Raw genomic sequence first — 47,110 nt, forward strand, 5'->3', positions numbered from 1 at the left:
TTTGCAGAAGATTTTTTATCTGCCGTCAGCGCCCTTTCCTGCCCAGACACCAACCACTGCCGCCCCGCAAACCCTTGCCAACACTGCCTTGGCAGCGCGCTTCGTGTTGCGAGGGGGCGAATATTAGTGGACTACCGCCGTCTGCGCAAGCGCTTTCTTTAAAAAGATCGTTATTGCTTTCCAATGCGCTCGAGTACCAACCGTGGCAACTGTCGCGGTGGGGACAACTTTGCGCAGGGAACTGTCCTAAGCTGCCAACCGGAGGGCGGCAAGAAGTCGACTCCTACTATGAAAAGACGCAGTTGAAGGAGACACCATGAATCAGTCCGTGGCCGCCGATCGCTCGCTAGTGACCGGTGCGACCGATATTCCGCTATCCGACGACACCATTCCCGCGTTATTGGCTCGCGCTGTCGAGGCAAATCCCGAAGGTGACGCTGTAGCCTTCCGCGAACAGGGAATTCGTTGGACATGGCGCCAGTTTGCCGATCAGGTCGACAGACTCGCCACCGGCTTGCTTGCGCACGGGATTGCCCGAGGCGACCGAGTGGGCATCTGGTCGCCAAACCGCGCCGAATGGCTGGTTACACAGTTTGCTACCGCCCGTATCGGCGCCATCCTCGTGAATATCAACCCGGCCTATCGGCAGGCCGAGCTCGAGTATGCGCTGAACAAGGCGTGCGTGAAGATGCTCATCACCGCCGCCAACTTCAAATCGAGTGACTATTTGCGGATGCTTCTTGCATTGGCGCCGGAACTCGCGCAGTGCGCACCTGGCCAGCTCCGCGCAGCGAGGCTGCAGCACCTTCGGTTCGTGGTGCGAATGGGAACTGAGCGCACCGACGGGATGCTCAGCTACAACGATCTCCTGAAAATCGCATCGCCAGCCGACCTCGACGCCATTTCGCGGCAATTGGATGCCCATGACCCGATCAACATTCAGTTCACGAGCGGAACGACGGGAAATCCCAAAGGCGCCACGCTTACGCACCACAACGTTGTCAACAACGGGCGCTTCGTTGCAATGGCAATGAAACTGGGCGCGTCCGACCGACTATGTATTCCCGTTCCGCTTTATCACTGTTTCGGCATGGTGCTTTCCGTACTGGCCTGCGTTTCGGTCGGGGCCTGCATGATTTTCCCGGGCGAAGCATTTGACCCACTGGCCACCATGCGCGCCGTGTCCGAAGAGCGTTGCACGGCGCTTCACGGGGTGCCGACGATGTTTATTGCCCAACTCGACCATCCCGATTTTGGGAAGTTCGACTTTTCCACATTACGCACCGGAATCATGGCCGGCGCACCATGCCCCATCGAGGTCATGAAGCGAGTGGTCACCGATATGCATATGGCGGAAGTGACGATTGCCTACGGCATGACCGAAACTAGCCCGGTTTCATTTCAAAGCGCCACGGACGATCCACTCGACAAGCGGGTTGCCACCGTGGGACGTGTGCAGCCGCATCTGGAATGCAAGATCGTCGACGCCACAGGTGAGATCGTGACACGCGGGGAAACCGGTGAGCTTTGTACGCGCGGCTATTCGGTGATGCTCGGATATTGGGACGACGACGCCCGCACGCGCGAAGCGATTCGTGACGGATGGATGCATACCGGCGATCTGGCCACCCTCGACAACGAGGGTTATTGCAACATCGTGGGTCGCGTGAAAGACATGCTGATTCGAGGTGGGGAGAACATCTACCCGCGTGAAATCGAGGAATTTCTGTTTCGCCACCCCAAAGTGCAGGCGGTACAGGTGTTTGGCGTGCCCGATGCCAAATACGGCGAAGAGGTGTGCGCGTGGATCGTCCTCAAACCCGGCCAGCATGCTACGGAGGGCGAGATCCGTGATTTCTGCCGCGACCAGATTGCCCATTACAAGGTCCCGCGCTATATACGATTCGTGGAGGAGATGCCGATGACGGTAACCGGCAAGGTCCAAAAGTTTGTGATGCGCGACACCATGATTCACGATCTGGGCTTATCGCCCGCTGAAACGGCCTGACCCGGGGCGGCAAAAAATGACCATTCGAATCGTCAGGCTCGGGGGACCACGCGAAAAAGACGAAGGGTTGCGCCTCGGTACGGTGCGCCGTCCGCCGCGCGGAGTGCCGAAGGCAGAGTTTGCAAGCCGAGATTTTTATGACGTCTGGTATCCGGTCCTGTCCCCTTCGGCCGAGCTGGTCGCCCAAGCGCAGTCCGCGAAAGACGAAAAGGCCTGGCGCGCATTCGAAAAGCATTTTCGCGCCGAGATGGCGCAGCCAGACGCAAGCCGAACGCTTGACCTGCTCGCTGCGTTTTCGCACCAGACAAACTTTTCGCTCGGTTGTTATTGCGAGGACGAAGCCCGCTGCCATCGCTTAATCCTGCGAGCACTACTGGCGGAACGCGGCGCCGATATCGCCTGAGACATGCAGGCTATGATGCGAAGCTTCGCCGCGGACGTTGCGGCGAAGCCTCCTAACAGCCTCTCCTACGTCGATGGCATTGAACTTCGTCTGGCTCGGATTCTTCCTGGTTTCCTTTGTAGCCGCCTGCGTGCGTCTTATTGGCGGCGATACCACGGTATTTCCCGCCATGCTGACGTCTCTTTTCGACAGTTCGCGCACTGCGTTCGAGATCTCGCTTGGACTCGTCGGCGTAATGAGCCTATGGATCGGCATTATGCGCATTGGCGAACGCGCAGGTGTCATCGACCTGTTTGCACGCTGCGTCAATCCACTATTGCGCCACTTCTTCCCCGGGGTACCAGCTGGCCACCCGGCCCAGGGCGCGATGATGATGAACGTTTCCGCCAATATGCTGGGGCTCGATAACGCGGCTACCCCACTCGGTCTGACAGCCATGCGCGAGCTCCAGACACTGAACCGTCAACCCGCTACGGCCACGAATGCGCAGATTATGTTCATCGTGCTGAATACCGCCGGCTTGACGTTGATTCCGACCTCGGTAATTGCCATCCGCCAGGCGATGGCAGTCAAGCAGGGGTTGGTGAATTTCAATGCGGCGGATATTTTCCTGCCAACCTTGCTGGCAACCGGTGCATCGTGCCTGGCCGGCCTGCTCGCGGTAGCGTGGGTGCAGCGGCTCAATCTCTTCAAACTTCCCGTGCTTGCGGCTTTTTCCGTGATGTGTGCGGCGGTGGGCGGCCTGTTTGTCTGGCTGCGGCACGCGCCGCCCGATCAGGTCAGCCAATTGGCCGCCCTGGCAGGAAGCGGATTCATTCTCTCGTTGATTATTTTGTTTCTGGTCTGCGGCGCCATCCGCGGGGTGAATGTTTACGACGCCTTCATAGACGGTGCAAAGGAAGGCTTCGGCGTTGCCGTACAGATCATTCCGTATCTAGTCGCAATTCTCGTGGCCATCGGACTGTTTCGCGCCAGCGGTTGCATGGATGTGGTCCTGCGCGGCCTGACGTCCGCCTTTACCTGGCTGGGTGTGGACACCGCATTCGTTCCAGCCCTGCCGGTGGGGTTGATGAAGATCCTCTCAGGCGCGGGCGCGCGCGGATTAATGGTGGACATCATGGCGACCTATGGCGTCGATTCCTTTCAGGCCCGGCTGGCCGCGATCATCCAGGGATCCACGGAAACCACGTTCTATGTGCTCGCCGTCTATTTCGGCAGCGTTAATGTGCGCAATACACGCCATGCGCTCGCGTGTGCGCTATTCGCGGATGGTGTCGGATTGGTATCGGCGGTGTGGATTGGATACCTGTTCCGGTGACTTGTTGTACGACGACAACATCAATGCGCGCTTTCCAATACATTTATATGCGCGGCACTTGGTGCGTCGCAGCAAGTCGTGTATATTGAAGTCTGTCTCCTCCACCACCTCGGTGGATTCCAACCCGCGCACAACCTGCGCGGGTTTTTTTTACCCAAAATTTGCGGAATCGTCGCAGAGAGCGGCGGTTTTGGTTTCAAACACCTCACGAATAGGGCACCTGCCCCGTTCCGCACCCGGATTCTCCCTTCTGGTGCAACGGGGCACCGGTGAGGCGCAAAACAACGGTTTCGGTCGCCATTGTTGCAATGCAGCAATGGTCAATCTAGAGTGCTATCGGTACTCACCCTGAGACCTCAGGTCTCGCACTCTTCACCATGCGCCGCGCCCCGCGCTCCCTTCGTTATTGCCCCGACTCTGCAGCAACCCGCCGGGGCATCGTCTACGCGCTCTCCTTCTTCGCGCTGGCCGGCACCGCCTGGCTGACCTCCGACGCCGGCTACCTGTGGTCCGCCACGGCATCGATTTGGACATGCCTGGCCGACCGACAAGGCACGGCCGCTTCGCGCATTCGCGCGCTCGGTACGGTGGGTGTCGGCGGTGCGCTTGCCAGCATGCTTGGGGCGAGCCTGTCGGCGTCGCCGCTGACCGCGCTGGCCGTCGTAATCGCCGCGGGACTGGTTGCAGGATTGGCCGAGATCCGGGGACCGGCGGCTGCGCTGTGCGCCAAGCTGCTTTACGTGGTGCTTATCGCGGCATGCCTGCAGCCGACGCTCGGTGCATCGACGCCGGCTCATGTATGGATGGCCGGCGTTGACTTCCTGCGCGGCGGACTGTTTGCGTGTCTGGTGAGTCTTGTGCTGATTCCCTCGCAGCGCGATACGCGGCCGCGTATGGAAATCATCGCCGTCTACAGCGTGCTCCTGCGGTTTGCGCAATGTCTCGCCACGTCGCCCACGCAGGACACCGCGGCCTACAAGCAGGAAATCCGGCTACGCATCGAAACCGCGCGTGCGGCCGTCATCGCCCGCCGCGGCATGTTCGATCCCATCGGCCTGCTCCACTACGCCTATGCGGTGCACGTTGCGGACGCAATCTTTGGCCTGCTGATCGTCGCAGGCGAACTGCGCGACCGTGCCGGCTGCAGCACCGGACACCGCTTGCCGCTGGCCTATACCGCGCGGTGCCTGGCCGACACGCTAGAGCAAGTTCAACAGGCGCTTGCCCCGCATGCGCCGGATTTACCGGCGCTCAGCGCGATGCTGGGCGCGGATCTGCGGCGCCTCGTCGCCCAGCGCGCCAACGCGAGCGCGCCGCCCACCTATCAGTCCGCGCTGGCGGCGCTGGCGAAGCAGCCATCCTTCGATCGCTGGCGCGACACCTTTGTCTGGCCAAGTAGCGGCCTTGCGCGCATGGTGGACCGGCTTGGTCACGCATTGGCCGATGTGGCGGCGCGCGACGCACGGGTGTCGCGCCACGCCATACGCCTGGCGTTGGCTGGCGCGCTCAGCCTCCTGCCGTCGCAACTGCTCCAGGCTGATCATGGCTACTGGGTCGCAGTCACCGTGATCATGGTGCTCAGTCCACGCTTGCAAACCACGCGACAAATCTCGTTCCACCGGTTTGCAGGCTCCCTCGCCGGTGCGCTGCTGGCGTGCGTCATCGGCCTTGCCCACCTCACGCCCACGCTTGCGCTTGGCATCAGCACCTTGTTCCTCGCCGGGGCCTATGCACTGCGGTTGGCAGGCAATGCGGGCGGCTTTGCGTTTTGTTTGACGCCGGCTGTCATCCTGTTCTCGTGGCTGGGGGAGCCCGCGTCCAGCAGCAGCCATGTCGCAGCCTTGCGCGGGCTCGATACGGCAATCGGCTGCCTGATCGCGCTGGCTAGCTACTATGTGCTGGCGCCGCGCGCCGAATTGTCCCGCGCCTTCCGTCATAGTCTCGATGCCCTGGCCGTCAACGCGGTGTATCTGCGCGCCTCGTTCAGTGCGGCACGGGCAATTTCCCCGTCACATGCGCGACTTGAGGCGTTACGCATTTCTGCCGGTCGTGCTTCCACGCAAGCCGAGATGACATTGGCACAATGTGCGGAAGAGCTCGATCCCGGCCTTGCCAGCAGCCACAACGCCTTGCTCATCCTGACCCGGAAGATGGCGTCACTGGCCGGCCTGGTGCGGGCAGCGGTCGAATCGGGCGAACACCCTTCAAGCCCCGGAGCGGCGATCCAGGCGTTGCTCGTCGACCTTGAGGCGCGGCTGGCCGAAGTCGCCGTGCGGCCGGGCAGTACCGGCGTTACCACCGTAGTCGCACCCCTTCGCCTCACGCCGCTCACACCGGACAACGCTCCGCTCGAGCACTTTCTGGCGGAACAAGCCGTCTACGCCGATTCCCATATCGATACGGCGCACCGGACGGTCGCTGCGTTACGCACCCTCGCGGCAAGGCAGGCAGCGGCCAACCGCGGGCGTCTTACCGGCTTGCGCGCCGGCTAGACTCAGGGCAAGCGGCCAGGAGGTCTTGTCGACATACAGCTGCTGCGCCTTGCCGGATGGCGGCGATTGCCTATATTGAAGGGATATTCGCCGTTTCCCCGTTCCGGCAAGACGAGGTGCGCCATGGTCGATATCACCTTTCCCAACAGCAATCCCACCTACTGTGGCGCCAGCCTGACACTGTCGTGTCCGGCCACCGTCAACGGCAATCGGTCCCAGTATTCAGTCACCGCGGAAGCTCTGGAGGCGTATTGCGGGGCACGTTCCGCGCGTGAGGAGGATCTGGTCCACGCGTTCACGAACAATCGCACGCGCATCGAACAGCTCGCTGAAACCATGTTCGAGCTGACCGAAGCGCGCGAGATCGTCCTGCGCGGCGGTCATTTCCGCTTTGCAGGCTGACATCGGCAAGCGAGTCCCGGACAGCCCGAGACCGATCGGCCGGCGCCTGCTTCAGGCGTCGGTTTCCCGGCCGCGCACCAGCAACACCGGCATCGTGGACTGACGAATCACCGCTTCCGCGACGCTGCCCAGCACCAGCCGCCGCACGCCGCGGCGGCCATGCGTGCCGATCACCAGCAGATCGCCGCCCCATTCCTTCGCCGCGGCGTTGATCGAACCGGCGATATCGCCAATCACCGCCGGCTCCGTCACCAGTCTGGTTTCGAACTTCACGTTTGCTGCGCCGAGCACTTGCCCTGCCGCTTCGAGCGATTTCTTGCCACTGTCCACATAGGCGCGCTCGATCTGCGATGGATCATAGAAGCCGGCGTCGAACAGCATCACGCCGTTATCGACCACATAGAGAGCCAGGACGGTGGCGCCGCTGCCGCTGGCCACGCGGATCGCTTCCTGCAGGGCGAGATCCGAAGTGCTGCTGCCATCCACTGCCACCACAATCTTGCTGTAAGTGTTGCTCGCCATTTCCAATGCCCTCCGGTAGAAGATTGAAGCTCGATACTACACATGACGCCGGCCTCACGTCGTGAGCCGATTCTCAAAAATCCTCCGGAGCAGAGCACCATTAAATTGACCGACCGGTCGGTTTATATATATAGTATCCGCACCGCTCCACCCCCAAATGCCATACAGCCTCGACAGGCCGCCCCGTCCAGACAGACGAAAAGCCAAGGAGACGTGATGTACACACAGAGCCTAGACCTGCCAGGCCAGACCCCTGCCGCGTTGGCGTCGGTCGATACCCCGGACAAACGTCAGGCGGCCTTCGATGCGCGCATGGCCGAAGACGCCAAGATCGAGCCGATGGATTGGATGCCTGACGCTTATCGCAAGACGCTGGTCCGCCAGATCTCGCAACACGCCCACTCGGAAATCATTGGCATGCAGCCCGAGGGCAACTGGATCAGCCGTGCCCCTTCGCTCAAGCGCAAGGCGATCCTGCTGGCCAAGGTGCAGGACGAAGGCGGCCATGGTCTGTACCTGTACAGCGCGGCCGAAACGCTCAATGCGTCGCGCGATGACCTCGTCGATGCGCTGCACGCCGGCCGCGCCAAGTATTCGTCGATCTTCAATTATCCGACCCTGACATGGGCCGACGTGGGCGTCATCGGCTGGCTTGTCGACGGCGCGGCGATCATGAACCAGATCCCGCTGTGCCGGTGTTCGTATGGGCCCTATGCGCGCGCGATGATCCGCATCTGCAAGGAAGAGTCGTTTCATCAGCGCCAGGGCTTCGACGCGTTGCTGGCGATGATGCGCGGCACGCAGGCCCAGCGCGACATGGTGCAGGACGCCGTGAATCGCTGGTGGTTTCCGGTGCTGATGATGTTCGGTCCGCCCGATGCGGCGTCGACCAACAGCGCGCAGACCATGGCCTGGGGAATCAAGCGCATTTCGAACGACGACCTGCGTCAAAAATTCGTCGACGCCACGGTGGAACAGGCTAAGGTGCTGGGCGTGACGCTGCCCGATCCAGGCCTGGTCTGGAATGCCGAGCGCGGGCACTACGACTACAGCCCGCTCGACTGGGACGAGTTCTGGCGCGTGATCAATGGCGACGGTCCGTGCAATCGGGAACGCCTGGCCACGCGCGTAAAGGCGCACGAGGACGGCGCCTGGGTGCGCGACGCCGCGCTGGCGCACGCCCGCAAGCGCGCGCGGCGCGACGCATCGGCCAAGGCCGCATAAGCCGCAGGAGAACCACCATGACACAACAAAAGGAATGGCCGCTGTGGGAAGTCTTTGTCCGCAGCAAGCAGGGCCTGGAACACAAGCACTGCGGCAGCCTGCATGCGGCGGACGCGCAGCAGGCGCTCCATATGGCGCGCGACGTGTACACGCGCCGGCAGGAAGGCGTGTCGATCTGGGTGGTGCCGTCGTCGGCCATTACCGCCAGCGCGCCGGCCGAGAAGTCCGAGCTGTTCGATCCCGCAGCCGACAAGATCTACCGGCATCCCACGTTCTACCAGCTTCCAGACGAAGTCAATCACATGTAAGGCCGCGCACCATGACGCAACCGATCGATGCCCGCGACGACGCACTTCACGACGCGATCGCCAGCCTGCCGCTGGCCCGCACCGCGCCGCTGCAATACGTGCTGCGGCTGGCGGACAACGCGCTGGTCCTCGGACAACGCAATGCCGAATGGTGCGGACACGGCCCGGCGCTCGAGGAAGATATCGCCATGGCCAATATCAGCCTCGACCTGATCGGCCAGGCGCGCCTGCTCTACGGCCACGCGGGCGTGCTCGAAGGCCGCCTGACGGGCCGCGAGCGTCACGAAGACGACTACGCGTACTTTCGCAACGAGCGCGATTTCCGTAACTGGACGCTGCAGGAACTGCCGCATCACGGCGCCCTGGCCGGCACCGCACGGGCGGACCGTGACTATGCGGTGACGATCATGCGCAATTTCCTGTACAGCGCGTTGATGGCCGAGTTGTGGCCCGCGCTCGAACACAGCAGCGATCCGCAACTGGCGGCCATCGCGGCCAAGTCGGCAAAGGAAATGCGCTACCACCTTCGCCATGCGGCCGACTGGGCGGTGCGCCTGGGCGACGGCACCGACGAATCGCACGACCGCATGCAACGCGCGCTCGATCATCTGCTTCCCTACATGAACGAATGCTTCGCCGCCGACGACGTGGAACTCGAGGCCGCCGCGCAGGGCGTTTGCGTGCCGACGGCCGATCTGCGCGACGCCTGGGAAGCAACGCTCGACGCCACGCTCGAAGACGCCACGCTGCAGCGGCCGGCGCCAAGCGCCTTTGTCTCGACGGGCAAGCACGGATTGCATTCCGAGCACATGAGCTATCTGCTGGCCGAAATGCAAAGCCTCGCGCGGGCTCATCCTGGCGCCCAATGGTGACCGCCATGAATCGCGCACCGGCCTGCACCCCGGCATCGGCTGTGGGAGCGTCGCCAGCTTCGCCGTTTGCGCCGACCTTTGCGCCCACTGCGCCCACTGCCGCACCTACTTCTGCGCAGACTGGCCCACGATCGCATCCGGCCGCCACGGCGACGCCGCAGGACCGGATTGCGCGCGCTTGGCAGGTACTGGAGGCCGTGCCGGATCCCGAAATCCCCGTCGTGTCGATCCGCGATCTTGGCATCTTGCGCGACCTGTCGATTGCCGCCGATGGCGTCACCATCGAAGCCATCATCACCCCGACCTATTCCGGATGTCCCGCGATGTCGCAGATCGAGGAAGACGTTGGCGCGGCGCTCGCCGCGGCGGCGCTTGCGCCATATCGCGTGCGCACCGTGCTGGCGCCCGCCTGGACCACCGACTGGATTACCGAAGCCGGCCGCGCCCGGCTGCGCGCCTACGGCATCGCACCGCCACAGCAGTGCGCCGCCCCCAACGCCCATGCCGATCGCGGGCGTCCGCTGCGCTTTGTGCCGCGCGCGGCCGTCGCAGCCGAATCGGTCGCATGCCCGCGTTGCGGCAGCGTTCACACCCAGGAGCTGTCGCGTTTTGCGTCCACCGCTTGCAAGGCGCTCTATCGCTGCCTCGACTGCCGCGAGCCGTTTGATTACTTCAAACCCTATTGAGCCTGACGGACCATGACCCCACAGTTCCATCCGCTGCGCGTGGCGCACATTCGTCCGGAAACTTCCGATACGGTATCGATCGCGTTCGACGTGCCGGACGACCTGCGCGACGCCTACCGTTTCACGCAGGGCCAGTTCCTCACGTTGAAGGCCCCGGTCGACGGCAAGGACGTCCGCCGGTCCTATTCAATCTGCTGCGGCGTGCAGGACTACGACCAGCGCGGCGAGCTGCGCGTGGCGGTCAAGCTGGTCGACGACGGCGTGTTCTCGACGTGGATCCACGACCATGTGTCGGTGGGCCAGACGCTCGATGTGATGACGCCGGACGGCCGCTTCCATGTGCCGCTGGACCCGGACGCGGCGCGCCAATACGTGGCGTTTGCCGCCGGCAGCGGCATCACGCCGGTGCTGTCGCTGATCCGCACCACGCTGGCCGTCGAGCCGAACAGCCGTTTCACGCTGGTCTACGGTAACCGCAGCGTCGACACCATCATCTTTTCCGAAGCGCTGGAAGATCTGAAGAACCAGTATCTGTCGCGCTTCACGCTTTATCACGTGCTGTCGCGGCAGCCGCAGGAAGTGGATCTGCTGCACGGCCGGCTGGACCGGGAGCGCGTCGCCGCCTTCCTGCAAACCCTGCTGCCGGTGGACGATATCGACGCCGCGTTCGTCTGCGGCCCGGCTTCGATGATCGATGAGGTGGAAGGCGCGCTGAAAGACGCCGGCGTCGACCCGCACAAGATTCACGCCGAGCGCTTCGGCGTGCCGACCGGCCAGCCGCGGCCCGCCGCGCCCGTGCACACGGACCTGGCCGGCACCGCGGAACTGGTGGTGGTGCTGGACGGCAAGCAGCACAAGATGCGCCTGCCGCTGGCCGACGCCAACGTGCTGGACACCGCGCTGGCCGCGGGGCTCGACCTGCCTTACGCCTGCAAGGGCGGGGTCTGCTGCACCTGCCGCGCCAAGGTCCTGGAAGGCAAGGTCGAAATGGAGAAGAACTACACGCTGGAGCCGTGGGAAATGGAGAAGGGCTTCGTGCTGACCTGTCAGGCGCGCGCGTTGACGCCGCGCGTGGTGGTCAGCTACGACGAACGATAGTCCGTGGGGCACGGCCTTGCGGCAGTCCGGCAAGGGTGTCAAGCCGCATCGCACCGCTATGGCGGGAACCCCACATGTCGGACAGGCGCCGATGTCCGATGAACCGCATGCCGTGATTACAATGGCGGAACACGCTTCATGCGTCGCATCGCCCTGCCAAGCGACCGCCTGCCGGCGGTGCTGGCGGCCGCGACCGACGGTCCGGGACCCGTCGCACCCTATACAATCACGGTCATGCAATATATCCATGTCGTCAACGGCGATGTCGCGGGCAACACGCTGCGCCAGGCGCTGGCCCAAGCGGCCCGGCCCGATCCGGTGGTGGTCCTGCGCGACGACCTTGCCGTCGGTCCGATCGCCGATATCGACAGCACCGGCCTGATTCGCTCCGGATTCTGGCAGCGGGTGGCGCCGCATTCGGACATCGACTTCGCGGCCGAAATGCGCCAGGCGCTGGACCAGTTCCAGCAACTGCGCCGCGACGATATGGAAGTGGCGATCTGGCACGGTCAGAGTGCGTCGGATCAACTGATGCTGCGTCGTGTCGTGTTCCATCTCTACCAGACGCCCCAACGCATCAACGAAGTGGCGATGGACCTGCGCGAGCTGGAAACGCCGGCGCATGGCAGCCTCACCGCCATCGGCATGTATCCGGCCTCCCGCCTGGCGCGACGCTTTTCGACGATCGCGCCGGTGTCGGTGCTGCGGCTGGGCAGGCTCGGGTACGAGTGGCAACAGAACGTGAAGGAAAATGCCGACGTGCGCCTGTGGAAGGGCAACACGCTGGTGCCGGCCGCCTACCACAACGTGGACGATGTCATCCTCGAACGTGCGCCCGCGGACTGGACGCCGGCGGCGCAAGTGGTGGGCAGCGTGATGGGGGCCGTGGAAGGCCTTCTGACCAGCGACTGGTTCGTTTTCTGGCGCTGCCGCGAGTTGGTCAGCACTGGCCAGTTGGTGCTGCGCGGCAATCCGGAGAGCCTCGAATCCTGCGAAATCCGTCGCAATCATCTCTCCGCCAGCGCGGGGTGATACCCCAGCAGTTTCAACAGGCGGACCGATCCGACCCTTATGGCCAGAACCAAAGCGCCCGACTTCGAGGCGCAACGCGAACAGATCCTTGACCTGGCGGCCGCTGCATTCGCCGCCACGAGCTATCCGAGCACCTCGATGTCCGACCTCGCCGCAGCTTGCGGCACGTCGAAGGCGCGGCTCTATCACTACTACGAAAGCAAGGAAGCGATTCTCTTCGATCTGCTGGACCGCTATACGCGGCAGCTGATGCAGATCGTCCTCGACGTGGAGTCGGCGGGCGAGCGGCAGGGCCGCAGCCATCGCGATACCTTCGGGCACCTGCTTCGCGCTTTTCTGGCCGAATACGAAACCTCGCAGACGCGCCATATCGCGCTGATCAACGACGTGAAGTTCCTGGCCGACGAGCAGCGCGATCAGATTCTGATGCGCGAGCGCGATGTGGTGGCCGCGTTCTCGCGCCTGCTGCGCCTGGCATACCCGGATCGCGTCACACACGACAATCAGACCGCGTTGACCATGACCGTCTTCGGCATGATCAACTGGACGTTCACCTGGCTAAAGCCGGGCGGCAAGCTGTCCTACGCGCAGTTTGCCGACATGGTGGTCGATCTCCTCGAACATGGCCTGGCGCCCGGCAAGCCCGGCGCCGCACGCTAGGACCACTCCGCCTCTTCGCGCTTCTGGCGCTGTTCCCGGTCCTGCCGGAACATCTCCTCGAGCTCGTCGCGCGCCTGCTTGGCCAGCGAGACCAACTTCTTCTGGTCCTTGTAGAACGGGTAGAAGCGGTCGATCCCCTGGATGTTGTGGCGGCGAAAGCGCAGCGCCACGCTGCGCGCCTCGACACGGTCGAAGCCGAGCCCTTCCAGCACGCGGCGGCCCAGCATCAGCGAGCCTTCGAACATCTCGCGTTCGTAGTTCTCGATACCCCGGTCCTTGAGCTGGTAGACATGGGACACATGCCGCGCGCGCGTGTAGATCTTCAGGTCCGGCCAGCGGTGGCGCACCTTGTCGATCAGCGCGAGGTTGTCGTCCATGTCCTCGATCGACACGATCAGAATCTTCGCCTCGCCAGCGCCCGCGGCTTCGAGCAGGTCGATGCGCGTGGCGTCGCCATAGAAAATCTTGAAGCCGTACTGGCGCAGGAATTCGATCTGATCCGGATCATGGTCGAGCACCGTCACGCCGATGCCCTGTGCATAGAGCAAGCGCCCGATGATCTGGCCGAAACGGCCGAATCCGGCAATGATCACAGGGTTGTGTTGGTTGGTAATCTCATCGTCGGGACGCTGCGACATCGCGTTCAGGCGCGTCGCCAGCAGGCGGTCGAACAGCAGCAGCAACAGCGGCGTGGCCACCATCGACAGCGCCACGATCAGCACCAGCAGCGCCTCCGTTTCCGGTGGCAGCAGCCCCACGGTCCGGGCTTCGGAGAACACCACGAATGCAAACTCGCCGCCTTGCGAGATCAGCAGCCCGAACAGCAGCCATTGTCCGCGCGCGACGCCAAAGCGCCGCGCCAGCAGCGTCAGCACCAATGTCTTGATCAGCACGAAGGCTGCCACCAGGCCAAGCACCTTGCCCGGCGCCTGCGCCAGAATGCCAAAGTCGATCGACATCCCCACGGCCATGAAGAACAGTCCGAGCAGCAGGCCCTTGAAGGGCTCGATATCTGCCTCCAGCGCGTGGCGGTATTCGGAATCGGCCAGCAGCACACCGGCCACGAACGTGCCGAGGGCCATCGACAAACCCACCGCGTCCATCATCAGCGCGATGCCCACAACCAAAAGCAGCGCAAACGCCGTGAACATCTCGCGCATGCCCGTGCGGGCGATGATGCGCAGCGCGGGCCGCACCAGATAACGACCCCCGACCACCACGGCGCCGATCACGGCCACCGCCTTGCCGGCGGTCTGCCAGTTCTCGGGGCCATGCGCGGCCGCGCCCACCGCATCGGCCCCGAGCAGCGGCAGCAGCGCGATCATCGGGATCGCCGCAATATCCTGGAACAGCAGGATGCCGAAGCTGGCCGCGCCAGCGCCCGTGTTCATCAGATTGCGCTCGGCCAGCGTGGCAAAGGCGATTGCCGTCGAGGAAAGCGCCAACCCGAGACCGGCCACCAGCGCGATCTGCCACGGCGCGCCAAACAGCGCGGCGGCGATGCCGATGGCCAGTGCACAAGCCACCATCTGCGCGGACCCGTATCCGAAGATCGACTTGCGCAGCGCCTTGAGCTTGCGCGGCTCGAGTTCGAGGCCGATCACGAACATCATGAGCACCACGCCGAACTCGGAAAAATGGAGAATCGATTCGACGTTGGTGACCAGTCGCAGCGCAAACGGACCGATCGCCGCGCCGGCAATCAGGTAACCAAGCACAGCGCCCAGCTGGAAGCGTCGCGCCACCGGAACGGCCACCACCGCCGCCACCAGAAACACCAGTAACGCGATCAGGAAATCATGCTGATTCACGACGCATCCTCCTCGGCCGCCTCGGTCGCTGGCCATTCCTGCGTCTCGGGGGGCAACGGCGGCGGCGTCAGGTGCCGCGCCACATGCTCGATGTGCCGCGCCACGGCGTCGGTGTCGGCGTTATCGGCATCGTGCAGGACCACTGGCGGCAGCCACGTCATGCCGCACAGCAGCGCGGTCTGTTCGAGCGGCAGCAGGAAGTCTTCGATCGGGTGGCCGTGCGCGCCATCGGGACCGTAGGCGTCCGCATGGCCGCCAGCGCTGGCCACCGCCAGCATCGACTTGCCCCTCAGCGCCGTGCCGCCCGGCCCGTATGCCCAGCCGCTTTCCAGCACGTCGTCCAGCCAGAGCTTCATCAGCGCCGGCACGCTGTACCAGCGCACCGGGAACTGCAGCACAACGGTTTCAGCGGTGGACAGCAGGCGCTGCTCGGCGACGACGTCGATGTCGTAATCGACGTAGAGCCGGTAAAGCTCGCGCACCTCGACGTGCGGCAAGGCGGCCAGCGCCTCGGCAAGCGGATGATTGACGCGCGAGCGTCGCGGCGTGGGGTGCGCATAGATCACAACAATCGGTGGCTCGTTCATGTAGGAAGCTAATGGGTGAGTCAGAAAGGAGACCACCAAAACCGTGCGGCGTTGCAGCAAATCCACAGCCGGGGTGACTGTGATGTGTGCATCATTCCACTAAACTATTGAATCGATTGAGTTTTTTCCGGCACGTCGATGCCGGGAGCCGGTTTGTCCACGGCAATACTTACGCCAGACTGACAATTCCACTACAATACTTTTCGCGTTGCAGCAACCTAGTGTTTGCCCGCACGCTGTCCGGATCCGGCATTTTGCATCACAACGATGACGGGCCGATCATCACGACAGTGCTATTTTTATATTGATCCCAAAGAAGGAAACCAAGTGAACCCGCTCGAACTGAGCAAGGCCGTCGGCGCCGTTACCGACGAAGATCTGCGCCGAGCCGCCGAGGCAAGCCAGGCTGTCCAACGCCACACCATTCTGGTGCGGGAGCTGGCAGCCCACCATCGCTCGCGGCTGCTGAAGCATTTTCTCGCCCTCGGCGAGGAGGATCGCCTGCTCCGTTTTGGCCAGTCCGTGGGCGATCACGTGATCGAAGCGTACGTGGAAAGCATCGATTTCGACCACGACAGCGTCTTCGGCGTGTACGACGAACACCTGGAGCTGGCCGGCGTCGGCCACTTCGCCAACCTGCGCGACAACGCCCAGGGCCGCGTGGCGGAGTTCGGCGTGTCGGTTTCCAAGAGCGCGCGCGGCCGCGGCGTCGGCAGCGCCCTGTTCCAGCGCGCCGCCATGCACGGCCGCAACAGCAACGTCCGCACCTTGTACATGCACTGCCTCTCGCGCAATGCCGCGATGATGCACATCGCCAAGAAGGCCGGCATGAAGGTCCAGTACGCGTATGGCGAGGCCGATGCGTACCTTGAACTGCCGCCCGCAGACACCGTTAGCCGCCTGACCGAAGCCATCGACGAGCAGGTTGCGGATCTGGATTACCTGATGCGCCGCAATCTGCGCGATGCGCGACGCTTCGGCCTACGCTTCTGGCGCTCGCTGGTGCCGCAAAAGGGCACGGCCTGACCAACGCTGGCAGTTCCAACGAAAACGGCGCACCGCATAGGTGCGCCGTTTTGCTTTCCGGCTCCCGTTGGCTCCCGTCAGCCGCCGTCGCCTGCTGCCTGCCCGTCAGGCGCCGTTGCCGACCGGCAGTGCCGTGGTGTCCTTGATCGATTCCAGCGCGAAGCTCGACCGCACGTCGATGACCGACGGATGCGCCAGCAACTGCTCCTGCATGAATCGCGCGAAGTGCTCCATGTCTTCGACATAGACCTTGAGCAGCAAGTCCATTTCGCCGGTCATGGCGTGGCACGCCGCCACCTCGGGCCACGTCTGAATCGCCGCACGGAACAAGTCCAACGGCGCCTTGCCCTTGGGCGTGCCGCCCTGCTTTTCCAGCCGCACATTGATATAGGCCAGCAGGCCAAGCCCGATCTTGTAGGGTTCCAGCAGCGCCGCGTACTGGCGAATCACGCCGATTTCCTCGAGCCGACGAATCCGGCGCAGGCAAGGGCTTGGCGACAGGTTCACGCGCTCCGCAACTTCCAGGTTGGTCAACCGCCCGTTGGTCTGCAGGACCTCGAGAATTTTTCGGTCGATCTTGTCCAGCTCCACCTTGCTCACGTTTTTGTTGCTCCGCAATAAGTTTGTCAGCAATTTTTTTGCGCAAATTTATCAAGTCGTGCACAACTCCGCAATTTATTTCATCTTGAGACGGGTGTGGCGACGGAATGCAGCGGACGCATGCATCACGTTGCACAGGCAAGGATGGTGCCAGCCCCAATAAAAAACGCGGCCCGAAAGCCGCGTTCTGTTTGCGAGTGGATCCCCGCGCCGCCGTAGTGACTGCGGCTGAGTTGGCGATCAGTGGCCGACTCAGTTGCCGCTCGGCGAGGGCACGGCGGGCGTCGATGCGCCGTCCGGACCGCGACGATGCATGCGGTCACCGCGCTCCTTGTGCATCTTCTCCATGCCGGCCTGGATCTCGGCCATGGTCACCTTTCCGTCGCGGTTGGCGTCCAGCTTGTCGAAGCGATCGGCCATGCGCGGGAACGCCGCCTTGAACTCGTCGCGCGTCAGCGCACCGTCGTTGTTCTTGTCCGCTGCCTTGAACTTGGCCTCGAATTCGGCCTTCATCTCGGTGCGGCGTTGCTCCCACATCGTCTTGCGGTAGGCCGCCATTTCCGACTTGTCGAGCTTGCCATCGTGATTGCTGTCGATCTTGTTGAACAGCGCGTCGAATTCCGCCTTCGAGACCGAGCCGTCGTTGTCGGTGTCGACCGACTTCAGCCAGCCCATGCCATGTTCGCCCCGTTCACCCGGACCGCCCATATGATGGTGCGGCCCCGGCATGCCGGCTTGCGGTGCCGGCGTGGGCGCTGGCGCCGCGGTCTGGGCGAAGGCGCCGCCCACCATCAGGAAAGCGGCCGAAGCTGCGATAAAGCTCTTGAAGATCTGCGACTTGTGATTGCGTTGCATGTCTGTGCTCCTTTTCATCACGTTGGGCATGTACGGATTAGAACGCAGGCAACCGCTCAAAGTTGGCACTTTTAATACGATGTTACGGGGCTCACAGATTCGACTTGGGGCGTAAACATGCGCAAGACAGTCAAATATTGCGCAACGGTTTGCAACACACGTTTCGTCGATTGGATCATTGTTTCGGCGGAAGATTCTCGCCAATCGGACGCGGCTGCCCCTGCTGCGCGGGCTGGAATTGCTGCTGCGGCTGGCCATTCGGCGCCGGAAAGCCCGGCGGCTCGTCATGCTGCGCCGTGTCGGGATTGCTGGCGACCGGCGGCGGCGCGGCTTGCACCGGCGCCGGCATGGGCGTCGACAAAGGCGCGGCCGCGCCCGCAGGCGGCGTGGCCGGCAACGCGCCAGGGCGCGCCAGCGAGACAGCGTTCTGCAACGGCAGCGCGATTTCCTGACGCACGCCGTTTCGTTCGATCACGATATTGCGGCCGTGGATTTCCTTGAGCCGGATTTGCGGCGACAGCGACGCGCCCGCGCGCACTGCCTTCGGCGGCCCGCCGTCGAGCGAGAGGATGGCCGCGGCCGGGCCGACGCCGTCCAGATCCGCCACCACGCCGATCAACTGCACGTCGCGTACGCCGGCCTGCGCGCTGCCGCCGAACAACGTGGCAACTGCCCCGGTTTCGACCGCATCGGTCTGGGCCACGCGCGCGGATTTCGGCACGGGGATCGTGCGCATGGCGCTGAACACCAGAAACCAATGGGTGACCAGCGCGCACAGCGCCACAAACAACGCGAGGCTGGCCACGCGCGGCAGCCAGGCGGCGGAAAGATCGAAGCGAAAAGCGGGCCGAATCAGGGTGGGCACGGACGGGTACGCCAGGCGGCTTGAACAAGGATCGCCTAGCGTACCAGACGCATGCGTCGATTGTCTGTCAGTCACGCCACCCCGCGGCGATACCGATCAGAGCAGATCGTCGAGCAGGTCGGGACCGAACACTTCGCGGTGGATATGACTGACCGGAATGCCGGCGGAAATCAGCGCCCGGCGCTGCGCCTGCATGAAGCCGATCGGGCCGCACAGGTAGAACTGCGCGTCGTTGAACCCGGCGGTCCGCTCGGCCTTCAGCAAGGCGTCGATCGGCATCTCGCCAGCGTGGTCGAAATCGCGGCCGGCCACGTCGTCGGCCTGGGGCGTCTGGTAGCTGATATGCGTATGAAGGTTGGGCATCCGCTCGCGCGCCCAGGCAACGTCGCGGCGATGCGCGTGATGGCAGCCATGGCGCGCGGCGTGGGCGAACAGCACCGGGCGATGCGGATTTTCACGCGCCAGTGTACGCAGCACCGACACCATCGGCGTCACGCCAATGCCTGCCGACATCAGCACGATAGGGCGCCGATCATCGAGACTGGGCGCGAATTCCCCCCACGGCGTGCTGACTTTGAGCGTGGCGCCCACATGGGCGTTGTCGTGCAGCCAGTTCGACACCGCGCCGGCCGGCGTCTGCGCATTGCCGGCCTCGCGCTTGACCGATATGCGCCACGTCGGCAGGCCGCGCTCCTGCGACAGCGAGTACTGGCGCAACTGGCGATGGCCGTCGGCAAAGATTGCCTCGACGCTGATGTACTGCCCCGGCTTGAAGTCCCGCAGCGGCGATCCGTCGTCGGCCGCTAGCGTCAGCGCCACTACTTGTTCGCTCTCCTGTTCGCGATTGACCACCCGCACGCGCAGCAACTGGCCGGCGGCCACGCCATGGCGCTCGTAAAGCCGCGCCTCGGCGGCAATCAGGTCGCCGGCCAGCAGCCAGTACGCTTCATCCCAGGCGGCTAGCAGCGGCGGCGTGGCGGCTTGGCCCAGCACCGCGGCGATCGCTTCGAGCAGGTATTTGCCGACGATCGGATAGTGCGCCGGCGTCAGTCCCACGGCCACGTGCTTGTGGACGATGCGCTCGATCACCGGGGCCAGCGCATCGGCGCGGTCGATATTGGCGGCGTAAGCGAACACGGCCGAAGCGAGCGATTGCTGCTGCGATCCATTGGCCTGGTTGCCCATATTGAACAGTTGCTTCAGTTCCGGGCGCGCGGCGAACATTTCCCGGTAGAAATGCGTCGTGATGGCAAGACCGTGCTCGCGCAGCACGGGTACGCTGGCATCGATGTAGGGGCGGGAAGCAGCGGACAACATGAATGAAACTCCTGTTTTAATGCATATTAAATGCATGTTTTAGGGCATGAAAAAGCCGGCACGGCCTTTGGGCGAAGCAGTGTGCTTCGCACCTCAAGCCGCTCGCCGGCTCAGGAAATCGCGATGCAGACGGATGATCGACTCGGCCGTGCGGCTGCCTGCTACATCGGCCAGGGTAATCCCATCGAGTGCGCGATAAAACGCCTCTTCCGCGTCATCGAGTGCGCGCTTCAGGCGGCAATTGCCGTTCAGCGCGCACGGCGGATCGGCGCAATCGATGATGGATTTGTGCCCTTCCAACTCGCGCAGAATGGTGCCGATCGACAATTGCGCCGCACCGGGACCGAGCTGCAGTCCGCCATTGCGGCCACGCGTGGCCGTAATCCAGCCAAGCCTCGACAGACGCGCCGCCACTTTCACAAGATGGTTGTGCGAGATGTCGAATTGCTGGCCGACCTCGGCAATCGTGATCGGCCGGCTGCCGTCGCCTCGCGATACGTACATCAGAAGGCGCAGCGCGTAGTCGGAAAATCGTGTCAGTTGCATCGTGAGTCGGATGATAGATAAGGTGCATTTCTAATGCAATATTTTTGTTGCATCGCACATATCAGTCGCCAGTCAGAATCGACCAAGAGTGCTGCACACGAAACAGTCACGCCGCGAGAGTTATACTTTCCGGCCATACCCAGACTCCAGGCACAAACACGATGCGCAGACTCGCCAAGCAGCCCGAAACCCTTCGCCGCCGCACTCGCGGCTTCACGCTGATCGAAATCATGGTGGTGATCGTGATTCTTGGCGTGCTGGCTGCGCTGGTGGTGCCCAAGATCATGAGCCGGCCCGACGAAGCGCGCATTGTCGCGGCGCGTCAGGACATCTCGTCGGTGATGCAGGCGCTCAAGCTCTATCGCCTGGACAACGGCCGCTATCCCACCACGGAGCAGGGCCTGGCCGCGCTGGTCAACAAGCCCACCACCGAGCCGATCCCCAACAACTGGAAGGGCGGCGGTTACCTGGAAAAACTGCCCAAGGATCCGTGGGGCAATCCTTACCAATATCTGAACCCGGGCGTACGCGGCGAAATCGACGTGTTCAGCTTCGGCGCGGACGGCCAGGCCGGTGGCAGCGGCAACGATGCCGATATCGGCAACTGGGAATAAGGCGACCTGATCCCATGAATCCGGCGACGTTGCGCGGCATGGCCGCCCTGCCAGCGCGTCGCCGGCGCGCCGGTTTCACGCTGCTGGAACTGCTGGTGGTCATGGTGATCGCCGGCATCGTGATCTCACTGGTGGCGGTCAACGCCACGCCCAATGACCGCGGTCGCGTGCTCGACGACGGCCAGCGCATTGCCCGCCTGTTCGAACTTGCCCAGGAAGATGCGCAACTTGGCGCCCGCCCGCTGGCATGGGAGGGCGACGCCAGCGGCTGGCGCTTCCTGGAATCGACGCCGCAGGGCTGGTTACCGATCCGCACCGACGTGTTTGCGCCCGGCCAATGGCGGCTGCCGCTCGACGGCGCCGCAATCGTGCAGGGCGGACGCCAGCTCGGCACCGGCCCCGTGCGACTGATCTTTGGACGCGAGCTGATCGATGAGCCGCAGCGGCTGGTGCTCACGCGCGGCGACATTCGCGTCGATATCGTCGGCGACGGCAGCGGCCGCTACGTGGCGACGGTGACGCCATAATGCGCACTGTCCGCCGCCGCCGCGAGATCGGCTTCACGCTGATCGAGGTACTGGTCGCCCTGACGATCCTCGCCGTGGCGCTGACCGCCGCCATGCGCGCGATGGGATCGATGACCGAATCGAGCGCATCGCTGCAGCAACGCATGCTGGCCGAATTCAGCGCCGAGAACCATCTGGCCACGCTGCGCCTGTCGAAGACATGGCCCGAATCGGGCTCGCGCGGCTACGACTGCCCGCAGGGCGGCGTGCCGCTGTGGTGCGAGGAATCGGTTTCCGGCACGCCCAATCCGACATTCCGCCGCGTGGAAATTGCGGTCTACCCGTCGGCCACGAACAAATCCGTGCGCCTGGCCTGGCTGGTCACCCTGGTACCCAATGAAACGCGCAACGCCCTCTAAGCGCCACACGCGCACCGGCTTCACGCTGCTGGAAATGCTCGTAGCCATCACGCTGCTGGCGGTCATGGCCGTGATCGGCTGGCGCGCGCTCGACTCGCTGACGCGCACGCGCGAGCGGCTGACTGACCACGATGCACGGCTCGATGCGCTAAAAGTGCTGTACGGCCAGTTCCAGTCCGATTGCGAACATCTGGCGCTGCCGGGCCAATTGCAGGCCAGTCCCGTGGAATTCGCCGCGAACCAGTTGCTGATGGTGCGCGATCGCCGCAACGAGGGCCAGCCGCCCGCCTGGCAGGTGGTCGCCTATCGCCTGGACGGCAACACCCTGGTCCGTCTGGCCAGCCGGCCCGCCATGACGCGCAACGACGTGCAGAATGCGCTCGTCGCGCTGCGCCAGAGCGGCAACCCGAGCGGCCAGAGCGTGCAGGTGCGTCCGTTGCTAAACGATGCCGAGCGCCTTGCCGCGCGCGCGTGGGTGGAGCCTGCCGGCTGGCTGATCGATTCGGGCCGCGTGCGCGTGGCCCTCGCGCAAGGCGGCGCCATGATCAACGCGATCGAATCCGCCGGCGCCAGCGACGCGCAGGCCAGCAACAACATCAGCTCATCAGCGGCCATCCGCGCCGTGGAGCTGAACGTGCTGGCCCGTATGGGCGACGGCGACGCGCCGCGCCAGTTCCAGAAAATCTGCATGACGGGGATGTGATGCATCGCCACGCCCGCCCCGCTCTCTCGCGTTTGCCCTCCCCGGCTTCTCGTGTGCTGGCTGCCCGCCTGTCGCGGCGGCAGCGCGGCGCCGCCGTGGTCACGGCGCTGCTGATCGTGGCGCTGGCCGTCGTGGTGGTATCGGGCATGCTGTGGCGTCAGCAGGTGCAGATCCGCTCGATCGAAAACCAGCGGCTGGTGGCGCAGGCGGCGTGGATCGAACGTGCCGCCGTGGACTGGTCACGCCTGATCCTGCGCGATGACCAGCGGCGCTCGCGCGTCGATTACCTTGGCGAGCCGTGGTCGGTGCCGGTGGCCGAAACACGTCTGTCCGATTTTCTGGGCGCAGGCGTCAGTACCGATCAATCCGGCGAGACCTCGTTCGTTTCCGGCCGCATCCTCGATGCCCAGGCGCGCTTCAACCTGACCAACCTTTATGCCTGGCAGGCCGACGGCGCCGGCCGTGCAGCCAGTATCGACGTGCAGTGGCAGACGGCGTACAGGCGTCTGCTTCAAACGCTGGGCCTCGATGCCGGACTGGCCGAACCGACCGCGCAGTATTTCCTGCGCGCCGCCCGGGGCGTGCCGACCAACGGCCAGCCCGCGCCGCGTCCGCCCGACAGCGCCGACGACCTGCTGGCGATCCCGGGCTACACGCCCGCCATGGTCGCGGTGCTGGAACCATTCGTCACGGTGCTACCCGAGCGCACGGCGGTCAACGCCAACACGGCCGACGCCGAAGTGCTGTCCGCCGTGATCGACAAGCTGCCGGTCGATCGCGCGCGCGAACTGGTGCGCCAGCGCGACCGCTCGTATTTCAACAACGTCGGCGATCTCACTTCGCAGCTGCAGAGCATTGCGCCCCAGGCGTCGGTAACGCCCAATTCGCTCGATGTGCTGACCCACTATTTCCTGATCTATGGATTGGTCCGGCACGACCGCGCGCGACGCCTCAAGGTGTCGCTGGTGAAGCGCGCCGATGTGCTCGGCAGTGGCAACACCACGCGGATCCTCTGGACGCGCGATACCGACGCAATGCCGGAACAACGCTGAAAAATCGCGGCACCGCAAGCCGTTGCCGACTGGATCGCGTGTCGGACAAACGCTCTCACAGAATCGGATGTGACGCCTATTGACGCATGTAAGTCACACAGGCAAGGTATGCTGCTGTGCCAGCCCGGCAGGCTGCGGGCTGGTTTCACTGCGCCCTCCGCCAGCAGGCCGCTCCGGGAGAACCGGCTGGCGATGCCAAGCCCGCCACGCGCGTTCGACGCGACATTCTTGATGAAAACAGGGAAATCTTGAGTACCACGCTCTACGTCCGCCTGCCGCACCGGCCGCATGACCAGCCGCAACCGTGGCAATTTGGCGAGATGCCCTTTGCGCTGGTACGCGCGTCCGTCGGGGAAAAGAACCGCCGTGCAGGCCTGCCGCACGCGCCCGAGCTGTTGCGCGAAGGCCACGCACTGCCCGCGGCAATGCCCGCGGCGGATCGTCTTGTGCTGATCGTCGCAGCCAGCGACGTGCTGCTGACGGCCGCCATGGTGCCGCCGCTGCCGCCCGCCCGCCTGCGCCTGGCGCTGCCGAATCTCGTGGAAGACATGCTGGCCACGGACGCGGCACCGTGCCACATCGCGCTCGGCCCGGCGCTCGATAGCGCGGCCCTGCCACGCGGGCCGCGCCGCCGCCTGCTGATGGTCACCGATCGCGCCTGGCTGCGCGCGGCGCTCGACCAATTCGCCGAACACAAACACCGTCGCCGCAACGTCGTTCCCGCGCAGTTGTGCCTGCCGCTGGTGGATGCCACCGCGGCGCCTGCGCCGGCCCCGCTTACGCCCGCGCACCTGACGCCCGCCGCCGAGCCTGCGCTGGCCGATGCTGCCGATGCTGCCGACGTGCCTGCCGCTGCCGCCGACATGGCTGCCGCGCCAGCGCCGTCGATTGCGGTCGCCCCGGCCACAGCCGACGAGCAGGCCCAGCCCGCGACGCTGATGGTGGAACTGGCCGCTTCGGCGCTGGCGCAATCGGCATCGCTGCTAGACGCCGTCGCGCCGCCGCCCGCCTCCGCCGAATCGGCCCGGCTCTGGCAACTGACCGTGCGCACCGGCCCTTACGATGGCTACGGCCTGCTGCTCAACGATCAGGCGCTGGCGGCGTGGCAGGTGCTGGCGCCGGCCGGGCAGTGGCACGGCGACAAGGCCGCGTTGCGCCATGCGCCGATCGAGGCCTTGCGTACGCAACGCCCGGTGCCCTCTGCCTCGCGCATCTCCGACGACTGGCGCGTATGGCTGGCGGGCGCCGAAGCCTGCCTGCGCGAACCGCAGATCGACCTGGCCCAGTTCGAGTTTGCCCAGGGCCGCATGGATCGCTGGAACGTGCTCGCCTGGCGCGCGCCCGCGGCACTGGCCGTGGCGATCGTGCTGGTGCAGATCATCGGCATGAACGTGCAATGGCTGATGCTGCGCCAGGAATCGAAGCGCCTGGAACAGGCCCAGATCGATGTGCTGCACGCCGCGTTTCCCAATGTGCCGCCCGTGGCCGAGCCGGCGCTGCTGATGCGCCGCCAGATGGAACAGCTGCGCACCGCCAGCGGACGCAGCACGCCCAGCGACTTCCTGCCGCTGGCCGATACGTTCGCTCGCGCCGCGCGCGACCTTGCGCCGGACGCGCTGCAGCAGCTCGACTACCGCGCCGGCACGCTGTACGTCACCCTCAAATCCGGCACCAACACCAATGCGCTGCGCGATAGCGTGCGACAGGCTGGTCTGCAGATGGACGAAGACAAGAACCCACCCGACGCGGCGGTACGCGCCGGCGGCGCCGCCACACCACCGGGATCGCGCTGGACGGTCAAGGCGGAATCGCGCGCCGACGGCAAGGCGCAAGGCAGGGCCGGCGCATGAAACCCGTCATCCGTTCCGCTTCCGCCAGCCCGCTTTCGGCGCGCCTGAGCCGCCTGCGTCCGCGCATTCCCGAGCCATGGCGCGAGCGCTTCAGCGCATTCTGGAGCGCGCGCAATCCGCGCGAGCAGGCCATTCTGGGCGGCGGCACGCTGATTCTGGTACTCGTATTCGGCTATCTGGTGCTGTGGGAGCCGGCCGCCAGCGGCCGCGATCGCCTGATGCGCAACCTGCCCGCGCAACGCGCGGACCTGGCCGAAATGGAAACGCTGGCGCAAGAGGCGCGCGGGCTGCAGGCCCGTCCGGCGCCCTCGCTGCGTGGTGAAGCGCTGACGCAGGCGCTGCAGGACAGCCTTGGCCAGCACGGCCTGAAGGCAACCCGGCTGGCCGCCACCGGCGACAACGCCATCCAGGTCCAGCTCGACAAGGCGGCGTTCGGCGCCGTCGCGGGCTGGCTGCAGGATGTGCGCGCCCAGCAGCGGCTGAAGGTCACGGACGCACGCATCAGCTACGTCGGCGCCACCGCGCTGGTCAATGTGACGGCGACGCTGCAAGGTCCCGGCGCCGGCGGCCGCAACTGATGGCGCGCCTCGAAGCACTGCGCCTGCCCCGCCGCCGCGCGCGTACGCCGCGCGGCTGGCAGCGGCTGCGCTGGGCGTTGCTGGGCATCGTCACGGTCATCGTGACGATTGTCGCGTCGCTGCCTGCCGCCTGGATGGCCGATCGCGTCGCCGCCGAAACGCAGCGCCGCGTCCTCCTGGCGGATGCGGCCGGCACGATGTGGCAAGGCAGCGCCACGCTGGCACTGTCGGCGGGCGCGGGCAGCCAGACGGCCACTGTCCTGCCCGGCCGACTGTCCTGGAACGTGGCGTTCTGGCCGTTGCTTGGCGGAACGCTGCGCGTGGTGCTGGAACAGGACGCCACCATGGCCGCGCCCGTCACCGTGTCGGTGTCGCCCGCCGGCTGGACCGTGCAGCCCGGCAGCATGCGTCTGCCGGCATCGCTGCTGGAAGGCGTCGGCGCGCCGTTCAACACGCTGCGCCCGGACGGCACGATGCGCATCGACTGGACCGCGCTGCAAGGCCGTTTCGCCGGCAATCAGAAGTACGGACATCTGAGCGTGCAGCTCGACCAGATGTCCGCCGCGGTCAGCCGCCTGCGCCCGCTGGGCAGCTATCGCGCGGACGTCGACCTCACCGGCGCCGGCGGCAAACTGCAGTTGAAAACCACGGCTGGGCCGCTGTACCTGGAGGGCAGCGGCACCCTGGGCCGACAGGCGCGCTTTGAAGGCACGGCGCATGCCGCGCCCGATGCCGCCACCCAGCTGGCAGGCCTGCTGAGCCTGCTGGGACGAACAGAAAACAACGTTACGAGGCTGCGCTTCTGAAACGCGAAGCCGCACGCTTGGAACCGATGATGAAAACGCAAGCACACCACCACTTCTACCGTACCGCCTGCGCCCGCGCCACGGCGCTGTTGTGCAGCCTGTCGCTGCTGGCGCCCGCCACCCTGTGGGCGCAGCCGCAACAGCAGGCGCCGCAGCCCAACGACATCACGCCGCGCAATCGCGACCAGGTGGTGCTGAACTTCGTCAATGCCGACCTCGAATCGGTGGTCAAGGCGGTGGGACAGGCCACGGGCAAGAACTTCGTGATCGATCCGCGCGTGAAGGGCACCGTCAACCTCGTGACCGAGCAGCCGGTGTCGCGCGCGCAGGCGCTGGAAACGCTCGGGTCCGTGCTGCGCATGCAGGGCTACGCGATGGTCGAATCCAACGGCTTCACCAAGGTGGTGCCCGAGGCCGACGCCAAGCTGCAGGGATCGCCGACCGTGATCGGCGCGGGAAGCAGCCGCGGCGATCAGGTCGTGACGCAGGTGTTCCGCCTGAACTATGAATCGGCCAACAACCTGGTGCCGGTGCTGCGCCCGATGATCGCGCCGAACAACACCATCACGGCATACCCGGCCAACAACACGCTGGTGATCACTGACTATGCCGACAACCTGCGCAGGCTGGCCCGCATCATCGCTGCCGTCGACGCGCCGGCTTCGGGCGAGGTGGAACTGATTCCGCTGAAGAACGCCGTGGCCAGCGACGCCGCCGTGGTGCTGCAAAAGCTGCTCGACCCGTCCGCGGCGGGCGGGGCCGGCGGTGGCGCGCCTGGCGACGCCACGCTGCGCACCACCGTGGTGGCCGAGCCGCGCAGCAACTCGCTGATGGTTCGCGCCTCAAGCCGCGCGCGTGTGCAGCAGGCGCGCCAGTTGATCGAGAAGATCGACCAGCCGTTTGCACGGCCCGGCAATATCTGGGTAGTGCCGCTGAAGAATGCCGATGCCGTCAAGCTGGCGGCCACGTTGCGCGCCATCGTCGCCGCCGACGCCTCGTTTGCCAGCACCACCCAGCCCGGCGGACAACCAGGTGTCGCCGCGGGCACCGCGGCGCAGAACACCACGCTGCCGCAGAGCGGGCAGTACACCGGCGGCAGCAGCGCCGGCTACAACCGCGGCGGCTCAAGCTCGGGCGGCTTTGGCGGCACGAGCGGCTCCAACGCGTTTTCGGCGTCGTTTGCCGTGAACCAGCAGCCCACCACCGGCGGCACTATCCAGGCCGATCCGTCCACCAATTCGCTGATCATCACCGCCAGCGAGCCGGTGTACCGCAACCTGCGCGGCGTGATCGACGATCTCGATGCGCGCCGCGCGCAGGTGTATATCGAGTCGATGATCGTCGAGGTCACGGCATCGCAGGCCGAGCAGCTCGGCATCCAGTGGCAGGGCATCGTCAACCAGGCGGGCAACACGCTCGGCGTGATCGGCACCAACTTCGGCACGGGCGGCCAGAACATCCTGAACCTGACGCTGGCGGGCCTGCTGTACCGGAACAACAACACGGCTGGCATCGCCGCCGCGCAGCAACTGGTGCCGGACCTGGGCGGCCTCAATATCGGCGTGGTCAACAAGTCGGCCGGACTGGGCGCGCTGCTCAGCGCGCTGGGCTCCAACGACAGCGTGAACCTGCTGTCGACGCCGAACCTGATCACGCTGGAAAACGAGGAAGCGAAGATCCTGATCGGCCAGAACATCCCGATCACGACCGGTTCGTACGCGCAGACCGGCAACACGTCGACCGTCTCGCCGTTCCAGACCTTCGACCGCAAGGACGTCGGCATCACGCTGCGCGTGCGCCCGCAGATCACCGAAGGCGGCCTGGTGAAGATGCAGATCTACCAGGAATCGTCGTCGGTGGTGGCCAACACGGCCAACCTGATCCAGGGGCCGACCACCAACGTGCGATCGATCGAAACCAACGTGCTGGTCGACGACGGCCAGATCATCGTGCTCGGCGGGCTGATCGAAGACAGCTATGGCGACGGCGTGCAGAAGGTGCCGCTGCTGGGCGACATTCCCTACCTCGGATCCCTGTTCCGTTACGAGAACAAGAATCGCAAGAAGACCAATCTGCTGGTGTTCCTGCGTCCGTACGTGATGCGTACGGCGAGCGCGACCGACCGCCTCACGCAGGACCGTTACGAATTCATCCGCGGCCAGCAGCAGGGCTTCGTGTCGCCTAACATGATCGTGCGGGACAAGGACACGCCGGTGCTGCCGCCGGCCGATTCGCCGGGCGCGCCGTTTGTCGATCCGCGCTACAACGGGCCGGTGCAATCGCCGCTGCCGCTCGATCCAACGCCGCCGGCCACGCCTGCCCCAGCGCCGCAAGGCGCGCCGCGATCGACCGCACCCCGGCCGCTGTCGCTCGATGACCAGTCGTTTGGCAAGCGCCAGGCGCCGCAGAGCTGACGCGCAGGACACACGCATCGCCATGGCAACCGAAACTCTCGCCCATCCCGCCCCCGGGGCCGACGCCCCGCTCGAGCCGCCGTCACCGATGGCGGCTCGGCTGGTGTCCTATTCGTTCTCGCGCGAAGCGCCCCTGCTGATCGCCCACCAGCGCCCCGACGGTCTCGAGGTGTGGGTGAGCCGCAAGACCTCGCCAGCGGCGCTGGCCGAAGTGGCGCGCGTGCACGGCGCGCTGCACCTGCGCGTGCTGGAATCGGCGGCGCTGGAGGCGGCCATGTCCGATGCTTACAACCGCCAGGACGGCTCGGCCGCGCAGGTGGTGGGCGAAGTCGAGGGCGAAGTCGACCTGTCGCGGCTGATGCAGGACATTCCCGCCGTGGAAGACTTGCTCGAATCCGAGGACGACGCGCCGATCATCCGCATGATCAACGCGCTGCTCACGCAGGCCGCGCGCGAGCAGGCATCGGACATCCACATCGAACCGTTCGAATCCGCATCGGTGGTGCGCTTCCGCGTGGATGGCACGCTGCGCGATGTGGTGCGTCCGAAGAAGGCGCTGCACGGCGCGTTGATTTCGCGGATCAAGATCATGGCGCAGCTCGACATCGCCGAAAAGCGTCTGCCGCAGGACGGCCGCATCACGCTGCGCGTGGGCGGGCGTCCCGTCGATGTGCGGGTGTCGACGCTGCCGACCGGCCATGGCGAGCGCGCCGTGCTGCGGCTGCTCGACAAGGAAGCGGGCCGGCTCGATCTGGCCAAGCTGGGCATGGCGCCCGGCACGCTGGCCGGCTTCGACCACCTGATCCGGCAGCCGCACGGCATCGTGCTGGTGACCGGCCCGACCGGTTCGGGCAAGACCACCACGCTCTACGCGGCGCTGTCGCGGCTCGATTCGCACACCACCAACATCATGACCGTGGAAGATCCGATCGAGTACGACCTCGACGGCATCGGCCAGACGCAGGTGAATCCGCGCATCGACATGACGTTCGGCAAGGCGCTGCGCGCCATCCTGCGGCAAGACCCGGACGTGGTGATGATCGGCGAAATCCGCGATCTCGAAACCGCGCAGATCGCGGTGCAGGCGTCGCTGACCGGTCACCTGGTGCTGGCCACGCTGCACACCAACGATTCGGCGTCGGCCGTGACGCGGCTCGTCGATATGGGGATCGAGCCGTTCCTGCTGTCGTCGTCGCTGCTCGGCGTGCTGGCGCAGCGGCTGGTACGCCGCCTGTGCCCGCATTGCAAACGCGAGGAAGTGATCGAGGTGACCGCCGCCGAAGCCGAAGTGCTGCACGCGCAGGGCAAGCCGCTGCAGCGCGTCTGGCACGCGGTGGGCTGCGACAAATGCGGCCATTCGGGCTATCAGGGGCGCATGGGCGTGTACGAACTGCTGACCGTCGACAGCGACATCCAGACGATGATCCACCGCCAGCAGCCGGAATCCGAGATCAAGCAGGTGGCGCTGTCCAAGGGCATGCACACGATGCGCGCCGACGCACAGCGCTGGATCGACAGCGGCGCCACGGCGCTTGAAGAAGTCCTGCGCGTCACGCGCGAGTAAGAAGCAAGGAACCTGACGCAGCATGCCCGCCTATCGCTACGAAGCCGCCGACGCCGCAGGCCGCGTCGACCGCGGCGTGATCGAAGCCGACAGTCCGAAGCAGGCGCGCTCGCAATTGCGCGCACGGGGTCTGACGCCCATCACGGTCGATCCGCTGGCTGGCGCGGGACTGGCCCAGCGCAGCGGCAGAAGCATGTTCGTGCGCCGGCTGTCCACGCAGGAACAGGCGCTGTTCACGCGCCAGCTGGCCAGCCTGATCGTCTCGGGACTGCCGCTGGACGAAGCATTGGGCGCGCTGGCCGACCAGGCCGAACGCCAGTACGTGCATGAACTGCTGGCCGGTATTCGCGCCGAGGTGATGGGCGGCAGTTCGCTATCGGTGGCGCTGGCCCAGCATCCGAAGGACTTTCCCGATATCTATCGCGCGCTGGTCTCGGCCGGCGAACATTCCGGCCATCTGGGCGTGGTGCTGGAGCGTCTGGCCACGTATATCGAAACGCGCAACGCGCTGACGTCCAAGATCCGCCTCGCCTTCACTTATCCGGCCATCGTGACCGTGGTTGCGTTTGCGATCGTGATCTTCCTGCTGTCGTATGTGGTGCCGCAGGTGGTCAGCGTGTTCGCCAACACCAAGCAGAAGCTGCCGACACTGACCATCGTGATGCTGTGGCTGTCGGATTTCGTGCGCAACTGGTGGTGGGCCGGGCTGATCCTGATCGGCATAATCGTCGCGATCCTGCGCAGCCTGCTCAAGCAGCCCGACATCCGGCTCTCGTGGCATCGCTGGCTGCTGACCGCGCCGCTGGTGGGCAAGCTGATCCGCGGCTACAACACCGCGCGCTTTGCCAGCACGCTGGCGATTCTCGTATCGGCCGGCGTGCCGATCCTGCGCAGCCTGCAGGCGGCCGGCGAAACGCTGACCAACGTCGCGCTCAAGACCAATGTCGACGATGCCACCACGCGCGTGCGCGAAGGCGCCTCGCTGGCGCGCGCGCTGGCCGCGCAGAACCAGTTTCCACCGGTGCTGGTGCACCTGATCCGCTCCGGCGAAGCGACGGGCAACCTGCCCGTCATGCTGGAACGCGCAGCCACCGGCGAAGGCCAGGAACTGGAACGCCGCACGCTGTTCCTGACCAGCCTGCTGGAGCCGCTGCTGATCCTGACGATGGGTGTAGTGGTGCTGATGATCGTGCTGGCCGTGCTGATGCCGATCATCGAGATCAACCAGCTGGTGCGCTAGCGCAATCGCGCGCCAACGCACCCGGCCCGCAAGCCGGCCGCGCGCGGCTCAGGCGCTCGCCTTCTTGGCCGGCGCACGCTTGCGCGGCGCGGCCTTCTTGGCGGCGGGCTTTTTCCTGGCGGCCGGTTTCGCGGCGGGCGCGGCATCGGCTTCGGCGGACGCTTCGGTCACGGGTTCGGCAACCGCCTCTGCGGTCGGCTCAGCAACCGGATTCGCCGTCGCGCGGGCGGCGGCCGGCGCGGTGTCCTGCGTCACTTGCGCAGACAGCACCGTCGAGCCCGGCGCAGCAAATACCGACTGATCGATCGGCCACGGCGTTTCGCTGAGCTTCACGTCGGGACGCCGCGTGCGTCGGCCCCGGTTCTTCGGCGCGTCGTCCGCGTCCATGTCCACGGTTTCGGAGATCAGCGTCGAAGCCGTGCCGGCCGATTCATCTTCCAGCGCGGCCGACAACGCCGGCGCGGGTTCGTCGATAGCATCGAGGTCAACCACCGGCGCGGGGGTCTCCACCGGCGGCACCGCTTGCGCGACCGTATGCGCGGGCTGCGGCGCAGGCGACGGCCTTGCCGGCGCGGGGCGCTGCGACGACTGTTGCGACGATTGCGGCGCCGGCTGTTGCTGCGGTTGCTGCGGCTGGCCGCCCTCGCTCCGGCGCTTCTTCAGCCGCACCCAGATGGTCTTGTTGTTGCCGCCGTTGCGCGTTTCGACTTCGAACAGGTTGGTCGCCGCCACCAGCTCGGAAAGCTTGCCGTAGCCGTAATTGCGCGAATCGAATTCGGGCGCCTGCTTGGCGATGTAGTTGCCGATGCCGCCGAGCGTGGACCAGCCGTCTTCGTCGGACACCGCCTGCGAGGCGCTTTGCAGCAGCCGCACCAGGCGCGAATCCTGCCGCAATTCCTGCGAGCTGCGGCGTCGCGCCGGCGCGGCACCCGTTTCCGCATCGGTGTCGCCGTCGCCTTCACCGTCGCCTTCTGCGGCGCGCAGCACATCGGAATAGATGAACTTGTCGCATGCGGTGACGAAAGGCTTGGGCGTCTTGCGCTCGCCGAAACCGTAGACGGTCAGGCCTTGCTCGCGGATGCGCGAGGCGAGGCGCGTGAAGTCGCTGTCGCTGGATACGATGCAGAAGCCGTCGAAGCGGCCGGTGTAGAGCAGATCCATCGCGTCGATGATCATCGCGCTGTCGGTCGCGTTCTTGCCGACGGTGTAGCGGAACTGCTGGATCGGCTGGATCGAATGCGCCAGCAGGCGGTCCTTCCAGCCCGACAGGTTCGGGCGCGTCCAGTCGCCGTAGATGCGCTTGACGGCGGCGACGCCGTATTTCGCCACTTCGGCCAGCAGGCCTTCGACGATGGCCGGAGCGGCGTTGTCGGCGTCGATCAGCACGGCCAGGGTTGCGCCCTGGCGAGGGGAATTGGTCATGGTCGGATCAGGTTGGATGGATGCCGGTTGCACCATCTCGATGCCCCGGGGGTGTGCTGCGTGGGACGCCGCGAACCGGTCGCGTGCGCCATTTGGATGCACCGCAGTGTACACGCGCCGCGCCACTGTATACGGGAAATCACGGGGGTATCTGGCGCGTTTTATGCTGCATCGCACGGTACCGCGGTCTGCACGCCGGTGCTACCATGCCGCGCAGAGACACAGTCCTCCAGCGCCTCCACAAGAGGTTGCCGGAACGACTGCCCAAAACAGATGTGTCGGTGATCCCGACAGCATGCCCCTAGAGGAGCCCCCATGAACGCCCCCCTGACCCCACCGGTCAGCGACGCCATCCGCCGCGCGCTCGAAAACGTTTCCCTGGAAGACAAATACACGCTGGAGCGTGGCCGCATCTACATCAGCGGCACGCAGGCGCTGGTACGGCTGCCGATGCTGCAGCAGGAACGCGACCGCGCCGCGGGACTGAATACCGCCGGTTTCATTTCCGGCTATCGCGGCTCGCCGCTCGGCGCGCTGGACCAGTCGCTCTGGAAGGCCAAGAAGCATCTTGCCGCGCACAACGTCGTGTTCCAGGCCGGGCTGAACGAAGATCTCGCCGCCACGGCGGTGTGGGGCTCGCAGCAGGTGAACATGTATCCGGATGCGAAGTTCGATGGCGTGTTCGGCATGTGGTACGGCAAGGGCCCGGGCGTCGATCGCACCGGCGATGTGTTCAAGCACGCCAATTCGGCAGGATCGAGCCAGCACGGCGGCGTGCTGGTGCTGGCCGGCGACGACCACTCGGCCAAATCCTCGACGCTGGCGCACCAGTCCGAACACATCTTTAAGGCATGCGGGCTGCCGGTGCTGTATCCATCCAACGTGCAGGAATATCTCGACTACGGTCTGCACGGCTGGGCCATGAGCCGCTACTCGGGCCTTTGGGTGGCGATGAAGTGCGTGACCGATGTAGTGGAATCGTCCGCATCGGTGGAACTCGATCCGCACCGCGTGCGCATCGTGATCCCCGACGATTTCGCATTGCCGCCGGGCGGCCTCAACATTCGCTCGCCCGATCCGCCGCTGGAACAGGAAGCGCGGCTGCTCGACTACAAGTGGTACGCGGGCCTGGCCTACGTGCGCGCCAATGGCATCGACCGCATCGAGATCGATTCGCCGCACGCGCGCTTCGGCATCATGACCGCCGGCAAGGCGTATCTCGACACGCGCCAGGCGCTGTCCGACCTTGGCCTGGACGACCAGACCTGCGCGCAGCTTGGCATCCGCCTGTACAAGGTGGGCTGCGTGTGGCCGCTGGAAGCGCACGGCGCGCGCGCCTTTGCCGAAGGGCTGCAGGAAATCCTCGTGGTCGAGGAAAAGCGCCAGATCATGGAGTACGCGCTCAAGGAAGAGCTGTATAACTGGCGCGACGACGTCCGTCCCAAGGTCTACGGCAAGTTCGACGAGCGCGACAACGCGGGCGGCGAATGGTCGATCCCGCAGAACAACTGGCTGCTGCCCGCACACTACGAACTGTCGCCGGCGCTGATCGCCCGCGCCATCGCCACGCGGCTGGAAAAATTCGACCTGCCTGCCGATGCGCGCGCGCGCATCGCGGCGCGCCTGACCATTATCGACGCCAAGGAAAAGGCGCTGGCTACGCCGCGCGTGACGGCCGAGCGCAAGCCGTGGTTCTGCTCCGGCTGCCCGCACAACACATCGACCAACGTGCCCGAAGGATCGCGCGCGCTGGCCGGCATCGGCTGCCACTACATGACGGTCTGGATGGACCGCAACACCAGCACCTTCAGCCAGATGGGCGGCGAAGGCGTGGCGTGGATCGGCCAGGCGCCGTTTGCGGGCGACAAGCACGTGTTCGCCAATCTGGGCGACGGCACCTATTTCCATTCCGGCCTGCTGGCGATCCGCGCGTCGATCGCCGCCGGCGTGAACATCACCTACAAGATCCTCTACAACGATGCGGTGGCGATGACCGGCGGGCAGCCGGTCGACGGCCAGCTGTCGGTGCAGGACATCGCGTATCAGGTGGCCGCCGAGGGCGCGAAGAAGATCGTCATCGTCACCGACCAGCCCGAGAAGTACAACAGCGCGATCAAGTTGCCCGAGGGGCTGACCGTACATCCGCGCGAACAGCTTGACGACATCCAGCGCGAGCTGCGCGAAGTGCCGGGCTGCACGATCCTGATCTACGACCAGACTTGCGCCACGGAAAAGCGTCGGCGCCGCAAGCGCGGCACGTTCCCCGATCCGGCACGCCGCGCGTTTATCAACGACGCGGTCTGCGAAGGCTGCGGCGATTGCTCGGTCAAGTCGAACTGCCTGTCGGTGGAACCGCTGGAAACCGAACTGGGCACCAAACGCCAGATCAACCAGTCGTCGTGCAACAAGGATTTCTCCTGCCTGAACGGTTTCTGCCCGAGCTTTGTGACGGCCGAAGGCGCGCAGGTGCGCAAGCCGCAGGCGCTGGGCATCGCCATGAATGGCCTGCCTGCCCTGCCCGATCCCGCGTTGCCAGCCATCCGCCGCGCCTACGGCATCCTGGTCACCGGCGTGGGCGGCACCGGCGTAGTGACGATCGGCGGACTGCTCGGCATGGCCGCGCACCTTGAAAACAAGGGCGTCACCGTGCTCGATATGGCCGGCCTGGCGCAGAAAGGCGGCGCCGTGCTGTCGCACGTGCAGATTGCGGAGAAGCCCGATGACCTTCACGCCACGCGCATCGCCATCGGCGAAGCCGATCTGGTGATTGGTTGCGACGCCATTGTGTCGGCCACCGACGAGGTGATTTCCAAGACCCAGCCGGGCCGCACCCGCGCCGTGGTCAACACCGCGCAGACGCCGACGGCCGCGTTCATCAAGGACCCGAAATGGCAGTTCCCGGGTCTTTCGGCCGAAACGGACATCCGCAACGCGGTGGGCGATGCGTGCGATTTCATCAACGCCAGCGCGCTGGCGGTGGCGCTGCTCGGCGACACGATCTACACCAATCCGCTGGTGCTCGGCTATGCGTGGCAGAAGGGCTGGATCCCGCTGTCGCTGCAGGCGCTGGAGCGCGCGATCGAACTCAATGGCGTGGCCGTCGACAAGAACCGCGCCGCGTTCGAGTGGGGCCGGCACATGGCGCACGATCCCGAGCATGTGCTGTCGCTGACCGGCAAGCTGAAGACGCAGATGCAGGGCGCCGAGGTGGTCAAGCTGCCGACATCGAGCGGCGCGCTGCTGGAAAAGCTGATCGCCAATCGTGCGGAATTGCTGACGCAGTACCAGAACGCCGCCTACGCCGAACAGTATCGCCAGGCCGTCAATCGCGTGCGCACCGCCGAAAGCGCGCTGGTGGGCGCGGGCAAGCCGCTGCCGCTGACCGAAGCCGCCGCGCGCAACCTGGCCAAGTTGATGGCGTACAAGGACGAATACGAAGTGGCGCGTCTGTACACCGATCCGGTTTTTCTCGACAAGCTGCGCGCCCAATTCGAAGGCGAACCGGGACGCGACTACCAGCTCAATTTCTGGCTCGCGCCGCCCGCCACGGCAAAGCGCGACAGCAAGGGCCATCTGGTCAAGCGCCGTTTCGGTCCGTCGACGATGACGCTGTTCCGCTTGCTTGCCAGGCTAAAGGGATTGCGCGGCGGCCCGCTCGATGTCTTCGGCAGGACCGAGGAACGGCGCACCGAACGCGCGCTGATCGGCGAATATCGCGCGCTGCTCGACGAATTGTCGGCGGGCCTCACCGCCGCCAACCACGAGACGGCGATTGCGCTGGCCAATGTGCCTGACGACATCCGCGGCTTCGGTCACGTCAAGGAAAACAATCTCAAGGCGGCGCGCGGCAGGTGGTCGAAACTGCTGGAGCAGTTCCGGCATCCGCATAGTGGGCAGCAGGCCGCCTGACCAGCCGAGGCATTGCGATCGCCGGGCCGGGCGCTTCAGCATCGGCCCCCGCATGGCTACACTGTGGACCTCTCAACCCCCAAGGTAGCCATGCTATTGCGCCCCTATCGCCCCGCTGACGAAACCGCCGTTGTGGATTTGTGGCAAGCCTGCGGCCTGACACGTCCGTGGAACGATCCGCACAAGGACATCGCCCGCAAGCTGACCACGCAGCCCGAGCTGTTCCAGGTTGGCGAGATCGACGGCCGGCTGATGGCGACGGCGATGATCGGCTACGACGGGCACCGCGGCTGGGTCTATTACCTGGCCGTCGATCCGCAGTACCAGGGGCGCGGCTACGGGCGTATGCTGATGGCCCGCGCCGAGGCGTTGCTGATCGAACGCGGCTGCCCGAAGATCAACCTGTTGGTACGCGACACTAACGACGCCGTGCTGGCTTTCTACGACAGACTCGGCTACGGCCGCGACGCGGCGGTCAGTCTGGGCAAGCGGCTGATCCCGGACCAGTAGCAGCCGGCGGCAAGACACTCAACCCGACAAGAGACGCCATGACGACCTATCACGGAAGCTGTCACTGCGGCCGCATCGCCTTCGAGGCCGACGGCGAGATCACGCAGGTGCTGCAATGCAATTGCACGATCTGCCGCCGGCGCGGCCACCTGCTCTGGTTTGTGCCCAAAGCCCAGTTCCGGCTCAAGACGCCCGATGAAAACGCGTCCACCTATCGCTTCCACACCATGAAAATCGCGCACCGCTTCTGCCCGGTCTGTGGCTGCGGTCCCTATGCCGAGGCCAGCGACCCCCAAGGCAATCCGACCGCGGCGGTCAACGTGCGCTGCGTCGACGACATCGACCTCGCAAGCCTGAAGGTGATCGAGTACGACGGCCTGCACAGGTAACCCAATCACCGCGCCCATCATGTTCGCCATTCGCGGAATCGATCATCTCGTGCTGCGCACCGCCGACGTCGGCAGGATGGTGCGCTTTTATGTCGATGTGCTCGGCTGCGTGGTCGAAAAGGAACAGCCCGCCTTTGGGCTGACCCAACTGCGCGCGGGCAGCGCGCTGATCGACCTCGTGTCGCTCGACGGCCCGCTTGGGCGTGCGGGCGGCGCAGGCCCGGGCGCCGAAGGCCGAAATCTCGACCATTTTTGCCTTCGCATCGATCCGTTCGATATCCACTCGCTACGATCGCATTTTGATATTCATCGTATCGATATCGGGCACGTGGAGCAACGTTACGGCGCCGAAGGCCAAGGCCCATCGGTCTATCTGAAGGACCCCGACGGCAACACCGTGGAATTGAAGGGGCCGCCAAACACCCCCTGAAGTACGCATTTCCGCAGGCGGGGCGAGGCCGATACAATTTGTGCTTCCTCGACCAAGCCTCGCTGCCGGCGCCCCCCTTCGCGCCGGGCGCGCCATGACCGCCTCCGCCGCCCCCCACTGTCCGCCCTCCGCCGCATTGCCGCCCCGTCACATTGTCTGGACACTCGGCGTGACCGAAGTGATCAGCTGGGGCACGCTGTATTTCACATTCACCGTTTTTATCGACCCGATGCAGCAGTCGCTCGGCTTCGGCAAGCCGTTCCTGGCGGGCGGTTTTTCGCTGGGGCTGCTGGTGTGGGCGATGTGCTCGTTCGCGGTGGGTCGGCTGCTCGATCGCGTGCCGGCGTACAAGGTGATGAGCAGCGGGTCCGTGCTGGCGGCGATCGGACTGGTGTTGTGGGCGTGGTGCCCATCGCCGGCAATGTTCCTGCTGATGTGGATACCGCTGGGGCTGGCCATGGCGTCCACGCTCTACGAGCCCGCTTTCGTCGTGCTGCGCCAGGCCTATGGCGACAGCTATCAGAAGCCGATCGTGCAGGTGACGCTGCTGGCGGGCTTTGCCAGTACCATCTTCATCCCGTTGGGCCAATGGCTCGCGCTTCATCTGGGATGGCGCGAGACGCTGCTGATATTTGCCGCGCTGAACCTGTTTGTCTGCGCGCCGCTGCATGCGCGCCTGCGCTACGCGGTGCATCCCACGTACCTGCAGGCCAGCGCGCATGCCAGTGCGTCGCCTGCCGGCGCGGCGTCGTCGGGCATCGCGCGCAGCACGCTGCGCCAGCCGGTGTTCTGGGCCGTGGTGATCGCGTTCACCGCGACGGCCGTGATCGCGTCGCTGCTCGGTGCGCATCTGACTCCGATGCTGACCGAGAAAGGCATGCCGGTGGCGCAGCAGCTGGTAGTGGCCGCGCTGATCGGTCCGGCGCAGGTGGCCGGGCGGCTGGCGATGGCGCGCCTGCCTATCAGTCATCCCGTGCGGCTGTCGCTGCCCGTGTATATCGTCATGAGCATCGGCCTGCTGTGCCTGACCCTGGGCCACGGCTACTGGCTGATGGTTGCGGCCATTTGCTACGGTTGCGCCAACGGCGTGAACACGATGCTGCGCGCGATGGCGATGCCGGAACTGATTTCGCGTCATCACTATGCAACGCTCAATGGGTTAATGATGACGCCGGTGCTGCTGATGCAGGCCGCCGCGCCGTGGTTCGGCGCGCTGCTGTGGCGCGCCGCCGGCGGTTATTGGCTGATGCTGTGGGTCATGGTGGCGCTGGCCGTGGGCGCGCTTGGCGCATTCGCTTTCGCGCTGCATCGCCGCGGACTGCTGCGGCACTCGCCGGTGCCCGCCTGATCGGCGCCACGAAGTCCGTCCCTGAATCGTTGTCTGGCTGTACTTGATGTCTGAATATTCGATCGAAACCGATTCCTCTACCGTTCTTGCTGCGCCGTCGCCGACGGCGGTTTCGCGCGCCACGCGCGGCACCATGGCGCTGTTCTTCGCCAATGGCGCAACCTTCGCCACCTGGGGCGTGCACATTCCCACCATCAAGGCGCGCTTCGAGCTGTCCGACGCCATGTTGTCGCTGGCGATGCTGGCCGTGGCCGGGGGCGCCATCGTCGCCATGGGCCCGGTGGGCCGATGGGTGGCCAGGCTGGGCAGCGCGCGGGCGTCGATGATCGGCGGCGTGGCCTTTGCGGCCATGACGCTGGCCATCCTGGCGATTCCCAGCTTTGCGCTGCTGCTGCCCACCTTGCTGATCTTCGGCATGGCCAACGCCCTGTTCGACGTCGCCATGAATGCGCAGGCGGCCACTGTCGAAGCCAGCCGCAGCACACGGCCCGTGATGTCGGCGCTGCACGGCATGTTCAGCCTGGGCGGCATGATCGGGGCAGCGTTCGGCGGCCTGATGTTGTCGCTGGGCGTGCCGCCACTGGCGCACGCGGCGATGATCGCGGCGATGACGGCCGCCGTCGCCGCGGGCACGACGCGCGGACTGTTGGCCGACCATCCAGTGTCGCCGTCGGCCGCGCATCATCGCGACCACGCCACGCGCGCGCTGTGGCTGCTTGGCCTGTTGGCTTTCCTGGGACTGATCGGCGAAGGCGCGATGTACGACTGGACGGCGGTCTACATGCGCGACGTGGCCATGGCGCCGCTGGACTGGGCCAGCTTTGGCTACGCGGCGTTCTCGGGCGGCATGGCGTGCGGCCGTTTCGGCGGCGACCGACTGCGCGCGCGGTTTGGCGATGCGCGCACGCTCACCGGCAGCGCGTGGCTGGGTTTCACCGGCATCGCGCTGGCCATCGCCGCGCCGCTGCCGCTGGCGGTGCTGGTCGGCTTTGGCCTGATGGGGCTCGGCGCCGCAAATATGGTGCCGATCTTCTTCGTGGCCGCCTCGCGGCTGCCCGGCGTCAGCGCGGCCGAAGCGATCTCGCGCGTGGCGCGCTTTGGCTATGTGGGACTTCTGCTGGGGCCGGTGCTGATCGGCGGTGTGGCCCACCTGTCCGACCTGCGCCTAGGCATCGCCCTGGTGGCGTTGACGATGGGCTATATCGCGCTGTTCGGCGCACGCGCCGCGCGCCGCTATCTCACGACCTGATCACCATCGGGTCCCGCCCGACGGCTGAGCCGGCCGCAATGGTTGCGCACCGGCGCCGATGTCGCGCCAATCCCGCGGCCTATGCCGCGCGCGACGCCGCTGCGCGCCCGGCGCCCATGCCGTCGAAAACGAAGGTATCCATCGCCAGTACGCCGTACGTCACCTCGTCGGCCACGCGCGTGACGCGGGCCGCCTCGCCCGGCGTGGCGGCCGGTCCCAGCGCCGCGCCCAGCGTGACGTAGAACGGCAGCAGATGCTCGTCGGTCGGATGCGCGCGGCGCGCATACGGCGCCTGCGCGCGGTAATCGGCAATGCGACCGACATCGCCCGTGGCCAGCGTCTCGTCGAGCGCGTCGATCATCCAGTTGCGGAACGCATCGACATAGGGCTCGGTTGCCGGACCGTGTTGCGCGCGGCGCTCGCCGCCGCCGAACACTTCCTGGAGGTTGTGCGTAAAGCTGCCCGAGCCGATCACAAGCACGCCTTCCTCGCGCAACGGCGCCAGCGCGCGGCCGATGTCGATCTGCGTGGCTGGGGTCAGATACGGATTGAAGGCCAGTTGCACCACCGGCATATCGGCGTCCGGAAAGAAATGCCGCATCGGCATCCACGCGCCGTGGTCCAGCGGACGCTCTTCGTCCTCGGCGACGAAGCCCGCGCCGGGGATTGCCGCCGCCTCGATCAACGTCTTGACCCGCGCGGCCAGTTCCGGCGATCCCGGCGCGTCGTAGCGCAGCATGTAGAGCTCGCGCGGAAAACCGCCGAAGTCGTGCCACGCTTCCTGTCGCGCGCGCGTGCCGACCGCCAGCGTGCTGTAGATCCAGTGCGCGGACACGATCAGCACGGCCTTCGGCTTGAGCGCGCGCAGGCGTGCGCCGAGCGCATCGAACGCGGCGCCGGTCGGGCCGGGGTCGATCGCCAGCATGGGCGATCCGTGGGACACATAAATGGCGGGAAGCAGGGTAGTCATGGCGGCAAGCCGTTCAGCTGTTTTATGCAATGACATCAGTCTGGCAACGATGGCGCGCCGTGGGCGTAGCCATTTGCGGACACCTCGTGCAAAAAACTTGAACCTCGGACGCTTACTTCACACCGGGCGCAGCGTCCGCGATGCGCAAGCGTGGGATCCGGCACACACTTGCATGGCCGTTTGTCCACGGCGACGACAGCCGCAAGGCGAATCGGCCTATGATATTGGCTCGGATGCCATGAATGCATCCAGCCGGAGAGCCCTGTGTCGAAGCGTTTCGATCCCTTGCACGCCCTGCCCCACGCGCTGTGGTGGCAGCCCGGCGTCTATGGGAGCGGCCCTGCCCTGCTGCTGTGGATCGTGGCCCGGCTGCCAGCCGACATGCTGGCCGAAGTGGTTGGCCATCCCGGCGCCTCGGCATTGATCAATCACGCGGGCGACACGGTTTTCATGACCGGCTGGCTCGCCAGCGGCGCGTGGCTCTGGTTCACGCGCAAGCGGCCGCCCCCGCGCAAGACGCTTGAAGCGCTCCAGCCGCTCGACATGGGCGCGCCCGCCGAATCGCAGTCCAACGTCGGCCAGCGCTAGGCCGGACCCGTCCGCCGCTTTCGTCCCATCTGTAAGGAATCGCTTAATATGGCGGCTTGCGTCACCGCCGGGACACATCGGCGGGGGCATCCACCGGTTCTTTCCTCGTTGTTCTCGCCTCATGTCCGTTACCGCAACAACTGCCAACGATCTCTCCAGAGCCACCCGACGACGCGCGATCATCGCCGCCACCATCGGCAATGGCCTGGAGTGGTTCGACTTCACCGTCTACAGCTTCTTTGCCGTCATCATCGCCAAGCTTTTCTTTCCCACCGGCGATGATCTGACTTCGTTCCTGCTGACCGTCGCCACCTTTGGCGTAGGCTTTTTCATGCGCCCGGTCGGCGCCATCGTGCTGGGCGTCTATGCCGACCGCGTCGGCCGCAAGGCGGCGCTGACGCTGACGATTCTGCTGATGGCGCTGGGTACCGCGATCATCGGCCTGGCGCCCACTTATCAGTCGATCGGCCTGTGGGCCCCGGCGCTGATCGTGCTGGCCCGCCTGATCCAGGGTTTTTCGGCCGGCGGCGAAGTCGGCGGCGCGACCGCCTTCCTGATCGAGCACGCCCCTGACGCCGAACGCGGCGCCTACGCAAGCTGGCAGCAGGCCAGTCAGGGGATTTCTTTCATGCTGGGCGCCGCAATGGGCGCGCTGGTGACCAACGGTCTCGACCAGGCCCAGATCGACGCATGGGGCTGGCGCATCCCGTTCCTGTTCGGGCTGTTGATCGGCCCGGTCGGCATGTATATCCGATCCCACCTGGAAGAGCCGCCCGAGTTCGAGGCGCGCCAGGCCGAACGCCGTGCCAGCAAGGTCAAGTTCTCGCCGCTGTCGCAAGTGCTGCGCGACCATCCGCGCGAAGTGCTGGCTGGCCTGGGCGTCACCATCCTGTGGACCGTCTGCACCTACGTGCTGGTGTTCTACATGCCGTCGTACGCCAAGCAGCAACTGGGACTGCCACTGGGTGCAACGTTCCAGTCGACCGCGATTTGCGGCGCCATCATCCTGGTGCTGTGCCCGCTGATGGGCATGCTGTCTGACCGCGTCGGCCGCAAGCGCATGCTCAGCGTCGTGGCGCTACTGATCCTGGCGTTGGCTTACCCGCTGTTCCACTGGCTCAACGTATCGCCGACCACATCGACGCTGCTGCAGGTGCAGATCGTGCTGGGCATTCTGCTGGCTGCATTTACGGGACCGGCGCCGGCCGTGTTGGCAGAGCAGTTCCCGACCGAAGTGCGCTCCACCGGCTTGTCGCTGGCGTACAACTTCGCGGTGACCATTTTCGGCGGCTTCGCTCCGCTGATCGTGACGTGGCTGATCGAGTCGACGCATAACAAGCTGGCGCCGGCGTTCTATGTGATTGCCGCCGCCGCCATCAGCTTTGTCGCGCTGCTGTTCATGCACGACCGCACCGGCAAGAAACTGGCCTGAGCGACAATCCCGCCGCCAGCGAAAAAGCCAGCCTCCGGGCTGGCTTTTTTATATGGTCCGCCGATTCAAATAATCGCGATTGTTATTTGCGAAAACACTCGATCATTCGATACATTGCAGTACTGCATATTCAAAAAATAACACCCTTGTATTGCACAGGTTATTTTCCTTTTCTGGATTGCGACTGCGGGATGTTTCCCGCAGAAGAAGGGGAATCTCCATGGCAAGAAAAATCGGGATGCTACGCGTTATTTCCAGTGCCATTCTTTTATCGGTTTCGGCACATGCTCACAGCGAAGATAATCGACTATTCGTCAAACGCTCCTTGCTGAAGGCCTCCCCCACGGTTGGCGCGATGCTGCAATCCCCCGGCACCGGAGACCTTAGCGTCACGGCAGTGCAGAGCAACATCGTCGCGCAAGAATCGGACAGCATCACGCTGGAATTGCCCAAGGGCGTGGTGGCTACGGCGCGGCGCGTTCAGTTCGAGACCAACCCTGACGGCACGCAGATCTGGAAAGGCTCGTTCCGTCCCAAGCTGCTCAAAGCCGGACAGGATTCTGGCGAGGCCACCGAGGACCCTGCCAATTCCGTGATCCTGCTGCGCAATGGCAATCAGGTCACCGGGTCGGTGCGCCTGAACAGCAAGCTCTACACCATCCAGCCGCTGGAAGGTGGCGATCACGTCGTGATCGAAGTCGACGAGTCCAGTCTTCCGCCAGAATCCGAGCCCGAAGTAGCGAATGACGAGGAAGCGTCGGATGCCTCGTGCTACACGGCCTGGTCGGCCTCGGAGATATACGCCAAGCCAGGAGCGAAGGTGTCGCACGGCGGCCGCAGCTTCGAAAACAAGTGGTGGACGCGCGGCGAAACGCCGGACCCGACCAAGCCGTACGGCGCATGGAAAGACCTGGGGGCATGCGGCTCGCCATCGCCATCGCCCTCACCGTCGCCGTCGCCGTCGCCATCCCCTTCGGCCGCGACGTGCAACGCCGCATGGTCGAAGACCCAGACCTATGCGACGGCCGGAATCAAGGTCACGCATGCCGGCAGAAACTACCAGAGCAAATGGTGGACGCGCGGCGACGATCCGTCCCAGGCCGGGCCCTATGGCGCGTGGAAGGATATCGGCGCCTGCGAGGCCCCCCCGGCTCCGGCTCCCGTTCCGGCGCCGACACCATCCCCAGCGCCCACTCCAGCTCCGACACCATCGCCCGCTCCGACTCCGACTCCGACTCCGACTCCGGCTCCGACACCGTCGCCCGCTCCGGCTCCGACACCATCGCCGGCTCCCGTTCCGACTCCTACACCAACGCCAGCTCCCGCTCCGGCTCCGACACCAACGCCAGCTCCCGCTCCGACTCCGTCGCCCGCTCCCACTCCGGCTCCGACACCATCGCCAGCTCCGGCTCCGGCTCCGACTCCAACGCCAGCTCCGGCTCCGTCACCAACGCCAGCTCCCGCGCCCGTATCGGATATGACCACGCTACGCGTTCTGGTGGCTGCGACGAAGCAGGCAAAAGCCAACATCGCCGATCTGGATGGCATGGCGCAACTGGCCATCGCCGAATCCAACCAGGGCTTCGAGAACAGCAACCTGCCGATCCGGTTTGAACTGGCGGGCACCTATGTCATTCCCGACTACGTCGAAAGCGGCACCTTCCACGATCAGCTAGCCCGTGCCAGGAGCAAGAACGATGGCGCCATGGACGATCTGCACGCTGTCCGCGCCAGCACCAGAGCCAACATCGTCACCGTGCTCCTGAATTCAAGCGGCGAATGCGGCCTCGCTGCCGTCAATGCCACGGCAAGCACGGCCTTCACCGCCGTCGGCCGCACGTGCGCCATCGGCAACTACACGTTCGCGCACGAGATCGGCCACCTGCTTGGCGCCACGCATGACGAGCAGACCAGCACCAACAAGAACTATCCATACGGCTATGGCTACAAGCTGCCGGGCAAATGGCGCACGATCATGGCGTATTCGTGCTCCAGCGGTGGAGACTGCCCGCGTTTGAATTACTGGTCCTCGCCAACACTGAGCTTCCGGGGCGTGCCACTGGGCGACGCGACCAAGCACGATAACCGGCGGGTGCTGGACCAACGCCGCAAGACCGCGGCAACCTGGCAATAGGCGGGAACAATAAGGCCCTCGCCGCGCACCGATCCGCAACATCGCAAAAGCCAGCCAACGCGCTGGCTTTTTTGTTTTCGATTTCATTCACCGACGCTTTTAATTTTATCGACGAGATAATTCAGAGCCGCCATGCTTATTTCAGAATGCGCCAATCCAATATGGAGACCCTTGAAATCAAAACGCTATTTTCCTTATCTGGATGCCATCGCGAGCACGGCCTTGCGGCAGAAGGGGAAATTCCATGGCAAAAAAATACGGCAGGCTACGTGTGATTTCGGGCGTCATTGCATTCTCTGTTTCTACCCACGCCTATTGCGCTGAAAATCGACTGTTTGTAAAGCGAACGCT

Annotated in this window: 43 protein-coding genes; 33 read left to right on the forward strand and 10 right to left on the reverse strand. The window is 65.2% G+C overall.

The window, feature by feature from the left end; translation table 11 throughout:
* The first annotated feature begins 316 nt into the window (after positions 1-316).
* The 5 genes from F7R19_RS26210 to F7R19_RS26230 all read left to right on the forward strand — a co-directional run bounded on the left by F7R19_RS26210 (position 317) and on the right by F7R19_RS26230 (position 6,623).
* Positions 317-2,008, forward strand: coding sequence for an AMP-binding protein (locus F7R19_RS26210; RefSeq protein ID WP_150982514.1), 1,692 nt, complete (start codon positions 317-319; stop codon positions 2,006-2,008).
* A gap of 16 nt (positions 2,009-2,024) precedes the next feature.
* Positions 2,025-2,411 (forward strand): DUF488 domain-containing protein, encoded by a 387-nt coding sequence (locus tag F7R19_RS26215; RefSeq protein WP_150982515.1) that lies wholly within the window; start codon positions 2,025-2,027, stop codon positions 2,409-2,411.
* A gap of 73 nt (positions 2,412-2,484) precedes the next feature.
* Positions 2,485-3,729: a nucleoside recognition domain-containing protein gene (locus F7R19_RS26220; protein WP_150982516.1), complete on the forward strand. Its 1,245-nt coding sequence runs from the start codon at positions 2,485-2,487 to the stop codon at positions 3,727-3,729.
* Positions 3,730-4,106: 377 nt separating this feature from the next.
* The gene (locus F7R19_RS26225) at positions 4,107-6,221 is read left to right on the forward strand and encodes an FUSC family protein (RefSeq protein WP_150982517.1); all 2,115 of its coding nucleotides are present in this window, start codon (positions 4,107-4,109) and stop codon (positions 6,219-6,221) included.
* A 123-nt stretch (positions 6,222-6,344) separates the two neighbouring features.
* Positions 6,345-6,623, forward strand: a complete 279-nt coding sequence (locus tag F7R19_RS26230) for a DUF1488 family protein (protein ID WP_061953651.1) — start codon at positions 6,345-6,347, stop codon at positions 6,621-6,623.
* Between the two features lie 51 nt (positions 6,624-6,674).
* Here F7R19_RS26230 and F7R19_RS26235 read toward each other — a convergent pair whose 3' ends face one another.
* Positions 6,675-7,145, reverse strand: coding sequence for a universal stress protein (locus F7R19_RS26235; RefSeq protein WP_150982518.1), 471 nt, complete (start codon positions 7,143-7,145; stop codon positions 6,675-6,677).
* Positions 7,146-7,361: 216 nt separating this feature from the next.
* On the opposite strand from F7R19_RS26235, the gene paaA reads away from it, so the two are divergent.
* From paaA to F7R19_RS26270, 7 genes are all read left to right on the forward strand, one after another.
* The gene (paaA, locus tag F7R19_RS26240) at positions 7,362-8,369 is read left to right on the forward strand and encodes a 1,2-phenylacetyl-CoA epoxidase subunit PaaA (RefSeq protein ID WP_150982519.1); all 1,008 of its coding nucleotides are present in this window, start codon (positions 7,362-7,364) and stop codon (positions 8,367-8,369) included.
* 17 nt (positions 8,370-8,386) lie between these two features.
* Complete coding sequence (paaB, locus tag F7R19_RS26245) at positions 8,387-8,677, forward strand: 1,2-phenylacetyl-CoA epoxidase subunit PaaB (RefSeq protein ID WP_150982520.1); 291 nt, start codon at positions 8,387-8,389, stop codon at positions 8,675-8,677.
* 11 nt (positions 8,678-8,688) lie between these two features.
* A complete protein-coding gene (gene paaC, locus F7R19_RS26250; RefSeq protein ID WP_150982521.1) occupies positions 8,689-9,549 on the forward strand; it encodes a 1,2-phenylacetyl-CoA epoxidase subunit PaaC in 861 nt (286 codons plus the stop codon).
* A 5-nt stretch (positions 9,550-9,554) separates the two neighbouring features.
* Positions 9,555-10,235, forward strand: coding sequence for a 1,2-phenylacetyl-CoA epoxidase subunit PaaD (gene paaD, locus F7R19_RS26255; protein ID WP_150982522.1), 681 nt, complete (start codon positions 9,555-9,557; stop codon positions 10,233-10,235).
* Between the two features lie 12 nt (positions 10,236-10,247).
* Positions 10,248-11,333, forward strand: a complete 1,086-nt coding sequence (gene paaE / locus F7R19_RS26260) for a 1,2-phenylacetyl-CoA epoxidase subunit PaaE (RefSeq protein ID WP_150982523.1) — start codon at positions 10,248-10,250, stop codon at positions 11,331-11,333.
* Positions 11,334-11,567: 234 nt separating this feature from the next.
* Positions 11,568-12,365, forward strand: a complete 798-nt coding sequence (locus tag F7R19_RS26265) for a DUF1835 domain-containing protein (RefSeq protein WP_061953671.1) — start codon at positions 11,568-11,570, stop codon at positions 12,363-12,365.
* Between the two features lie 39 nt (positions 12,366-12,404).
* On the forward strand, positions 12,405-13,025 hold the full coding sequence (locus tag F7R19_RS26270; RefSeq protein WP_150982524.1) for a TetR/AcrR family transcriptional regulator: 621 nt from the start codon (positions 12,405-12,407) through the stop codon (positions 13,023-13,025).
* Here F7R19_RS26270 and kefC read toward each other — a convergent pair.
* On the reverse strand, positions 13,022-14,836 hold the full coding sequence (gene kefC, locus F7R19_RS26275) for a glutathione-regulated potassium-efflux system protein KefC (RefSeq protein ID WP_150982525.1): 1,815 nt from the start codon (positions 14,834-14,836) through the stop codon (positions 13,022-13,024). The two genes, F7R19_RS26270 and kefC, sit on opposite strands and share 4 nt — an antisense overlap.
* Positions 14,833-15,423, reverse strand: coding sequence for a glutathione-regulated potassium-efflux system oxidoreductase KefF (gene kefF / locus F7R19_RS26280; RefSeq protein WP_200898987.1), 591 nt, complete (start codon positions 15,421-15,423; stop codon positions 14,833-14,835). The genes kefC and kefF overlap by 4 nt, the downstream gene beginning before the upstream one ends.
* 327 nt (positions 15,424-15,750) lie before the next feature.
* Here kefF and F7R19_RS26285 point away from each other — a divergent pair, with 327 nt between their 5' ends.
* Entirely contained in the window at positions 15,751-16,449 is a 699-nt protein-coding gene (locus F7R19_RS26285) for a GNAT family N-acetyltransferase (RefSeq protein ID WP_061953633.1), read from the forward strand.
* A gap of 105 nt (positions 16,450-16,554) precedes the next feature.
* Here F7R19_RS26285 and F7R19_RS26290 read toward each other — a convergent pair whose 3' ends face one another.
* From F7R19_RS26290 to F7R19_RS26310, 5 genes are all read right to left on the reverse strand, one after another.
* Positions 16,555-17,049, reverse strand: coding sequence for an Lrp/AsnC family transcriptional regulator (locus F7R19_RS26290; protein ID WP_061953669.1), 495 nt, complete (start codon positions 17,047-17,049; stop codon positions 16,555-16,557).
* Positions 17,050-17,301: 252 nt separating this feature from the next.
* Complete coding sequence (locus F7R19_RS26295) at positions 17,302-17,904, reverse strand: EF-hand domain-containing protein (RefSeq protein ID WP_150982526.1); 603 nt, start codon at positions 17,902-17,904, stop codon at positions 17,302-17,304.
* Between the two features lie 175 nt (positions 17,905-18,079).
* Positions 18,080-18,769 carry a general secretion pathway protein gene (locus F7R19_RS26300; protein ID WP_223505862.1) on the reverse strand — a complete coding sequence of 230 codons (690 nt, stop codon included), beginning with the start codon at positions 18,767-18,769 and terminating at the stop codon, positions 18,080-18,082.
* Positions 18,770-18,865: 96 nt separating this feature from the next.
* The gene (gene hmpA, locus F7R19_RS26305; protein ID WP_150982527.1) at positions 18,866-20,086 is read right to left on the reverse strand and encodes an NO-inducible flavohemoprotein; all 1,221 of its coding nucleotides are present in this window, start codon (positions 20,084-20,086) and stop codon (positions 18,866-18,868) included.
* Between the two features lie 93 nt (positions 20,087-20,179).
* Positions 20,180-20,632: an Rrf2 family transcriptional regulator gene (locus tag F7R19_RS26310; RefSeq protein WP_150982528.1), complete on the reverse strand. Its 453-nt coding sequence runs from the start codon at positions 20,630-20,632 to the stop codon at positions 20,180-20,182.
* A gap of 161 nt (positions 20,633-20,793) precedes the next feature.
* On the opposite strand from F7R19_RS26310, the gene gspG reads away from it, so the two are divergent.
* From gspG to gspF, 11 genes are all read left to right on the forward strand, one after another.
* On the forward strand, positions 20,794-21,246 hold the full coding sequence (gene gspG, locus F7R19_RS26315; RefSeq protein ID WP_061953626.1) for a type II secretion system major pseudopilin GspG: 453 nt from the start codon (positions 20,794-20,796) through the stop codon (positions 21,244-21,246).
* A 14-nt stretch (positions 21,247-21,260) separates the two neighbouring features.
* The gene (locus F7R19_RS26320) at positions 21,261-21,773 is read left to right on the forward strand and encodes a prepilin-type N-terminal cleavage/methylation domain-containing protein (protein WP_061953624.1); all 513 of its coding nucleotides are present in this window, start codon (positions 21,261-21,263) and stop codon (positions 21,771-21,773) included.
* Positions 21,773-22,171 carry a type II secretion system minor pseudopilin GspI gene (gspI, locus tag F7R19_RS26325; protein ID WP_061953622.1) on the forward strand — a complete coding sequence of 133 codons (399 nt, stop codon included), beginning with the start codon at positions 21,773-21,775 and terminating at the stop codon, positions 22,169-22,171. The genes F7R19_RS26320 and gspI overlap by 1 nt, the downstream gene beginning before the upstream one ends.
* Entirely contained in the window at positions 22,149-22,874 is a 726-nt protein-coding gene (locus F7R19_RS26330) for a PulJ/GspJ family protein (protein ID WP_150982529.1), read from the forward strand. The genes gspI and F7R19_RS26330 overlap by 23 nt, the downstream gene beginning before the upstream one ends.
* The gene (gspK, locus tag F7R19_RS26335) at positions 22,874-23,926 is read left to right on the forward strand and encodes a type II secretion system minor pseudopilin GspK (RefSeq protein ID WP_150982530.1); all 1,053 of its coding nucleotides are present in this window, start codon (positions 22,874-22,876) and stop codon (positions 23,924-23,926) included. The genes F7R19_RS26330 and gspK overlap by 1 nt, the downstream gene beginning before the upstream one ends.
* Positions 23,927-24,174: 248 nt before the next feature.
* Entirely contained in the window at positions 24,175-25,776 is a 1,602-nt protein-coding gene (gspL, locus tag F7R19_RS26340; RefSeq protein WP_150982531.1) for a type II secretion system protein GspL, read from the forward strand.
* Positions 25,773-26,354, forward strand: a complete 582-nt coding sequence (locus F7R19_RS26345; protein WP_150982532.1) for a type II secretion system protein M — start codon at positions 25,773-25,775, stop codon at positions 26,352-26,354. The genes gspL and F7R19_RS26345 overlap by 4 nt, the downstream gene beginning before the upstream one ends.
* Positions 26,354-27,160 (forward strand): type II secretion system protein N, encoded by an 807-nt coding sequence (locus F7R19_RS26350; RefSeq protein ID WP_061953612.1) that lies wholly within the window; start codon positions 26,354-26,356, stop codon positions 27,158-27,160. The genes F7R19_RS26345 and F7R19_RS26350 overlap by 1 nt, the downstream gene beginning before the upstream one ends.
* A 29-nt stretch (positions 27,161-27,189) precedes the next feature.
* Positions 27,190-29,574, forward strand: coding sequence for a type II secretion system secretin GspD (gene gspD / locus F7R19_RS26355; RefSeq protein WP_150982533.1), 2,385 nt, complete (start codon positions 27,190-27,192; stop codon positions 29,572-29,574).
* An 88-nt stretch (positions 29,575-29,662) separates the two neighbouring features.
* Positions 29,663-31,138: a type II secretion system ATPase GspE gene (gspE, locus tag F7R19_RS26360; protein WP_061953610.1), complete on the forward strand. Its 1,476-nt coding sequence runs from the start codon at positions 29,663-29,665 to the stop codon at positions 31,136-31,138.
* Positions 31,139-31,160: 22 nt separating this feature from the next.
* On the forward strand, positions 31,161-32,378 hold the full coding sequence (gspF, locus tag F7R19_RS26365) for a type II secretion system inner membrane protein GspF (protein ID WP_150982534.1): 1,218 nt from the start codon (positions 31,161-31,163) through the stop codon (positions 32,376-32,378).
* Positions 32,379-32,426: 48 nt separating this feature from the next.
* On the opposite strand, the gene F7R19_RS26370 is transcribed toward gspF, so the two are convergent.
* Positions 32,427-33,800, reverse strand: coding sequence for an NYN domain-containing protein (locus tag F7R19_RS26370; RefSeq protein WP_150982535.1), 1,374 nt, complete (start codon positions 33,798-33,800; stop codon positions 32,427-32,429).
* Between the two features lie 315 nt (positions 33,801-34,115).
* Here F7R19_RS26370 and F7R19_RS26375 point away from each other — a divergent pair, with 315 nt between their 5' ends.
* The 6 genes from F7R19_RS26375 to F7R19_RS26400 all read left to right on the forward strand — a co-directional run bounded on the left by F7R19_RS26375 (position 34,116) and on the right by F7R19_RS26400 (position 41,635).
* Complete coding sequence (locus F7R19_RS26375; RefSeq protein WP_150982536.1) at positions 34,116-37,709, forward strand: indolepyruvate ferredoxin oxidoreductase family protein; 3,594 nt, start codon at positions 34,116-34,118, stop codon at positions 37,707-37,709.
* A 90-nt stretch (positions 37,710-37,799) separates the two neighbouring features.
* Complete coding sequence (locus F7R19_RS26380) at positions 37,800-38,219, forward strand: GNAT family acetyltransferase (protein ID WP_150982542.1); 420 nt, start codon at positions 37,800-37,802, stop codon at positions 38,217-38,219.
* A 38-nt stretch (positions 38,220-38,257) separates the two neighbouring features.
* Entirely contained in the window at positions 38,258-38,608 is a 351-nt protein-coding gene (locus tag F7R19_RS26385; RefSeq protein ID WP_150982537.1) for a GFA family protein, read from the forward strand.
* Positions 38,609-38,627: 19 nt separating this feature from the next.
* Positions 38,628-39,038 (forward strand): VOC family protein, encoded by a 411-nt coding sequence (locus tag F7R19_RS26390; protein ID WP_150982538.1) that lies wholly within the window; start codon positions 38,628-38,630, stop codon positions 39,036-39,038.
* Positions 39,039-39,132: 94 nt separating this feature from the next.
* Positions 39,133-40,386: an MFS transporter gene (locus F7R19_RS26395; RefSeq protein WP_150982539.1), complete on the forward strand. Its 1,254-nt coding sequence runs from the start codon at positions 39,133-39,135 to the stop codon at positions 40,384-40,386.
* 133 nt (positions 40,387-40,519) lie between these two features.
* A complete protein-coding gene (locus tag F7R19_RS26400; RefSeq protein ID WP_223505924.1) occupies positions 40,520-41,635 on the forward strand; it encodes an MFS transporter in 1,116 nt (371 codons plus the stop codon).
* Positions 41,636-41,714: 79 nt separating this feature from the next.
* On the opposite strand, the gene F7R19_RS26405 is transcribed toward F7R19_RS26400, so the two are convergent.
* Positions 41,715-42,596, reverse strand: a complete 882-nt coding sequence (locus tag F7R19_RS26405; protein ID WP_150982543.1) for a DODA-type extradiol aromatic ring-opening family dioxygenase — start codon at positions 42,594-42,596, stop codon at positions 41,715-41,717.
* Positions 42,597-42,911: 315 nt separating this feature from the next.
* Here F7R19_RS26405 and F7R19_RS26410 point away from each other — a divergent pair, with 315 nt between their 5' ends.
* The 3 genes from F7R19_RS26410 to F7R19_RS26420 all read left to right on the forward strand — a co-directional run bounded on the left by F7R19_RS26410 (position 42,912) and on the right by F7R19_RS26420 (position 46,759).
* Complete coding sequence (locus F7R19_RS26410) at positions 42,912-43,193, forward strand: hypothetical protein (RefSeq protein WP_407648861.1); 282 nt, start codon at positions 42,912-42,914, stop codon at positions 43,191-43,193.
* Positions 43,194-43,314: 121 nt separating this feature from the next.
* Positions 43,315-44,625: an MFS transporter gene (locus tag F7R19_RS26415; protein ID WP_061953565.1), complete on the forward strand. Its 1,311-nt coding sequence runs from the start codon at positions 43,315-43,317 to the stop codon at positions 44,623-44,625.
* Between the two features lie 325 nt (positions 44,626-44,950).
* A complete protein-coding gene (locus F7R19_RS26420; protein WP_170292657.1) occupies positions 44,951-46,759 on the forward strand; it encodes a M12 family metallo-peptidase in 1,809 nt (602 codons plus the stop codon).
* Positions 46,760-47,110 lie beyond the last annotated feature (351 nt).

Origin of the sequence: Cupriavidus pauculus (assembly GCF_008801835.1) — a bacterium.
Lineage (GTDB): Bacteria > Pseudomonadota > Gammaproteobacteria > Burkholderiales > Burkholderiaceae > Cupriavidus > Cupriavidus pauculus.

Coding starts and splice junctions, on each gene's coding strand:
- F7R19_RS26210 (WP_150982514.1), top strand. CDS start 317: ATGAATCAGTCCGTGGCCGCCGATCGCTCGCTAGTGACCGGTGCGACC.
- F7R19_RS26215 (WP_150982515.1), top strand. CDS start 2,025: ATGACCATTCGAATCGTCAGGCTCGGGGGACCACGCGAAAAAGACGAA.
- F7R19_RS26220 (WP_150982516.1), top strand. CDS start 2,485: ATGGCATTGAACTTCGTCTGGCTCGGATTCTTCCTGGTTTCCTTTGTA.
- F7R19_RS26225 (WP_150982517.1), top strand. CDS start 4,107: ATGCGCCGCGCCCCGCGCTCCCTTCGTTATTGCCCCGACTCTGCAGCA.
- F7R19_RS26230 (WP_061953651.1), top strand. CDS start 6,345: ATGGTCGATATCACCTTTCCCAACAGCAATCCCACCTACTGTGGCGCC.
- F7R19_RS26235 (WP_150982518.1), bottom strand. CDS start 7,145: ATGGCGAGCAACACTTACAGCAAGATTGTGGTGGCAGTGGATGGCAGC.
- paaA (WP_150982519.1), top strand. CDS start 7,362: ATGTACACACAGAGCCTAGACCTGCCAGGCCAGACCCCTGCCGCGTTG.
- paaB (WP_150982520.1), top strand. CDS start 8,387: ATGACACAACAAAAGGAATGGCCGCTGTGGGAAGTCTTTGTCCGCAGC.
- paaC (WP_150982521.1), top strand. CDS start 8,689: ATGACGCAACCGATCGATGCCCGCGACGACGCACTTCACGACGCGATC.
- paaD (WP_150982522.1), top strand. CDS start 9,555: ATGAATCGCGCACCGGCCTGCACCCCGGCATCGGCTGTGGGAGCGTCG.
- paaE (WP_150982523.1), top strand. CDS start 10,248: ATGACCCCACAGTTCCATCCGCTGCGCGTGGCGCACATTCGTCCGGAA.
- F7R19_RS26265 (WP_061953671.1), top strand. CDS start 11,568: ATGCAATATATCCATGTCGTCAACGGCGATGTCGCGGGCAACACGCTG.
- F7R19_RS26270 (WP_150982524.1), top strand. CDS start 12,405: ATGGCCAGAACCAAAGCGCCCGACTTCGAGGCGCAACGCGAACAGATC.
- kefF (WP_200898987.1), bottom strand. CDS start 15,423: ATGAACGAGCCACCGATTGTTGTGATCTATGCGCACCCCACGCCGCGA.
- F7R19_RS26295 (WP_150982526.1), bottom strand. CDS start 17,904: ATGCAACGCAATCACAAGTCGCAGATCTTCAAGAGCTTTATCGCAGCT.
- hmpA (WP_150982527.1), bottom strand. CDS start 20,086: ATGTTGTCCGCTGCTTCCCGCCCCTACATCGATGCCAGCGTACCCGTG.
- F7R19_RS26310 (WP_150982528.1), bottom strand. CDS start 20,632: ATGCAACTGACACGATTTTCCGACTACGCGCTGCGCCTTCTGATGTAC.
- gspG (WP_061953626.1), top strand. CDS start 20,794: ATGCGCAGACTCGCCAAGCAGCCCGAAACCCTTCGCCGCCGCACTCGC.
- F7R19_RS26320 (WP_061953624.1), top strand. CDS start 21,261: ATGAATCCGGCGACGTTGCGCGGCATGGCCGCCCTGCCAGCGCGTCGC.
- gspI (WP_061953622.1), top strand. CDS start 21,773: ATGCGCACTGTCCGCCGCCGCCGCGAGATCGGCTTCACGCTGATCGAG.
- F7R19_RS26330 (WP_150982529.1), top strand. CDS start 22,149: ATGAAACGCGCAACGCCCTCTAAGCGCCACACGCGCACCGGCTTCACG.
- gspK (WP_150982530.1), top strand. CDS start 22,874: ATGCATCGCCACGCCCGCCCCGCTCTCTCGCGTTTGCCCTCCCCGGCT.
- F7R19_RS26345 (WP_150982532.1), top strand. CDS start 25,773: ATGAAACCCGTCATCCGTTCCGCTTCCGCCAGCCCGCTTTCGGCGCGC.
- F7R19_RS26350 (WP_061953612.1), top strand. CDS start 26,354: ATGGCGCGCCTCGAAGCACTGCGCCTGCCCCGCCGCCGCGCGCGTACG.
- gspD (WP_150982533.1), top strand. CDS start 27,190: ATGAAAACGCAAGCACACCACCACTTCTACCGTACCGCCTGCGCCCGC.
- gspE (WP_061953610.1), top strand. CDS start 29,663: ATGGCGGCTCGGCTGGTGTCCTATTCGTTCTCGCGCGAAGCGCCCCTG.
- gspF (WP_150982534.1), top strand. CDS start 31,161: ATGCCCGCCTATCGCTACGAAGCCGCCGACGCCGCAGGCCGCGTCGAC.
- F7R19_RS26370 (WP_150982535.1), bottom strand. CDS start 33,800: ATGACCAATTCCCCTCGCCAGGGCGCAACCCTGGCCGTGCTGATCGAC.
- F7R19_RS26375 (WP_150982536.1), top strand. CDS start 34,116: ATGAACGCCCCCCTGACCCCACCGGTCAGCGACGCCATCCGCCGCGCG.
- F7R19_RS26380 (WP_150982542.1), top strand. CDS start 37,800: ATGCTATTGCGCCCCTATCGCCCCGCTGACGAAACCGCCGTTGTGGAT.
- F7R19_RS26385 (WP_150982537.1), top strand. CDS start 38,258: ATGACGACCTATCACGGAAGCTGTCACTGCGGCCGCATCGCCTTCGAG.
- F7R19_RS26390 (WP_150982538.1), top strand. CDS start 38,628: ATGTTCGCCATTCGCGGAATCGATCATCTCGTGCTGCGCACCGCCGAC.
- F7R19_RS26395 (WP_150982539.1), top strand. CDS start 39,133: ATGACCGCCTCCGCCGCCCCCCACTGTCCGCCCTCCGCCGCATTGCCG.
- F7R19_RS26400 (WP_223505924.1), top strand. CDS start 40,520: ATGGCGCTGTTCTTCGCCAATGGCGCAACCTTCGCCACCTGGGGCGTG.
- F7R19_RS26415 (WP_061953565.1), top strand. CDS start 43,315: ATGTCCGTTACCGCAACAACTGCCAACGATCTCTCCAGAGCCACCCGA.